Origin of the sequence: Xenorhabdus sp. PB61.4 (assembly GCF_963894935.1) — a bacterium.
Classification (GTDB): domain Bacteria; phylum Pseudomonadota; class Gammaproteobacteria; order Enterobacterales; family Enterobacteriaceae; genus Xenorhabdus; species Xenorhabdus stockiae.
The window spans coordinates 57672-111085 of the sequence record NZ_CAWQJR010000112.1 but is presented as its reverse complement, the minus strand read 5'-3'; the positions used below and the strand labels follow the sequence as shown (position 1 = coordinate 111085).

Below are 53414 nucleotides of genomic sequence, written 5' to 3'. Positions count from 1 at the left end.
ACTATTATCATTGCAATAATAGTTTATTAGAGGTATTTGATAACACAAATGCCTTATGGATTTCAAGATACATTGTGGTAGTTAAGGTATGAATTTATCCGGCGAAAATATGTATTCCGGATGAGAGGTTGTAATCTTTATAAAAACGGTAATAGCGATAAATGCGTAAAGATAACAGAAAAACTGATTGAAATATGTCGGATAAAGACCTTCCGTAGCGGAAGGCCGTTATTTGTAAATAAGCCTTAATCATAAAACAGCCAGTGACTGTTTTTATCACATCAGGAAAAGGCCAGGAAAGGAGAGATACACAGTAAAATCCCTGTGAAAATAATTAAAACCAGTGAGATTCCTTTGTAGTGATGAAGGCTGGGGACTTTATAAACCAGATAGGCTGGAATCAGACAGCCGACAATCCCAAATATCGGGCTACAGATAGAGGTGAAACTTAAAACAGGTGCATTCAGAATGATAGCTCCCCACGCCAATAAAATAGCAAATACCATAATGCCTTTTTGGACCCACTTTTCATTGATTTTTGCAGCAGGCATTAACCGTCCGAGCAGGTTCATGGCTATTCCCTGACTGGCTTCGCGGAATCCGAGGTAAACACCAAAAAAAGCAGTCATAACAGCGAAGACATTGAGCATGACACTGACAAAAATGACCCAGCCACCAGGGAAAAATTGGGCGGCAATCGCAAGTGCAGAAATATTCTGCTCATAAGCTTTGATTGCTTCATCGTGTCCTAATGCCAGCGTGAAAGAGACGGCATAGAAAAATACCGTACAAAACAGGATAGCAAAGGCAATATTCATCGCCCGCAGTGCCTTATAGCGGGCAACTTCGCGGTTGCTTTCATGACTTCGATAAGAGATAACCATCGGGCTTAGTGTCTGAATAAACAAAATGGAAGTCAGCGTGAAAGGCAGTGTGATAATGGCTTTTTTGATTAACATGGAAAAAGGAGGAAGCGCACCGATATTGTATAGGTGCCACATACCAATCATGGAAAGCCCCAGTGCTGCAACAACAACTAATTTTACCGTTACCATCAGGCTGGAAACTTTAAATAGTAATTGCTCACTACGGGAAGAAATCATCACCAAAATACAGATTAAGGCCAGACCATAAAAAGGATTTTCGGAGAGTAAGTTATCGGTCACTCCGAAGGTTTGTAGGTATGAGGCACTATCGTTGGTAATTGCAGTGGAGTAAACAAACATCCAAATTACCAGCATAATAAAGTAGAGCACACCTAATAAAACCCCCCAGTTTTTACCAAGATAACCCCCGATTATGCTGGGGTAGTCTTTACATTCGGGGGATTCGGCAAGTGTATTAATGAATAACCGCTGAAAAAGATACATAGCCGGATAGCCGATAACTGAAGAGAGCAGGAAAACCCATAGTCCCATCAGACCAACCTGAACAGGAAGGAAAACAATACCTGCTCCTATGGCCATGCCAATACTCATAATCACCCAACCCATGTCAGTACCATTGAACTTTATGGCCTGTTTCCATTCAGCTTCTTTCATATTGGCTCGTTTTGCTGCCGAAGAAACATGAGACATGGGCTGATTACCTTTTATTGCTGTTTTCATAATAGTTCTCGCTTACATTTTTGGTGTTGGAGTCGGGTTTAGCTAAGACAGGGAGACGTACCATATAAACACCAAAGAATTGTTTGCTCAGAAAATGAATTGTTGTGTGTTGATATTAAAGAATTTTATGAAGAAAATGTTTTCCGGATGACTCTGGCTTAATACGTTTTTGGGAAGAGTCATTTTTATGCCTAAATGGGAAAGGTGTATCATTTTCTTTTTATATCAGGAAGTTGTAATTGCTTATGATATTGAAAATTTAAACAATCAGAGAGAAAGCGATGTGTTTTATCACATACGAACTTGCTCAAAACGTCCTGTCAGTATTAAATCCTTTTTATTATTTTCATTATGATATAATTTAGGATATTAATCTAGTTTTTTCTTATTGACGATAAAAAATGGATGAAAATTCATCTGTCCTGATGAGAGTAATTTTATTTGTTTATTTTTATGCTTTATTTAAGCTGAATCAATTTATGGTTAGAGTTTTGTATTAATTTATCGATTAAAATAAAAATAACGGAACGGGATAGATGCTTATCAAATATTATTTAGTGATTATTTAAATCATCCGGTATTTATATGGTTTTAAAATGGCATTTTTTGTTTTATTTATTTTTTAAAATTCTATTTGTTTTGTATTTACGTTTTTTTAGCGAGTTATTTCTATTTTTAGATAGGAATGAGTGATTTTATCGTAGTTGTGATATTCAAAAATCATCAGGTATAGTGACACAGAGCAGGCCTGGTGAGAGAAGTTCTGGAGGAGGGGTTAAGTATCATTTAAGTCAGAGTTTATACAATTATTCCTATTTTTAGTGGGTTGTTTGGAAATAATATTCCGCAATATATGATATTTCTATAATGATATTTTAAGGATTAATATCTTCAGTTTTGTTTAACTATAGTGATCAGCATTGTTGATAATATTATGTTTTATTTCATGGACTTTTCCTATGATAAAATCTATTATTTGGCCGTTTTATCTTGGTCATATCTGCCGTTATATACTTAATTTCGCTTAAATAGAAACCAGCAAGATAATATAAAGGTATCACTGACCTGACAGGCTGTTAATCAAAAAATTCGCAGGAAGAAAATAATGAAAAGTAAACTGACTTTAGCTTCTGTTTGTCTGGCTTCACTTATGCTAGCCGGTTGTGCAACAGAATCCTCATCAACTCTTCAGGTTCAAAAAGTTTCCTCTTATAACACAACCTATAAAGGTATTCGCAGCCCTATTGCCGTGGGTAAGTTTGAAAACCGTTCAAGCTACCAGAATGGTATTTTCTCTGATGGAATTGATCGTTTGGGTAACCAGTCAAAAACTATTCTGGTGACAGACTTACAGCAAACCGGTCGTTTTAATGTGCTGGAGCGCACGAATATGGCTGAATTGCAAACAGAAGCCGGATTACAAGGTAAAGCACAGAAGTTAAAAGGGGCAAGTTATGTCATTACTGGTGCAGTGACTGAATTTGGCCGTAAAGAAGTCGGTGATCACCAGTTATGGGGAATTTTAGGTCGTGGTAAATCACAGATCGCTTATGCAAAAGTGATGCTGAATGTGGTGAATGTGGAAACGTCTGAAGTCGTTTTCTCTTCAGCGGGAGCCGGGGAGTACAAGCTATCCAACCGTGAAATTATTGGATTTGGCGGCACTTCGGGTTATGACTCCACTCTGAATGGCAAGGTTTTAGATTTGGCAATTCGTGAAGCTGTGAATGATTTAGTGTCAGGTATTGAAAGTGGTGCCTGGAAGCCAACGAATTAATAATAAATATTATATAGGAAAGATTATTTAATGTTTTTGATGAAAAAGACGGGGATGTTACTGGGCACGCTAGTGTTAGTCGGATGTGTACAGGCACCGAAAACTATTTATGAATGGGGTGATTACCAGTCAACGCTTTACCAGTATTACCAACAAGATAAAACTGGGCCACTGGAGCAGATACAGGCTCTGGAAAAAGTGATTGAACAGGCAAAAGCCAAAGATAAACCTGTTCCTCCCGGCCTGCATGCACAAATGGGGCTACTGTACAGCAAAACAGGCAATATTGAGGATGCCTTTCAGCAGTTTGAAATAGAGAAAAGATTATTTCCTGAATCTGCACCTTATATGGATTTTCTGCTGAGTAAAAATAAGGGAGTGAAATAATGAACCGAATTTTGGGTGCGATTGGTGCTTTATTTTTGCTGATACTGACGGGGTGTGCCAAACAGGCACCGCATGATTATTCTGCTTTAAGGGCAAGCGATCCTAAATCGATACTGGTTCTGCCCGCAGTGAATAAGTCTGTAGATGTGAAAGCCGCTGGCAGTGTGATTTCTCAGGTTACTTATCCATTGGCTGAGTCAGGATATTATGTTTTTCCTGTTGCGGTAGTAGAAGAAACCTTCCGGCAGAATGGCGTGTCTGAGGCTCAGGATATTAGTAATATCAGCTATAAGAAACTGCATGATATTTTTGGTGCAGATGCAGCGCTTTACTTGGATATCACGCAATACGGTACACAATATCAGATCATCAGTAGTGATACTCGTGTAACTGCTGAGGCTCGTTTGGTTGATTTGCGTACAGGTGAAAAAATATGGGGCGGTATAGCAACAGCCTCCAGCGCAGAGAATCGCAACAATGGTGGTGGCGGAATTATTGGTATGTTAGTGTCTGCGGCCATTGAACAAATTGTTAATACTGTCGCTGATAGAGGCCATGAGATTGCGGGCATTACGAGTAACCGTTTGTTAAGTGCCGGGCAATATTGGAATGGCCACCTGCTGTATGGCCCACGTTCAGCGTTTTATCGTAAAGAAAAAACAGAATAATTATTCCTGTTATTTTTCAGATTACGTTGTTACAAAAATGCCGCAGGTAATTACTGCGGCATTTTTATTAACGTTCTTTAGCCTGATTAGACATCCAATCGCTTAGTTTGCCATTTTTTGGATTTCCAGCGCCACGCGTTTACCAGACCACGAACCCACTCATCACAGAAAAAGCCAATCCAGATCCCCAGAATGCCCATTCCCATGGTAATTCCCAGAAAATAACCAACGGGGATAGAGATACCCCACATGAAAATCAGGGCAGTATAAAGCGGGAACCGGGCATCGCCGGAAGCTCGCAGTGCGTTGACCATAACGATATTAAAAGTACGTCCCGGCTCCAGAAACACAGATAGCAGGAAGAGTGGCAGCAACAGCTCAATGATTTTTTGGTCTTCTGTCATCAGGCCTAGAAGGGGTTGCCGGAAAGCCCAGAAAGATAAGACCACCCCAATTGTGACGATAACACCGATTTTCAGGCTTTTTATACCGCGAATATAAGCCTCTTCAAAGCGTTTTGCCCCGACAAGGTGACCAACCATAATTTCGTTACCAATACTGGTGGCAATCCCAAAAAGCATAATGAACAGTGATAGCTGGAAATACAGTGTCTGTGCTGCCAGAGATGTTTCGCCCATCAAACCGATAAACGCCTGTGCAGTCATGTACTGCAATATCCACACGAGGTTTTCACCAGCCGCAGGCAAACCGATATGCAAGATTTTACCCAGCATATTCTTTGACCAGCATATGAGTAATTTTGGTACCAGCTTTATTTTCAGGCCATAAAATAGCAAGCCGCAGAGGAGAATAACTGCAACAGTACGACCAAATACTGTAGACCATGCCACACCTTCGAGGCCATATTTAGGTAGCCCGAAGAACCCGTACAGAACAATCATATTGCCGACAATTGTCAGTAAATTGGCGATCAGGGTGACATACATGGCTGATTTTGATTTGCCATATACTCGCAAGCAGGCTGCCAGAATAATTGAAATGGCTTCTGGTATCAGACAGATACCCAAAATATGCAGATAAGCAAATCCATCATCCATCAGGTTTTCTGGCAGATTCATGATATGCAGGATTTTGTAGCCGAAGAAAATAGTTACCAATGCACAGCCAAAACCCAGCACAAAATTAAAGGCGATGGAAATGTGGATCGCCTGACTGGCTTTATCCCGCCTTCCTGAACCGAGGTATTGGGCGATGACAACGCTGCAACCAACGCTGATAAAATTGAAGATAGTAATGAATAGATCAAAAACATGATTCCCAACGCCCATCGCAGCCAGATAGGCCGAAGAAATATGGCTAACCATATAGGTATTGATTAACAGCGTCGCCATATGAAGAAAAATATCAATGAAGATCGGCCAGCTCAGGGAAAAAAGCGAACGATCAACAACATCAGATTGATGCATTATAAAAAACCTATTGTTTGAATTGAAATGAGTGGTCTTTTTGTGGTGTGACATATACTCAGAATACAGTCGTAATTTTACTTGGTTTATTGGTTGATTGATAGGCAAAACACGCGATTTGCTGATAGATAACAGGTAATAAAATTTATGGCTATGACTTGATTCTTATCCCCGATTCACTGGATAATCTTCTGCCTCAAATTATCTCACCATTTTTTTATCTCAAAAGCCAAACGATTGCGTATGAGAAATGGCTGAACTGATAGCACCAGCATTTTTAGTGTTATTAAGTGACGTAATCGTTTTCGTCGGGAGGGGAGTAAAGAAATGATGAGAAAAATAATGATCGATATTTAACACACTGGCAGGGGATAAACATGTCTGGCATGCGGGCACCAACTCAATGCAAACTCGATAGGTATTTTAAGATAACTGAACGTGGAAGCTCGGTACGTCAGGAGATTCTCGCTGGGTTAACAATATTTCTGGCTATGGTGTATTCCGTGATTGTTGTACCGGGTATGCTCGGACAAGCCGGATTTCCTCATACCGCGGTATTTATTTCTGTCTGTCTGGTGACCGGCATTGGCTCATTGCTGATGGGATTATGGGTTAATTTGCCGATGGCAATTGGCTGTGCCATCTCACTGACTGCCTTTACTGCTTTTAGTCTGGTATTAGGGCAGCAAGTTAGCATCCCTGTTGCACTGGGCTCTGTTTTTCTGATGGGATGTATATTTACCTTTATTTCTGTTACCGGTATTCGAGCCTGGTTATTGCGTAATATTCCAATGGGAATTGCACATGGGGCAGGAATTGGTATCGGATTATTTTTGCTGCTTATTGCGGCAAATGGCGTCGGTCTGGTGATTAAAAATCCGAAGGAAGGATTACCGGTTGCCTTTGGTACACTGACTGCCTTTCCTGTCTTTATGACTCTGCTTGGTCTGGCTGCGATTATCGGTCTGGAAAAGAAAAAAGTCCCCGGTGGCATTTTGCTGGTTATCATCGTTATTTCAATCATTGGCCTGATTTTCGATCCTGCGGTGAAATATCAGGGATTTTTTAAAGTGCCTACATTAGGAGAAGACGGCCTTTCCCTGATGTTCAGTATGGATATTATGGGGGCGTTGCAGCCTGCTGTCCTGCCAAGCCTTCTTGCACTGGTGATGACCGCAGTATTTGATGCCACAGGGACTATCAGAGCTGTGGCCGGGCAGGCCAACTTGTTGGATAAGCGTGGGCAGATTATTAGTGGTAGTAAGGCGTTAACCGCTGATTCTGTCAGTAGTATTTTTGCCGGAGCGATAGGCTCTTCGCCTGCTGGCGTTTATATCGAATCTGCCGCAGGGAGTGCTGTAGGCGGAAAAACAGGGTTAACTGCGACCATTGTCGGTATTTTGTTTCTGCTGATCTTATTCCTTTCTCCATTGTCATATCTGGTTCCTGCGTATGCCACTGCACCGGCTTTAATGTATGTCGGTCTGCTGATGCTGAGTAATGTGAGAAAACTGAATTTCGATGATTCTGTTGATGCTGTGTCGGGGCTGTTGTGCGCCGTATTTATCGTTCTGACCTGTAATATCGTGACAGGAATTATGTTGGGTTTCAGCACGTTGGTTGTCGGGCGTATTTTTGCCGGTGAGTGGCGTAAGCTGAATATTAGTACGATAGTCATCGCCACTGCACTGGTGGTATTCTATGCCAGCAGTTGGGCTATTTAGCCAGAACTAGCCTGAAAGTTATGCGTAAGCGGTTAACGCTTGCGCATATATCTCCCTGCCTGATAATTTTTAAAACCTGTCAAATTTTCGACAAAATCCTTCAGATAAGTATAAAATAAGAAAATGGCTTGCGGGTCATTGATTCACAATGTGATTGTTTTTTGATTTTCCAGAATAACTTCAATTTTTGTGGTTATTAGCGCTGTTATTAGAAAGAAAAAACAGTCACAATCTCCTCACCGACGGATTTTTGGCAATTTGTAAGGGTAACATGGAAATATTCTTTACTATCTTGATCTTGATTTTGGTGGTGTCAGTTTCTGGTGTTCTTACTAAGGTGATCCCGTTCCGTGTCCCTTTGCCGATAGTGCAAATAGCAATGGGGGCGTTGCTGGCTTGGCCTCATTTTGGTTTACACGTTACTTTCGACCCTGAATTATTCCTCGTATTACTTATCCCTCCTTTGTTATTTGTTGATGGCTGGAAAACACCGACCAGAGAATTTTTTCACCATGGGCGTGAAATCGTTATTCTGGTTTTAGTGCTGGTTTTAGTAACAGTTGTCGGTATTGGTTATTTGATTTACTGGTTATTGCCGAGTATTCCGCTTATTGCGGCTTTTGCTCTGGCCGCCGTGTTGTCACCAACCGATGCCGTTGCCTTATCCTCAATCGTCGGGAAAGGGCGCATTCCTAAAAATATGATGAGTGTGCTGGAAGGTGAAGCGTTGATGAACGATGCTTCGGGTCTGGTCGCTCTGAAATTTGCTGTGGCAATTGCCATGGGAACAATGGCATTTACGGTAACCGGTGCAACATTCGAATTCTTTAAAGTTGCAATTGGTGGTCTGGCATCAGGCGTCGCTGTGACCTGGTTGTACAGTAAATCACTGCGATTGATGAGCCGCTGGAGTGGTGATGATCCCGCGACTCAAATCATGTTCATGATGCTGTTGCCATTCGCTTCTTACATGATTGCTGAACATATTGGTGTTTCTGGCATTCTGGCTGCTGTTGCGGCGGGTATGACTATCAGTACGGCCGGAGTGATCCGCAATGCACCGCTGGATATGCGTCTGCGAGCGGATAATGTCTGGGGAATGCTGGCATTCGTATTTAACGGGCTGGTATTCATCATGCTGGGGCTACAGTTGCCGGGGATTTGGGAGACTTCTGTTGCTCAGGCTGATCTCGACCCGCATGTGGAAACCTGGATGCTGTTTGCTGCTGTAGGCATTATTTATGGTGCACTGGTATTGCTGCGGTTCTGCTGGTTATGGCTGATGAAAAATACCAGTAAAATCCTGATGAAGAAGAAACCGCTGGAATTCTCAACCTACACTACGCGTGAATTATTGCTGGCCTCGTTTGCGGGAGTCCGTGGTGCCATTACTCTGGCTGGTGCTCTGTCCGTACCGCTTTTCCTGCCGGATGGTGATCCGTTCCCTGCCCGTTATCAGTTGATCTTTATTTCCGCAGGTGTGATTCTTGTTTCACTTTTTGTTGGCGTCATTGCCCTGCCACTCTTATTGAGAGGTATGAAAGTGGGAGACAAACAGGCTGATCTTGATGAAATCAGAATGGCGAAAGCAGCGATGGCTGAAGTTGCGATTGTCAGTATGAATAAAATGGAAGAACGCCTGTCTGCCAGCACAGAAGAAAAATTAGATGCTGAAGTGATTAGCGAAGTTGCTTCCCGGGTTACCGGTTACTTACGGCGCCGTACTGCGGGCACGGACGAAGGTGAACACAGCTTGGAGGTTGAAGAGCTGGAGCGCCGTTTCCGTCTGACTGCATTACGGGCTGAAAGAGGGGAACTGTATCACTTGCGCGCAACCCGTAAAGTTAGTAATGAAACATTACAGACGCTTCTGCATGACCTTGATTTGCTGGAAGCACTGTTAGTGGATAAATCTCAATAAATATGTGGCTATTAACAATCACAACATTTTTGTGGGCCGCCTCATTCAGCCTGATCGGTGCTTATCTTGCCGGTCAGGTTGATAGCTGGTTTTCTGTACTCATCAGAGTAGCACTCGCTGCTCTGGTATTCCTGCCATTCCTGCGCTGGCGTGGGTTATCGCTGAAAGTGATTTCGTTGTATATGGCAGTGGGCGCTTGCCAACTGGGTGTGATGTACTTGTTTGTATTTCATGCGTACCACTATCTGACAGTGGCAGAGTTTCTGCTTTTTACTGTCATGACACCGCTGTATGTCACACTGATCTACGATTTACTGAAGCGTCAGAGGCTGCGTTGGGGATATGCACTCAGTTCGCTGCTGGCTGTTGCCGGAGCTGCGATTATCCGTTATGACCGGCTCAGTGAATCTTTTTGGATTGGCTTGATTCTGGTGCAACTGGCAAATATTTTCTTTGCCATTGGTCAGGTTGGTTATAAGCGTTTGATGGAGAAGCATCCGATCCCACAGCGGGTGGCTATTTCGTGGTTCTATTTAGGTGCCTGTGTTGTTGCAATTATCGGATGGTTAATCTTTGGTAACCCACAGAAGCTGCCGACAACGCAATTACAGTGGTGGGTTCTGATCTGGTTAGGCGCAGGAGCCTCCGGTATTGGCTATTTTATGTGGAACTATGGCGCAACTCAGGTTGATACCGGAACACTCGCAATTATGAATAATATGCTGGTTCCGGCTGGGTTACTGGTTAACTTTGTCATTTGGCAGCAGCATCCGGATTGGCTGAGCTTTAGCATTGGAGGCAGCCTGATTGTTGCATCGCTTTGGGTGCATCACCGCTGGATATTGAAACCCGTTTTACAAAAGGCAGACTATCCACCGCGTGCTGGCGCGCAGAACGAATAAATGTATCAATAGCCGGTTGGTGTTGCTCTCCTTTACGGCAGGCAGCGTACAACCGGCTCCATAATCCCTCTCCCAGCGTTTGCGTGACAACTAAACCCTGTCTTTCAAATGTTTCTACTGCCCAGTGAGGCAATGCTGCAATACCTAAGCGGGCTGCCACCATTTGGATCAGTAATAAAGTGTTATCAACGGTTTTCAGGGTGGGAGTTACTTCGGCTGGCTGGAGAAAACGTCTCCAAATATCAAAACGTTGTCGTTGAACAGGATAAATCAGTAACGTCTCAGGTGCGAGATCTTGTGGCTGGATATCCCGCTGATTGGCTAATGGATGATCCGGGGCCACCACCAACTTTACCTCATAATCAAACAGCGGCGTATAGTGGAGATCGCTGTCCGAAAGAATATCGGATGTCAGTACAATATCCAGCTCCTTTTGTTGCAGGGCCGGTTGTGGATCAAATGTCACCCCGGATTTGAAATCCACATTAACCAGCGGCCAGCTTTCCCGGAAAAGCTTTAATGCAGGCGTGAGCCACTGAATACAGCTATGACATTCAATCGCAATGCGTAGGTTAGTTTCTTCCGGCTCATTACACTCACTCAGAGATGCTTTGATCATCGGTAAAATCTGCTCAGCCAGCTTCAGTAGCACTTCTCCCTGATGTGTAAGTTGCAGCGGCTGACTTTTACGAATGAAAAGTTTGTATCCCAGACGATGCTCTAATTCACTGAATTGATGTGAAAGAGCTGATTGAGTTTGATGCAAGTGATTCGCAGCAGCTGCCAATGAGCCACAGAGATTTAATGCTTGCAATGTTTTTAAGTGTTTAATTTCGATCATGAAAAACCTTCAAGTTGATGATGAATAATTTGCGCTTGTGGTTTATACCTTACCTGTTGATCATAGAAGTGTAAACATCTAGACGGCTAAAATTTGCGGGTGACGACATGACAGTTTTAAATCATACATTAGGTTTTCCACGTATCGGCTTGAAAAGAGAGCTAAAAAAAGCACAAGAAAGCTATTGGGCAGGTAAAATTTCTCAACAAGAATTGCTAGAAACAGGCCGTGAATTACGAGCACGTCACTGGCAACAGCAAAAAGAAGCAGGAGTAGATTTAATTCCTGTCGGTGATTTCGCTTGGTATGACCAAGTATTGACGACCACTCTGCTGTTGGGGAACGTTCCTCCCCGTCATCAAAATGAAGATGGAAGTATTGATTTAGATACACTATTCCGCATTGCCCGTGGTCGGGCACCGACAGGTACTCCGGCTGCTGCGTCAGAAATGACCAAGTGGTTTAACACTAACTACCATTACATTGTTCCTGAGTTTCAGGAAGGGCAAGAATTTAAATTAGGATGGACTCAACTGCTGGATGAAGTCGATGAAGCGCTAGCACTGGGACATAACGTAAAACCTGTGTTACTGGGGCCGGTGACTTATTTATGGCTTGGAAAGGTAAAAGGCAAAGCCTTTGAACGCCTCTCTTTATTGGCGGATATCCTGCCCGTATATCAACAGGTGCTGGGTGAACTGGCAAAACGTGGCATCGAATGGGTACAGATAGATGAGCCTGCATTGGTGCTGGAACTGCCAGAAGAGTGGTTGGCAGCATTTCAGCCTGCTTATCAGGCACTTCAGGGTCAGGTTAAGTTATTGCTGACAACCTACTTTGATAGTATTAGTCATAATCTGGCGACCATTAAGTCACTGCCGGTACAGGGTTTACATGTTGATTTAGTTGCAGGGCAGGACTCACTGGATGAACTGCATAAATCTTTACCTGAAACATTATTGTTATCGTTAGGGGTTGTTAACGGACGTAATGTCTGGCGGGCAGATCTGAGTGCAAAATATGAACTTGTCGCGCCTTTACTGGGTAAACGAGATATTTGGGTCGGTAGTTCTTGCTCATTATTACACAGCCCGATTGATCTGAATGATGAAACAGGGCTGGATGAAGAAGTTAAGAGCTGGTTTGCCTTTGCACTACAGAAATGTGCGGAACTTTCTCTGTTATCTCAGGCATTGAATGCTCCACAAGGCAGCAGACAGTCCGAGCTGGATGATTACAGCGCGCCAATTCGTGCCCGCCGCAGCTCCGCCCGTGTGAATAATCCGGCTGTAGCCGAGCGCCTTAACAAGATCCGTCCGCAGGACAGCGAACGTAATCAAGTTTATGAGGAGCGCGCCAGACTCCAACGTCAACGTTATAAACTCCCTTTGTGGCCGACAACAACGATAGGTTCTTTCCCTCAGACAACAGAGATCCGCGGTTTACGACTGGATTTCAAGAAAGGTCGCGTTGATGGCAATCATTACCGCACCAATATCAGTGAGCATATTAAACAGGCGATCACTGAGCAGGAACGGCTGGGATTAGATGTGCTGGTACATGGTGAAGCTGAACGCAATGACATGGTGGAATATTTCGGTGAACATTTTGACGGTTACGTCTTTACACAAAACGGCTGGGTACAAAGTTATGGTTCCCGCTGTGTTAAACCACCGGTCATTATCGGAGACATCAGTCGTCCAGAAGCGATTACCGTTGATTGGGCAACCTATGCTCAATCCCTGACAGATAAGCCAGTAAAAGGCATGTTAACCGGGCCGGTAACGATTCTTTGCTGGTCATTCCCAAGGGAAGATATCAGCCGGGAAACGATTGCCAAGCAGATTGCACTGGCTCTGCGTGATGAAGTGGATGATTTGCAGAAAGCGGGTATTGGCATTATCCAGATTGATGAACCAGCACTGCGCGAAGGCTTGCCGCTGCGCCGCGAAGAGTGGCAGGCATATCTGGATTGGGCAGTGGATGCCTTTAAACTAAGTGCAGCCATTGCGGAAGACGAGACTCAGATCCATACCCATATGTGTTATTGCGAGTTCAATGACATCATGCCTTCCATTGCAGCACTGGATGCGGATGTTATCACCATTGAAACATCCCGCTCAGATATGGAACTGCTGGATTCGTTCGAAGACTTCTCATATCCGAATGAAATCGGGCCTGGTGTGTATGACATTCACTCACCGAATGTGCCGAGTGTTGAGTGGATTGAAGCCCTGTTGCGTAAAGCGGCTGAACGCATTCCGGTTGAACGTTTATGGGTTAACCCTGATTGTGGCCTGAAAACCCGGGGCTGGGCAGAAACCCGCCAGTCATTGGCGAATATGGTTGAAGCCGCAAAACGTCTGCGTGATTCAGTTAACAGCTAAGTTCATTTAAGTAAGACGTTAACCTGCCCACCATAGGAAAAGATAAATATGGCGGGCAGGTTAATTTATTTAGTCAGTAATTTATCTTTCAATAAATTCATCCCTACTGATTTTAGATCCAGATTTTCAGGTACTTCACCATTTGGTGTAACCTTATCAATAAGATTAGGCAGATGTTGTGAAATGAGCGATGAGGCTTCACTGGGGTCGATACCCATTTTTTCTGCTAATGTCTGGATTGTGGAAGGGCCAAAAATAGAGGAAACCTGATCAGCATGAATAGGCGTATTTTCCCCCGTACCAATCCACGAATGAATTGTGCCATCCAACCCTTGCCGGGAAAACTGCTCAACTAACCCACTTATTCCCCCCTGACCTTCAACCCAGTCCATGATGTGCTGAATTTGTTGGCTCTTACCCCGACTCATCATATTTGAAATTTGATCAAAAAAGCTCATCGTAATTTCCCTCCTTTGTTGAGGTTTTACTAGCTCAATCGATATAAAACACTAATTTTTGTGTTTTTACAGGAATGAATTAATATAAATGTTATAAAGAAAAGGATAATTCAAGATTTAATTATTAAAGTAGCACAGGATTTTTAATCCGGTTTGTTTGGGATAAAAGTAATATTAGATTATCTAGATTTTTGGTTTATGTTAATCACACTATAGTGTGAAATATTTTTTCTTTTGAATAAAAATAATTCTTTTATATTCAGTGTGTTAATTGAATGTTTCTTACTTGGAAATTAACCTTTAATGTGATTTTTGTCGTTTTTTTGTGAAATTACCTATGTAACCATATAAAAATAAAGAATAATAACAGCACCAGGGAATTCCTTAAGAATAGTCAATATAAAAATAGCTATTATAAGACTTGGAACGATAGGAATAGAAACAGAAGAAGCATTGAGAGATAGTTGAAAATAGTAAGAGATGAGTTAATTATAATAAATTTAACTTAAACTGATATTAATATAATCAATGGGATAACTTTGCCCGAGAAGAATGATGGCTATTAAATTGGGAGTGATTGCTGATGATTTTACTGGAGCAACTGATATTGCCAGTTTTATGGTACAAAATGGTTGGAAAGTTAGTCAGTTATTAGGGGTGCCGAATGAGAATACTCTTATCCCTTATGATGTAGATGTGGTTGTGATTGGTTTGAAAAGTCGCTCCTGTTCTACTGAGGAAGCTATTCATAATTCATTAAAGTCTTGTCGATGGTTACGAGATAGAGCAAATTGTCGGCGATTCTTCTTCAAATATTGTTCAACTTTTGATTCTACCCCAAAAGGAAATATTGGCCCGGTTATAGACGCTTTAATGGATGAACTCCAGCTCGATTTAAGTTTGATTTGCCCTGCTATCCCTATTAATGGCAGAACTGTAGTACACGGGCATTTATTTGTTAATGGCCAACTACTAAATGAAAGTGGTATGCAATATCACCCTGTTACTCCTATGAAAGATGCGAATTTGTTGAGATTAATCGAACAACAATCTAAAGGGATGGCAGGATTAGTTGATCTCAACTGTGTACGTCAGGGAGGATTATCTATTCGAAATTACTTGACTATATTACGTTGTAATGGAATCAGATATGCGATAGTGGATGCAATGATGATGGAAGATTTGATGCCAATTGCTGAAGCCGTGTCGGAGATGACTCTTGTAACTGGTGGTTCAGGGTTAGGTGCCGCTCTTGCTAGCTACCATACTGGGTTAATTCTTTATTCTGAGTATGGTTTATCAAAATCCTCAATGGGAATGGGTAAAACTCCACCAGTTATAGGGAGGAAGGCTGTTATCCTTTCAGGAAGTTGCTCTGCTGTAACATATCAGCAAGTGATGGAATATAAAAAGTTTGCGCCGGCCATTGTGTTAGATGTGGAAGAGTGTATGAACAATCCTGAATATTCTAGTTATTTGGTTAATTGGGTTATTCGACATCAGAAACAGAGTCTGGCACCAATGTTATATTCTACACAATCGACTGATATTTTAAGAGAAATTCAGAATAAACATGGCGTTATACAATCTAGTAATGCTGTGGAGCGGATTTTCGCTCAGGTATCCAGTGAATTGATATGTCAGGGGTTTAATACTTTTATTATTGCGGGTGGAGAAACTTCAGGCCAAGTTGTAAAAAAATTGGGGATTCATCAGCTCAGTATTGAGGCAACTATTGCACCAGGAGTTCCTTGGGTGCATGACGAGCAGAGTAATTGTTGGTTAGTGCTTAAATCAGGAAATTTTGGAGCAATAGATTTTTTTAAACGTGCTCAGGAGTTGTAGCATGGATTAAGAGATAATTAGTTGATGAAGCAGATTAAATCTTGTTGCTTTGTTGCTTTGTTGCTTTGTTGCTAAGAGTAAGGTAAGGACTGGTTGTGGCTAAATTTTCAGCGAATTTGAGCATGATGTTTAATGAGGTTCCTTTCATGGAACGTTTTGCAAAAGCATCAGCCTCAGGTTTCAAAGGAGTGGAGTATTTATTCCCTTATTATTATGCATCATCAGAAGAGCTTTCTGCATTATTAAATAAATATCAACTGACGCAGGTGCTGTTTAATATGCCTGCGGGAGCTTGGGAAGCTGGTGATCGGGGAATTGCTTGTTTACCCGGGCGGGAAAAAGAATTTGCTTTTGGTACGTATGAAGCTTTGAAATATGCTTTAGCGTTGAACTGTAAGCAGGTTCATGCAATGGCTGGTAAGTTAGATAGTAAATTTAATCTGAAACAACAATATGAATGTTATATCAAAAATATCCAGTATGCAGCGGATGTTATGCATGAATATGGTGTTAATGTTCTAATTGAGCCGATAAATACGAGAGATATACCTGATTATTTTTTGACAACACAGAAACAAGCAGAAATGTTGTTGAAGGCTATTGGACGTAAAAATGTTTTTATTCAGTTGGATCTTTACCACTGTCAGATTATGGAGGGAGACTTATTTAGAACGATAGAGCGCTTATGGGGAAAGTTTAAACATATTCAAATTGCTTCAGTCCCAGGACGTAATGAGCCTGATATCGGTGAAATTAATTATTTTTGGTTATTAAAAAAATTGAATGAAATGGGTTACCAAGGATGGTTTGGGTGTGAGTATCATCCCGTAGGGAATACTGAAGAGGGGCTTGGATGGTTGGTAAAAGCACAATCATTATCATGATGGGCGAGTAATGTAGTTATTAATAGGAGAATTAATGAGCCCTATAGAGCGTAGAGATTTTATTTATCGTCATTTACATGAGAATCGAACAGTTTCTATCGCCATTCTTGTTGAATTATTGAATGTTTCACACATGACTATAAGGCGAGACATTCGTATTTTGGAGGATGAAGGGAAGGTTATTAGTATTTCTGGAGGAGTCCAATTAAGTGATTCTTTAAGGCAGGAATTACCCTGGAGTGAAAAAGCACGTATTAACTATACTCACAAACGTTTACTTGGGAAATATGCCGCTTCATTGGTTAAAGATGGTCAAGTAGTTTATTTAGATGCGGGAACCACAACTTTTGAGATTGCTCAAGTATTAGCAGAGCGTTTCAATTTAACGATTGTTACTAATGATTTTTCAATAACTCAATATTTGATGAATAAACCTCAGTTGAATTTATTTCATACAGGTGGACAAGTAGATAAACGTAATTACTCCTGCGTTGGGAATACCGCAGCTATGGTATTACGTACTTTGAATATAGATATTGCATTTATAAGTACCAGTTCGTGGGATATTAAACATGGAATTTCCACACCGCATGAAGAAAAAGTTTTTGTAAAACAGACAATATTGGAAATTTCTCGTAGAAAAATATTGATTTCAGATAGTAGTAAATATGGTAAGTATGGCATGTTTAATATTTGTCCATTATCAAATTTAAACGATATTGTATGTGATGAACAACTACCGATATCGGAACAGAAAAAATTGCAGGAAAGTGGACTGAAATTGCATATTGTCAGTATGTGATAAATTATAAAAAATCTTAAAAGGGAGTTTTAGATGAAAGTTATTATTACCGGTGGGGCAGGATTTCTGGGGCAGCGACTAGCTTTTGCCTTAATTAAAAATAGGCATAAATTGAATTTTAATCAGTTGATATTGACTGATATTCACTGTCCGACCTCTCCGATAGATGATCCAAGAGTACAATGTTTGGCTGTAGATTTAACACAAGTTGATGCAGTTGAAAAATTAATTGATGAAGAAAGTGATATTTTGTTTCATCTGGCAGCTATTGTCAGCAGCCATGCTGAACAAGAATTTGATCTAGGAATGAATGTTAACTTTCATGTCACAAGTAGCCTATTAGAAGTTGCTCGTAATAAAAAGCCTGCACTGAAATTTATTTTTAGTAGTTCACTGGCAGTATTTGGTGGGAAATTACCTGAAATAGTAACAGATAATTATGTTGTTAATCCTCAGTCATCATATGGTACACAAAAAGCGATGTGCGAACTGATGATTAATGATTATTCTCGTAGAGGGTATGTTGATGGACGAATTCTCCGTTTGCCAACTATTAGTGTTCGTGCAGGAAAACCAAACAAAGCAGCCTCTTCGTTTGTTAGTGATATCATTCGAGAGCCATTGAATGGAGAAAGTTGTATCTGTCCTGTTTCTCGTCACCTTGCATTATGGATCTCTAGTCCTGAAACAGTTATTTGTAACCTGATTCATGCAGCTCAAATGACAGCAGAACAATTCACTTTTTCTCGTATTATAAACTTACCTGGTATTAGTACTACTGTTCAGGAAATGATTGATGCTTTGGAAGAGATAGTAGGCCAAAAAGCAGGAGAGCTGATTCGTTTTGAACAGGATGAAAAAATTAATCGGATAGTGTCAAATTGGCCGGGAAATTTTAATGTCAGTCGTAGTTTAGCTTTAGGGTTTAGTGTTGATCGCTCTATTCGAGATATCATTCACACCTTTCTCGCCAATAATACAGATTGAAACGGGGTTTTATGGTTGATTTTTATATTCCAGTTATTGGATTGGGAGTGGCGGTATTTTCGCTGATTTTTCTGGTTTTACGTACTCGTATTCATGTGCTTGTTGCTATGTTAATTGCTGCAGTTATTGCAGGAATATCTGGTGGCCTGAGTATGGGTCATGTTGTTGATGTTATTGCTAAAGGGTTTGGTACGACACTAGGTAACATTGGTATTGTGATTGGGCTGGGAAGCATGATGGGGCGGATATTGGAAGCCTCTGGTGCAACGGAGCAAATTGCCTATAGTCTGATTAAATGGCTGGGTAAAAGGCGCGAAGAGTGGGCGCTCGCAATCACCGGCTATATTGTCAGTATTCCTATATTTGTTAATTCGGCTTTTATCATCCTTTATCCGCTGGTAAAAGCGTTAGCGAAGAAAGGTAAACGGAATGTATTAACGTTGGGTGTAGCCCTGGCCGGTGGGTTAGTGGTGACTCACCATATCGTTCCACCAACGCCGGGGCCGCTTGGTGTGGCTGGAATATTTGGGGTAAGTGTCGGTAAGGTTATGCTGGTGGGGATGATACTGGCAATCCCATGTGTTATTGGCATCACTTGTTATGCTAAATGGCTGGAGACTAAATACCCTGAATACCTGCTTGTGGAGGATGAAGGAAATCTGCAAGAAATTCACCAGCAATATATGGAAGAAAAAGCCAGTAAGCCTTTACCGGGTCTATTTATTTCCCTTTTACCCATCGTTGTACCTATCGTTCTCATTTTTACCAGTGTTATCAATGGACTGTTGTTAAAGACAGCACTATTTGCAGGGAAGGGTGACTATCTTTACTTTCAGGTTTTTAATTTCCTGGGGTCACCGATTATTGCTCTGGCGATAAGTGTGTTGCTGGCGATTTATAAACTTATGCCAAATGTCAGCAAACATGAGGTAATAGAACACTTAGAAACTGGTTTGCAGACGGTAGGGATCATTTTATTAGTATCGGGAGCCGGAGGAGCCTTAGGCGCTGTGTTAAATGAGGGTTCAACCGGGACAATAGTGGCGCAATATGTTGCCAGTCTGCCTATCACGCCTGTTCTGATCCCTTTTATCATCGCCACGTTAATACGCATTATTCAAGGTTCAGGCACTGTTGCTATGATCACCGCAGCATCTATTTCTGCTCCGGTTATCAAACAGATACCAGATATTAATATGCTGGTCGCTGCTCAGGCAGCAATGGTGGGAACACTGTTTTTCAGCTATTTTAATGACTGTTTTTTCTGGGTCGTGAATAGGATGATGGGGATAAAGGATGTGAAAAAACAGATAATCATTTGGTCCATTCCGACCACCATTGCGTGGGGAATCGGATTGTGTGGAATATTACTCCTTAATTTCATCATGTAAGTGTTCCAATGGCGCTCAAAAAGGGCGCTTTTTTGTGACTGCTCTTCGACTATTGTTTCTATTTCAGTTTTATACTCACAGTATTACTTATACACATTAAATGGTGACTAATGTCACATTTTAATGTATGTGTTTCTTTTTTAATTTAATTAAATGTGACTTTTATCATTAAAAAATGTCAGAGTATTCACTAAATTTAGGTATCTCCATTTTATTTGGATTTTGAATTATTCCCGTTGAGGAGCCAATATGTCTGATGTATTTCACTTAGGTATTACCAAAAACGACTTACAGGGTGCAACTCTGGCTATTGTTCCAGGCGATCCTGATCGTGTTGAGAAGATTGCAAGGTTGATGGATAACCCGGTTCATCTGGCTTCCCATCGTGAATTTACAACATGGCGTGCTGAAATTGACGGCAAATCCGTTGTTGTCTGCTCGACGGGTATTGGTGGCCCATCAACGTCAATTGCAGTAGAAGAACTGGCTCAATTGGGTGTGCGCACATTCCTGCGTATTGGTACAACCGGGGCAATTCAGGAAAATATCAAGGTCGGTGATGTGCTGGTAACCACTGCGGCTGTTCGTTTAGATGGCGCCAGCCTGCATTTTGCTCCAATGGAGTTTCCGGCAGTGGCTGATTTTGAGTGTACTAATGCACTGTACGCTGCCGCGAAAGCATCAGGTACTACAACGCATGTTGGTGTAACAGCTTCCTCTGATACTTTCTATCCGGGACAGGAACGCTATGATACCTATTCTGGCCGCGTTGTCCGTCGTTTTCAGGGTTCAATGAAAGAGTGGCAGGAAATGGGCGTCATGAACTTTGAAATGGAATCAGCAACTTTATTAACAATGTGTGTAAGCCAGGGATTGCGTGCCGGTATGGTGGCAGGTGTGATTGTTAACCGTACCCAGCAGGAAATCCCTGATGTTGAATTGCTGAAGAAAACAGAAAGCAATGCCTTAAGTATTGTTGTTGATGCGGCTCGCCGCCTGTTGTAATTGTTGAAGTTATGGGCCGGAATTCTCTGGCCCGATCACCTGAATTTTCCGTTTTCTTTACTTCCTTTCATTCTGAAATCTGATAATGTCATAACATTTTGTATTAAAGATGATTTGTCTCAGCCACAAACTGTCTCAATCGTGCATTAATTTCAATAAAAAAGAGTGATTATGACCACAACCACAACCACAACCACAACCACAACCACAACATTTATATCTCATCCTTCATTACTCCCTTTAAATGGCGGTATTAACTTCCGCGATTTAGGTAACAGAACACTAAGTAATGGTTCTAAGATTAAATCAGGTCTGTTATTTCGTTCAGGCTCTCTGGATATGCTGACTGATAACGATCAAACTTTCTTGGCTGAACAGAACCTGTTCCAGATCATCGATTATCGTGATAGCAGTGAAATTATAGATAGGCCGGATCAAGTATGGAGTGGTGCGAGCTATCATCATGCTCCGGCTAATCCTCTTTCCAAAGAGGTTGATGCTAATTTCGATAAGCTAAGCCATGAGGCGCTGGAACAGTTTGATGCTAAAGATTTTATGTTGCGGCTATACCAATTGTTACCGATTAATAACCCTGCTTATAAGACATTAGCCAGCTTATTATTACAGCCGGAAAAAGGCGGAATTGTACAGCATTGTGCTGTTGGTAAAGACAGAACAGGAATTGGTTCTGCTTTGGTATTGTTTGCTCTGGGGGCAGATCTGGATACCGTAATGGAAGACTATCTGGTAACTAATATTACTCTGACACCGTTTCGGGAATATTTATTGAATGAATATGCAAAAAGTATGAGTGATAGTTTGATTGAGAAAATGTCTTATGTATTTTCAGTCAGAGAAGAGTTTTTAATGACAGCTCTGGATAGTATCAATCAGCATTATGGCAGTGTGGATATTTGGTTGGAAAAAGACGTTGGGCTTGATATGGCAGCCCGGGAAAAATTGCAGAGCTATTTTCTTGAGTAAATCCATTTTGTTAGCGTAAAGAAAAGCAAGGTTAGCATCAGTTCATTGATTTGCTGCTAACCTGAAATTTAATAAAGATTAACACAGGAAAAACGAATGTGAGCTTGCATGAAGTCATTGAAGTAATTATCAATTTTGTAAAAAATCATGAAGCATGGGCAATTCCTATTATTTTCCTGCTCGCTTTTGGAGAATCCTTGGCATTTATTTCTCTGCTATTACCTGCAACGATCATCCTGTTAGGCTTGGGGGCATTGATTGGTGAAAGCGGATTAAATTTCTGGCCAATATGGATAGCAGCAGCAGCAGGCGCATTCTTTGGTGACTGGGTTTCCTATCTATTTGGTTATCATTACAAGGAAAATGTCGGCCAGATGTGGCCTCTTTCCCGCCATCCACAAACCTTAGTACGCGGACATCGATTCTTTGAGCGTTGGGGTATATGGGGTGTTTTTATTGGTCGTTTTTTTGGCCCATTAAGAGCCGCAATTCCTTTGGTCGCTGGGATTTGTGCTATGCCACAACGTCATTTTCAATTAGCAAACTTTGCTTCTGCGCTGATTTGGGCATTTGGTATTTTAGCGCCGGGTGCTTTCGGTATACGTTGGCTTGCAGAGTGGATGGGGTAATTGCGAGCCGCTTTGCAAACTGAAATAAATCCTGTAAACAATCTGGACATCTATACAGCCTCTATTTAACTTACATTAAGGTCAGTCATTGAGCACAGACGCTGGCGTAATGTGAGTGGGGTGTATAGATGGATATCTATTGGTTATACGTGTTAATTGGTGGTTTAAGTGGGTTATTGTGCGGGGGGATCTTCGTTTGGTTTTCTGTTCACCAGCGTATTCAGTACAAAGAAGGGGAATTGCGAGAATTACACGGGCAGCTTGCTGTCAGCAATGAAAGACTGGAGCAGTCTCATTACTGGCGTACGGAGTGTGAACAACTCAATCAGGAGCTGCTTGCCCAGCGTGAAATCAACAGCATACAGGAAGCAGAGTTACGTGAATTGAGTACCCGCCTTGAAGAGAGCAAGCTGGCAGCTGAAGAAAAACAGCGTCTTTTGATCAATAGTGAACAGCGGCTGAATGCTCAATTTGAAAATCTCGCCAATCGTATTTTTGAACAAAACCGCCGCCGTACTGATGAGTATAGCCGCCAAAGTCTCAATGATCTGTTAATGCCTTTTCGTGAACAGTTGGAAGGATTTCGTCGTCAGGTGCAGGATAGCTTTGGGCAGGAGGCTCGTGAACGCCATACGTTAGCTCATGAAATCCGTAACCTTCAGCAGCTTAATGCTCAAATGGCAAAAGAAGCGATCAATCTGACCAAAGCCCTGAAAGGAGATAATAAAATACAGGGTAACTGGGGTGAGATGATACTAACGCGGGTTCTTGAAGCATCCGGTTTACGTGAGGGGCATGAGTTTCATACACAGGTCAATATTAAAACTGACAACAGCGAACGCTTTCAACCTGACATTATTGTGCATCTACCGCAAAGAAAAGATGTCATTATTGATGCCAAAATGTCACTGGTCGCCTATGAGCGCTATTTCAATAGCGATAATGAAACAGAGCAGGTTCAGGCATTACAGGAACATATTAACTCTATAAGAGGGCATATTCGGGGGCTAGGGCGTAAAAATTACCAGCAGTTACCGGGATTACGGTCGTTGGATTATGTCCTGATGTTTATCCCGGTTGAGGCTGCTTATCTGGTTGCGCTTAATCAGGCTCCCGAAATACTCGATGAGGCGCTGAAACATAATATTATGCTGGTCAGCCCGTCAACACTATTAGTGGCTGTGCGCACGATCAATAATCTCTGGCGCTATGAATATCAAAGCCAGAATGCACGTTTGATTGCGGACAGAGCGGCCAGAATGTATGACAAAATGCGCTTATTTGTGGATGACATGCAGGGGTTAGGGCAAAGCCTCAGTAAAGCACAGGCAAGTTATCATCTCGCGATGAAAAAACTGGCGGAAGGAAAGGGGAATCTCATTAGCCAGGCAGAAGGTTTTCGTGATTTAGGAGTGGATATCAAACGGCCTATTGATTCACAGATTATTGATATACACAATGGATTTCAAGATGCGTCGCGGCGGCAAGGGAACTCATACCCGGGAGCATAGATAACCTTATGTTTATAAAAACGGTGACTGGGGTGAGTGAGCGTAGCCAACAAAGAGGCAACTTGAAAGACGAAATGTATAAATCCTTCCAATCGTTCCCGGTCAATGAGCATACCCAATAGATTTTTCCGGATAGGGTTTTGTCGGAAAGGCTGGTAAACTTGCTATAATTTTTTGAATGAAAAGCGGACAAAGAAAATGCCAGATCAATCTAAAGAAACCACACATTTTGGTTTCCGTACCGTAGCTAAAGACGAAAAAAAAGATATGGTGGCGGAAGTATTCCACTCCGTTGCAGCAAAATATGATTTGATGAATGATTTGATGTCATTTGGCATTCATCGTATTTGGAAGCGTTTCACTATTGATGCAAGTGGCGTCCGTCGTGGTCATAAAGTTCTCGATCTGGCTGGTGGAACAGGGGATTTGACAGCGAAATTCTCCCGTCTTGTTGGAGAGAAAGGCGAAGTTGTACTGGCAGATATTAATGATTCCATGCTGAAAGTTGGCCGGGAAAAATTGCGTGATAACGGTATTGTCGGTAATGTCAGCTATGTTCAGGCGAATGCGGAAGAATTGCCATTCCCGGATAACTATTTTGACTGCATTACCATTTCATTTGGCCTGCGTAATGTCACCGATAAAGATAAAGCCTTGCGCTCAATGTTCCGGGTTCTCAAACCGGGCGGGCGTTTACTGGTACTGGAATTCTCCAAACCCATACTGGCACCTCTGAGTAAGATTTATGACACCTATTCGTTTCATATTCTGCCACGAATTGGTCAGGCGGTTGTTAAGGATGCAGACAGCTACCGTTATCTGACTGAATCTATTCGTATGCACCCTGATCAGGAAACATTAAAAGGTATGATGGAAACTGCCGGTTTTGATCTGGTTTCCTACTCCAATATGACCGGTGGAATCGTTGCACTGCATAAAGGGTTTAAATTCTGACATGGAAACTCCCTCATTAAGCCATAGCGTGAATTCTACGGTGCTGTTTCCGGTTTTAACTGCCTTTCTGGAAACAACGCTGAATCACCTGTTGTATCGAGAAACGGTATTGAAATCAGCCCGTATCAGATTAGCGGGCAAAGTGCTTTCCATCGAACTGAAAGAAATTGAAATACCGCTGATACTGGTTTTCAGTGAAAAACAGGTCGATGTTTTGAGTCAGTGGTCAGAGTCTGCTGATTGTTCAATGAAAACCACATTACCAGCCCTGCTTAAATTACGTGATCGTCAATGCCTCTCATCGTTGATTAACAGCGGTGAAATTATTATTGAGGGAGATATGCAGGTTATTCAGCAGTGGTCGGCTCTGCTGGATATGCTGGAATGGGATCCGGCTCATTACCTTTCACCTTATGTTGGCGATATTGTGGCAGAAGGGTTCAATCGGGTAGTGAAAAATAGTATCCGGTTTGCCTGTAATACTGTCTCAAGGCAGAAAAACTACCTGAGTGAATCACTGACTGAAGAGTGGAAAATGACACCTGGCGCTTTGGAATTGGCTTATTTCAGCGAAGAAGTTGATGCTGTCGCCAATAAACTGTCTGACATGGAAAAACGTCTGGCAGCGATGGAGAAAAAATATGACGCCCAGTGAAATAAAGCGCCTCTATTTTATCATTAAAGTTTTCCTCACCTATGGATTGGATGAGCTGATCCCAAAGATCCGTCTGACATGGCCATTGCGTTTTGGGCGCTATTTCCTGTTCTGGCTGCCTAACCGACACAAGGATAAACCACTAGGAGAACGCTTACGTCTGGCATTACAGGAGCTTGGGCCGGTATGGATTAAGCTTGGTCAGATGCTATCTACCCGCCGTGATCTCTTTCCTCCTGAAATTGCTGATCAACTTTCCCTCTTGCAGGATCGCGTTGTTTCCTTCGATGGTGCTGTTGCGCGTCAATCCATTGAAACCGCATTGGGTGGTGCTCTGGAAACGTGGTTTGAAGATTTTGAGCAGCAACCTCTGGCTTCTGCCTCCATTGCTCAGGTACATACTGCGCGTTTGAAAGAGAACGGAAGAAATATTGTCATTAAAGTGATCCGCCCCGATATTCTGCCCGTGATAAAGGCGGATGTCCGGTTAATGTATCGTTTAGCTAATCTGGTTCCTTTATTACCCGATGGCCGTCGTCTTCGCCCACTTGAAGTGGTTCGTGAATACGAAAAAACGTTGCTTGATGAATTGAACCTGTTGCGGGAAGCTGCAAATGCTATTCAACTGCGGCGTAATTTTGAAAAGAGTCCGATGCTTTACGTACCGGAGGTTTATCCTGATTATTGTCGGGAAAACGTACTGGTGATGGAGCGTATTTATGGTATTCCTGTATCCGATGTCGCTGCATTAGAAGCACAGAATACCAATATGAAATTACTTGCTGAACGCGGTGTTCAAATCTTTTTTACCCAGGTATTCCGCGACAGCTTTTTTCATGCCGATATGCATCCTGGCAATATCTTTGTGAGCCGTGAACGCCCGGAAGACCCTACTTATATCGGCATTGATTACGGTATTGTCGGCTCTCTGAATAAAGACGATAAGCGCTATCTGGCTGAAAACTTTATTGCTTTCTTTAATCGAGATTATCGTAAAGTTGCTGAGTTGCATGTGGATTCAGGCTGGGTTCCGGCAGACACTAATGTAGAAGATTTTGAGTTTGCCATCAGAACGGTATGTGAGCCTATTTTTGAAAAACCACTGGCAGATATTTCATTTGGTCATGTGTTGTTGAATCTTTTCAATACTGCTCGTCGTTTTAATATGGCAGTGCAACCACAGCTCGTTTTGTTGCAGAAGACACTACTGTATGTTGAAGGTTTGGGACGGCAATTATACCCACAGCTCGATTTATGGAAAACAGCAAAACCATTTCTGGAAGACTGGCTGCATGATCAGGTTGGCATTCCGGCTATCATGCGAGCGTTTAAAGAAAAAGCCCCCTATTGGGCGGAAAAACTGCCGGAACTGCCTGAATTGGTTTATGGCACACTGCAACAACATAAACGTTTGCAAACGAGCATTGATCAGATATCACTACAGTTAAAACAACAACGGCATAATCAGCAGAAACCCCTTTACTTACTTGGGATTGGTGCAACACTGTTTATCTGTGGTGGTTTGTTTTTTATTTCTAATCTGGTTCATCTGGCATCAGGGTTAATTGGAGCAGGAATAGTATCGTGGCTACTGGGCTGGTTTAAGCTGAAATAGCGGCTTCTTGACATGATTACGTTCTGGCATGGTTGCGGTATTTTCGAACATAAGGTTCGTAGATTATAATAAAAGAATTAATGTTTCCCACGAACATGAGGTAGATCCGTATGGGTGGTATAGGTATTTGGCAATTGCTTATTATTGCTGCCATTGTTGTCTTGGTGTTCGGCACTAATAAATTACGTACTTTGGGTTCAGATTTGGGTGAATCGATAAAAGGCTTCAAAAAAGCGATGAGTGATGATGAAAAATCAGATCAGGCAGAAAAAAATAGCCATGATGCTGATTTTGAAACTAAAAATCTCACTGATAAGCCTACGGTTGATCAATCTGAAAAATCAGAGAGTAAAAACAAAGAAAAAGAGTAGGTATAAACCGTGTTTGACATTGGTTTTAGTGAACTGCTATTAGTGCTGGTGCTTGGTCTGATTGTTTTGGGGCCTGAGCGTTTACCTGTTGCTGTCAGAACAGTAGCTGGCTGGATTCGGGTATTACGTTCACTGGCGACAAATGTCCAGAATGAACTTGCAAAAGAATTAAAATTACAGGAGCTTCAGGACAGCCTGAAAAAAATGGAAGAAAAGGCAGATTTACAATCCCTCTCTCCAGAATTACAGGCATCAATGGATAAATTGAGGGAAGCTGCTGAATCGCTGAAAGAGTCTTATCAGTTGACTCCTGAAGAAGCTAAAGAGCTGGAAGAAGATGAAACACACTTTCATCCTCCTGTATCTGATAAAAAATCCAATAGTGAACGCTAAAACATGTCGATGGACGATACTCAACCTCTTATCAGTCACCTGATTGAACTCCGTAAGCGGATTCTGAATAGCCTGATTACTGTGCTGGTTGTTTTTCTGGCGCTGGTTTATTTTTCTAACGATATTTATCGGCTCATTGCTGCGCCCTTAATGGATCAACTCCCTGTGGGAGCAAATATGATTGCGACAGATGTCGCATCGCCTTTTTTTACACCAATCAAATTGACCATTATGGTATCCGTCTTTGTTTCGGCTCCGATGATCTTATATCAGGTATGGGCATTTATTGCGCCGGCACTGTATAAGCATGAACGGCGTTTGATTGTGCCATTACTGTTTTCCAGTAGTGTCTTATTCTACCTGGGGATGGTTTTTGCCTACTTTGTGGTATTTCCCCTCGTGTTTGGTTTTTTTACCAAAACTGTTCCCACTGGAGTCATGATTGCGACTGATATCAGTAATTATCTGAGCTTTGTTATGGCGCTTTTCATGGCATTTGGTGTTTCATTTGAAGTGCCGATAGCGATTATCTTGCTGTGCTGGAGTGGGGTAGTGACTCCTGAGTCATTAAAAAGAAAACGTCCTTATATTTTGGTCGGAGCATTTGTGGTCGGGATGTTACTCACACCACCTGACGTTTTTTCGCAAACTTTGTTGGCTGTTCCCATGTATTTGTTGTTTGAGCTGGGGGTATTTTTGTCGCAGTTTTATGTGGGAAAACGCAAATTACATGAAACTGAAAATGGCTCTGAACGTGAGACAGACGGTAACCCGAAAAAATAATCAGCCATACGACAGTCGTGATTATTGCTACAAACTTAAAGGGTTAAGTTCTGTAGTATTAAAAACATCATTAGTATTAAAAATAACAGTTCGTAATGGCAAAATTAGCCCAGTGTAATCCTGCTGGGTTTTATATTAGGAGAGCAGTAATGAGCTATGCATTTCCAGGTACGTTTCCTGGTCGTCGTATGCGCCGTGTACGCCGCCATGATTTTTCCCGCCGTTTGGTCGCTGAAAATCAACTCACTGTTAATGACTTAATCTATCCGGTGTTCGTGATGGAAGGTACTAATCAGCGTCAGGAAGTGCCTTCCATGCCGGGAGTATATCGTCTGACAACCGATCTTCTGCTGAAAGAAGCCGAAGAGATTGCCAGATTGGGTATCCCTGTCTTGTCTCTGTTTCCGGTCATTGAATCTGATAAGAAATCACTGGACGCGAAAGAGGCTTATAATCCGGATGGTTTGATTCAACGCTCTATCCGTGCACTGAAAGATGCAGTTCCTGAATTGGGGTTACTGACCGATGTGGCGCTGGATCCTTTTACAACACATGGGCAGGATGGGGTCATTGATCAGGATGGTTATGTTATCAACGATATTACCAAAGAGATTTTGGTCAAACAGGCGTTATCTCATGCAGAAGCAGGGGCTGAAATCGTTGCACCAAGCGATATGATGGATGGGCGTATTGGGGCGATTCGCGAACAACTTGAGAATGACGGGCATGTAAACACGCAGATTATGGCTTATTCTGCCAAATATGCTTCCTGCTATTACGGACCATTCCGTGATGCGATAGGCTCCAGCGCTAATCTGAAAGGTGGTAACAAGATGACCTATCAGATGGATCCGGCAAACAGTGATGAAGCATTGCAGGAAATTGCACAGGATCTACAGGAAGGGGCTGATAGCGTGATGGTAAAACCCGGGATGCCTTATCTGGATGTGATCCGCAGAGTAAAAGATACTTTCGGCGTACCGACATTTGCTTATCAGGTATCCGGTGAATATGCGATGCATATGGCTGCTATTCAGAACGGTTGGCTGAAAGAACAACCTGCAATTATGGAGTCGTTACTCTGTTTTAAACGGGCAGGGGCTGATGGGATCCTGACTTACTTTGCCAAACGTGCGGCACAATGGTTGCATGAGCAAAAGAATTGATGCTTTTTAAAATAAAAATATACAATTCGTCTTTCAAGTTGTCTCTTTGTTGGCTACGCTCGCTCACCCCAGGCACATAGTTATCTATGCTCCTGAGGATTTACTCTCTTGCCGCCGCGATGCATCTTGAAATTCATTGTGTATAGCTAAGAAGTAAAACGGATGAATAATAGAAAATATTCATCCGTTATGACAATTTATTGCTTAAGGTGTTTTTCGATAGCGTTTAAAATGCCAGCGGAATCTAATCCTAAATCAGAATGAAGTTCTGCCTGTGTGCCCTGAGGTATAAAGTAATCAGGTAACCCGAGGTTTAACACTGAAACTGAGTTCCCTGTTTGCATCAGTAGTTCATTAACGCCACTGCCTGCACCACCCATGATGGCATTTTCTTCCAGCGTTACCAGCAAATCATGTCGGGAAGCCATCTCCAGAACCAGTTCTTTATCCAGTGGTTTGACAAAGCGCATATCAACAACGGTTGCATTCAGGGATTCAGCAGCCTGTAATGCGTTTGGCAGTAACGTACCAAAGTTCAGAATGGCAATTTTTTCTCCCTGACGGCGGATAACGCCTTTGCCAATGGGTAATATTTCCAGTGGCTGAAGTTCTGCGCCAATGCCCGCGCCGCGAGGATAACGGACAGCGACTGGACCCTCTTGATATTGATAGCCGGTATGCAACATCTGTCGGCACTCATTTTCATCACTTGGTGCCATAATAACCATATTGGGAATACAGCGCAGGAATGAAAGATCAAAGGCACCCTGATGAGTCTGCCCGTCAGCACCGACAATTCCACCACGATCGATGGCAAACAGGACAGGTAAGTTCTGGATAGCCACATCATGGATGAGCTGATCATAAGCACGTTGCAGGAAAGTCGAGTAAATCGCAACAACAGGCTTATATCCTCCAATGGCCAGACCTGCTGCAAATGTCACAGCATGTTGTTCAGCAATGGCAACATCAAAGTATTGCTCTGGATATTCACGGGAGAAACGCACCATGCCTGAGCCTTCTCTCATAGCGGGCGTGATCGCCATAAGTTTTTTGTCAGTGGCAGCTTCTTCGCATAACCATTCACCAAAAATTTTCGAGAATGTCGGGCGGGTATCTGAGCTTTTTGGCAGAGAACCTGTTGATGGATCAAATTTAGGAACGGCGTGCCAACTGATAGGATCTTTTTCCGCAGGAGCATATCCACGGCCTTTTTTGGTCATGATATGCAGAAATTGTGGCCCTTTCAGTTCACGCATGTTTTTCAGTGTCTGAGTGAGTGCCAGTACGTCATGACCATCAACAGGGCCGATATAGTTAAACCCAAGCTCTTCGAACAGCGTTCCGGGAACAACCATACCCTTGAGGTGTTCTTCAGTCTTTTTCAGCAATTCTTTGATAGGAGGCAAACCGGAAAAGACTTTTTTGCCGCTTTCGCGCAGAGTCGTATACAACTTACCGGAAAGAAGCTGTGCCAGATGGTTGTTCAGTGCACCAACGTTCTCAGATATCGACATTTCATTGTCATTAAGAATGACGAGCATATCGGGATCGATATCTCCTGCATGGTTCATGGCCTCAAAAGCCATACCTGCGGTAATGGCGCCATCACCAATCACACAAACTGTTTTGCGGCCTTTATCTTCATGTTTTGCCGCAATTGCCATACCTAAACCGGCGCTGATTGAGGTTGATGAGTGTCCGACACAAAGCGTGTCATATTCACTCTCATTCCGCCACGGGAAAGGATGGAGGCCATTTTTCTGGCGGATAGTGTTGATACGGTCACGGCGCCCGGTCAGAATTTTATGTGGATAAGCCTGATGACCGACATCCCAGACTAAATTGTCGAAGGGGGTCTTATAAACATAATGGAGTGCGACGGTTAATTCGATAGTTCCAAGGCCGGAAGCGAAGTGGCCGCTGGAGCGACTGACACTGTTTAGCAAAAATTGGCGCAGTTCATCGCATAACTTTGGCAACGTGTCTTTAGGTAGCAGGCGAAGCTCTTCAGGGTTTTCCGCCAATGCCAATGTTGGATATTTCGCTATATCAATGCTCATGCTATGCCTGTTAAAATGCTATGCACGTTATATCCTTCGTCTTTCAAGTTGCCTCTTTGTTGGCTAAGCTCATTCGCCCCGGTCACCGTTTTTATAAACATACGGTTATCTATGCTTCCGTGTCTCATTCCCTTGCCGCTGTGATGCCACTTGAAATCCCTTGGATATATAAATTGAAGATTAAGAACCCTGATATTATTAGCATGTAATTGCGGGGGTTCTCCCGAGAAGGCCATATTCTATTTTATTTTGAATTTATTTAACTGATAACTCATCAATCAGCGGTTGTCATGGCCTGAGTTTTTAGCTGTTTCTCTCAATGATGAAGCCCGCCAGCTGTTTTAGAGTCACAGTATTATAGAATTGTTTTTCCAGTTCTGTGAGAGCGGCAATAGCATCTTCATGTAGATCTCTGGCTTTTTTCTGAGCTTGCTCTAATCCCAGTAATGCGGGATAGGTGCTTTTACCAAGCTGCTGATCGTTTCCCTGACGTTTGCCGATAATTTCTGTATTGCCAATGACATCCAGAATATCATCATGAACCTGAAACGCGAGGCCGATAGCTTGGGCATACTGATCGAGTAAAGGTAATACTTCCCGGCCACGTGCACCAGCGCCATACGCGCCAAGCCTGACAGCACAACGAATTAGCGCACCTGTCTTGTGTTGGTGAATTTTTTCCAGAGCTGCCAGATCAATTTGCTTTCCTTCAGCTTGCAAATCCAGTGATTGCCCGCCGCACATACCAGCAATACCACTGGATATTGCTAATTCAGCAACCATCTCAAGGCGATCAGATAGTGCGATATTTGGCATGTCGTGTTTTGCCAGGATCTCAAATGCTAACGACTGTAAAGCATCTCCGGCCAGAATGGCATGATTTTCACCAAATTTTATATGGCAGGTAGGCTGACCTCGGCGTAAATCATCGTTGTCCATTGCGGGTAAATCATCGTGGATCAGAGAATAAGCGTGAATGCACTCTATAGCGAGGGCTGGCGCATCAAGGCTCTCTTTGGGCAGTCCAAGCATTTCACCTACTGCGTAAACCAGAAATGGACGCAGCCGTTTTCCACCTAGTACAGCACCGTGCTGCATAGCAGTTGCTAATGGGCTGCCTAAAAAGGGGAGCGAAGAAAATGTTGCCATCAACTTCTCATTGATATGTTGCTGGCAATTGCTTAATTGCTCTTCAAAAGGAGCCTTACATTGTTCAGACATAAAGTTACTCAGCATCAGGCGAAAATTCATCAAGCGGCGATTGTGCATCATTACTTAATAGAATTTGTACTCGTTGTTCCGCTTGTTGGAGGGTTTTTTGCCCTTGTCTTGCAAGTTGAATTCCGCGTTCAAATTCATTTAATGCATCCTCTAAAGGAAGCTCCCCTGATTCCAGCCGAATGACGATTTCTTCCAGCTCTTTCAGGGATGTTTCAAAAGTCGGTGCCTGCTCGGTTGCTGATGTTCGGTTTGCCTTAGACATAATGATTTAATAGTATGATTATTTAACGAGTTACAGTGAAGTAAATCCGTTACAGAATTGCAGAGTACCCTACTACACTGAAAGAAATAAATCATTCGTTACTACTGTTTTTTTACAGACAAACTGTTTTTTTACAGGAGATATAGTGAGATAGTGTTATACTCTGCGCCCTATCCAACTGACTATTTAAGAACCATCATTGATCCTGCTTGTGATAGTTCAATACTGAATGACTACTATATCTTACTATGAAGTTTATCATTAAATTATTCCCAGAAATTACGATCAAGAGCCAGAGTGTCCGCTTACGTTTTATTAAAATCCTTGCCAGCAATATCCGTAATGTACTGAAAACATTCGGAGAGGGAACTGCTGTTGTTCGCCATTGGGATAATATAGAAGTTCGAACTAAAAATGATAACCTCGGCGCAGAAATTTGTGATGCACTGACACGTATTCCGGGTATTCACCATATCCTGCAAGTAGAAGAGCGAGAGTTTCGTGACTTGCATCATATCTTTGAACAAACCTACGAAACATATGGGCATTTATTGCATGGAAAAACGTTTTGTGTCCGTGTAAAACGCCGGGGTAAACACAGTTTTACTTCCAATGAAGCTGAACGATATATTGGTGGCGGCCTGAATCAGCATATTGAATCTGCCAAAGTGAAGCTGACCCATCCAGATGTGACAGTTAATCTGGAAATTAATCAGGATACACTGGTTCTGGTTAAAGCTCGTCATCCGGGGATTGGCGGATTTCCAATCGGAACACAGGAAGACGTTCTTTCTCTTATTTCAGGCGGCTTTGATTCCGGTGTTTCCAGCTATATGCTGATGCGTCGTGGCTGCCGTGTCCACTACTGCTTCTTTAATCTTGGTGGCTCTGCCCATGAAATTGGGGTGAAACAGGTCGCTCATTATCTGTGGAACCGATTTGGCAGTTCTCACAAAGTACGTTTTGTTGCGGTCGATTTTGAACCGGTTGTCGCAGAAATTCTGGAAAAAGTAGATGACGGTCAAATGGGGGTTGTGCTTAAGAGAATGATGGTCAGAGCCGCCTCCAAAATTGCAGAGCGCTATGGTGTTCAGGCAATTGTGACAGGAGAAGCGCTGGGGCAGGTATCCAGTCAGACACTGACTAACCTGAGACTGATTGATAATGCTTCAGATACCCTGATCCTTCGCCCTCTGATTTCTCATGATAAAGAGCACATTATTAAGCTGGCTCGAGAGATAGGCACAGAAGATTTTGCCCGCACTATGCCCGAGTTCTGTGGCGTTATCTCTAAAAGCCCGACAGTGAAAGCAGTCAAAGCCAAAATTGAGGCAGAAGAAGATAAGTTTAATTTCGATATTCTGGACCATGTGGTAAGTGAAGCCCAGAATCTTGATATCCGTCAGATAGCTGAGCAGGCTGGTGAGCAGGTTGTAGAAGTAGAAATGGTGACTGAGTTTTCTTCTGATGATGTGTTACTGGATATTCGCTCACCAGATGAACAGGATGACCGTCCTCTGAAAATGGAAGGCATCGATATCCATTCACTGCCTTTCTATAAGCTGAGTACCCAGTTTGGCGATTTGCCAAAAGAGAAAAACTACCTGTTGTATTGTGAGCGTGGAGTAATGAGCCGTTTACAGGCGCTTTACCTGCGTGAACAGGGTTTCCAGAATGTGAAGGTTTATCGCCCTTAGCCTGAAAACAGGTAAGCTGCTGGCATTATGTATTGTTACCAGCAGCTTATTATTAACAGAACAATTACTGTAGATTTTGGTAATTGTTTATCCCCGGAGGCAAAACTAGCTGAGCAGCAACTTCTGCGGCAGTATCTTTCCCTTTCAAAAGCTCAATCAGTTTTAAAGCGAAGTCAAAAGCAGTCGCAGGTCCCTGACTGGTGAGTAGATTGACTCTCTCATCAAAATAGACCCGCCGATCTATCCATTTCTCTGGCGCTATTTTATCTTTCATGCTGGGATATCCCGTCATATTACCAACTGGAAAAAGTTGGTGATGTTCCAGGACAATAGCCGGTGATGCACAAATTGCAGCGATGATTTTTCCCTGACTTTGTGCTGTGCGAATTTTTTCCACGACTAGCCCGCTATCACGAAAACATTCCGCTCCTTTTATGCCGCCCGGCAGGATAATAGCATCAAAATCTTCGTCAACAACTTCTACCAGAGGGACATCTGCGACAATCTTAACACCACGTGAGCAGGTTAATATCAGCGCACCATCTGTTGCTGTACTGGCGACAGTGACGCTAATACCGGCTCTGACCAGTAAATCAATAGTTGTGACAGCTTCGGTTTCTTCACTACCGTGAGCGAGACAAATGAGAGCTGAGGCGTTCATATTCCTCCTCCTGTCGTTTAATATAACGATAAATTTGTGCGTTTTCTGTCAGTACCAGTCCGTGTTCATGGGCCCGAGTTAGTAGAAAACCAGTAATGTAGTCTATTTCCGTACGCCGCTGTGAACGGATATCCTGCCGCATAGATGAAGAGTTTTCTGATGTCCGCGTGATGATATCCATAATGTAATCTATCAGTGCCTGCCTGGAGATTTGAATACCATCATGTTGCATCACTTGATGAACCTCATCGCATAAAGCATGGACTTTAGCAATATGATTTAGTAACCCGCCATTTTTGCAATCGTAAAGTACGGTGAGTGGATTGATAATGCAGTTTGCAGCAAGTTTTAGCCAGCTGATAGCATAAATATCGTTGCTCCAGATTACCTCTGGCAGAGCATCGTTCAGAATATTTGCTAATACACTGAATTTATTCGCATCAGGTATTGTAGAACCAATTTGGGTTATTCCCGGTGATTTATGATAAACAATACCATTCTCCTGATAGGCTCCATGAGTTGTTACTCCGGATAAAATAGGATTAGGCAGCGGTAAAAGTTCTTCCTGTGTTCCCATTCCGTTATGTAGTAACAGTATCGGGCAATCAGGGGAAAGTTTAGGGGAGAGATTATTAATAGCATCGGGAACCTGCCAGGCTTTCAGACAAACAAGCAGTAGCTCGCTTTCAGCAAGATGCTTTTCATTATTGGCAAGGACTTGCTGTTCAAATGTTCTATTTTGTAATGTATTAATACGAACAGCTAACGAAGGTTGTGGAACTTTTAGCCATGCCTGAACATGATGCTGTTGTTCAGACAAGGCGGCAAGCCATAATTTTCCTATGGCACCACAGCCCAGAACAGTTATTTTCATTGTTCTTCCTTGAGAGATACTTTCAGCGGAAACGTTAAAATTATGCAGGTCTTGCATAAATCTCAAATTACCTAAGGTCGCGGAAATCAGAAAGATCACTTAGCCTGAGAAGTATAGATCTTTTGCCAATAATGGAAAGCGGTTATCATGCCGGATTATTGATTAGCTGGAGGTGACTGGTAATGCCATCATTTGATATTGTTTCAGAAGTTGATATGCAGGAAGTGCGCAATGCAGTAGAAAATGCGCAGAGAGAATTAACCAATCGCTGGGATTTCCGCAATGTCAATGCGAGTTTTGAATTAAACGAGAAGAACGAATCCGTTAAGATCGCGAGCGAATCTGACTTTCAGGTTAACCAACTTATCGATATTCTGCGTGAAAAATTTGCCAAACGAGGAATTGATGGCTCGGTGCTGAATGTTCCTGAAAACATGGTTCATAGTGGTAAAACCTACAGTGTGGAAGCGACCATGCTACAGGGTATTGATACACCGCTAGCGAAGAAAATCGTTAAGCTGATTAAAGACAGTAAGCTGAAAGTTCAGGCCCAAATTCAGGGTGAACAAGTACGAGTTACTGGTAAAGCTCGTGATGATCTGCAAAGTGTGATTACATTAGTTCGCGGTGCAGAGTTGGGCCAGCCTTTTCAGTTTACTAACTTCAGAGATTAACCGTAATATAAGCGGATTATTCTTTTTGGCCTGAGCCAAGTATTTAAGGGAAGCCCGTAATTATTTATTACTGTTGCTTCCCTTAATTCTGTACAGATATCGGCTATCCTGAACTTTATTATGAATGGGCAAGTACAATCTGTTCTAATTGTTCACGGTTAGTCTGCTTAGTATCTACCTTTATATATGCGCTGAGTTCCTCTGGCACAATCACGACATCTTTCACACCCACCTGAGATCGTATTTCCTTTTCCAGAACGTTAGCAGCACTTAATTGAGCAGGTAAAACTAGCCTGATGCTACTGACATAAGGTGGCTGACGCATGGTAAGACTGAGAATAAACCAGAATAGAGTAAGAATAATTCCAGCCATAAAGACTAATGATGCACCTTGTATTTCGTATAGCATACCGCCAAGACTTCCTCCCAACGCCACGCCGATAAACTGGCTGGTGGAATAAATCCCCATCGCTGTACCTTTATACCCTGCAGGCGCTTCTTTACTGATTAATGAAGGTAAAATGGCCTCCATGATATTAAACGCAAGGAAGAAAATCTGAATACCGGCAAATATTCCCCAAAGATGTGAGCCTAAAGACCACAATACAAATTCAGCAATAAACAACATGCCGATGCAAAGCAGAAAAACCTGTTTCATTCGGCGTTTTTTTTCTGCATAAATAATGAATGGTAAAACAGCAACGAAGGAAATAAGCGTAGTAATTAAATAAACTTTCCAGTGTTGCTGGGGAGGAAATCCGACTTTTTCCATAATAAGGGGGAGGGCAACAAAACTCGACATCAATAATGTATGCAGACTAAGTATACCAAAATTGAGTTTTAGCAGTTGGGGATCAGAAAGTACACGCCGGAAGCTGCCACGAACAATACCGGACTCCCGATTTAATAAGTGCTTATGTGTCGATGGTACTGCGAATAATGTTATTAAGATACCGCCACTGGCAAGGATTGCTATCGTACCAAATAAACCATTTAATCCAATCTGGTGAGTAACAATAGGACCGACGACAATGGCAAAGGCAAATGTGATACCAAAACTGATCCCAATAAATGCCATAGCTTTTGTGCGGTTTTGCTCACGGGTCAGATCCGATAGTAATGCCATAATCGCCGCAGAGATTGCCCCCGTTCCTTGTAAAGCTCTTCCGACAATAACACCCCAGATGGAGTCACTAAAGGCGGCAATAATACTGCCTAAGACAAAAATAAGCAGTCCAATGATGATTAAAGGTTTTCTGCCGATTTTATCTGAAAGTAGCCCGAATGGGATTTGAAATATAGCCTGTGTTAAACCGTAGATGCCAATTGCAATGCCGATTAAAGCTTCGGAGGCGCCCCGTAACTCTAAACCATAAGTTGTCAGGACTGGTAACACCATGAACATGCCTAACATGCGTAGAGAAAAAACGGAACCTAAACCCCATGTTGCTCTGAGTTCAAGGGGAGTCATTTTATTGTCGTTCATGGGTACCTCATACCTTCAAAAATTCGATATGACATTTTAGCCAGACAGGAGTAAAGCAATGTTTGCAAGAGAAAAGGAAAGAAAAATGGCAGGTTTTCCCTGCCATTTGAATACTACCGGATGTAAGTCAGCGCTATTTCTGGAGATGCCGCAGAATCCACAGACATCATGATACTCAAAGACATGATGGCGACAATAGAAAATATAAATAACTTACGAGCCCAAGCTCGATCATTTGTGGTTTTATAACCTGATAATGCCATCCCCAGCCACCAGATACTTACTACTGCAGCAACGATGAGGTATTTATAACCTGCATAGCCACTGATTGTCAGCATCAGCGTAGCAACCATAAATGCCAGAATATAGAGGGTAATGTGGTTTTTTGCCACAGAGATACCCTTAATAACAGGCAAAACTGGAATATTGGCGGCCTGATAATCTTTGAACCGAAAAATAGCAATGGCGTAAGAGTGGGGCATTTGCCATAAGCTGAAAATCAGCAATAGAATCAATGCTCCCATGTCAAACTGCCCTGTTACGGCACAATAACCAATAACAGGAGGTGCTGCACCTGACAAGCTACCTACCAGCGTGCCATAAATAGACTTCCTTTTCATGTAGAGGCTATAAACCCCTACATAAATGACAAACCCGATGAGAGCTAACAGCATTGCTAAGGCATTGGCTGCTACATAGAGCAGCACCATGCCAGCAATACCTAACACTGAGGCGTAAATCAGGCTGATTTTCGGATTGATAAGCCCTTTCACAAGGACCCTTTCTTTTGTTCTTTCCATGATCCTGTCAATATCGCGGTCAATATAGTTGTTAAATACACAACCTGACGCTACTACCAACGATACTCCGACCATTGTTGCAAAGAACAAGGGGTAATCTATTACGCCCTTGGAAGCGAGTAGAAAACCACCAATCACAGAAATTAGATTTCCGAAAATAATTCCTGGTTTGGTCACTTGTAGGTATTGCTTAATCATTCAAATCAACTCTTAATCAACCATCATATTGATATTCAGGTTGTACATAATCCACAGTGAGCCAACGACAACGATGGCAATAACCAACAATGTGAATATTAAAGCAACAAGGTTCCAGCGTTCTTCAGATGATGTATTCATATGCAGGAAGCAGATGAAATGTACAAAAATCTGAATAACAGCCATGACAACCACGGTGACGAGGATTGTACTGTGTGAAGCAGTACCATCCATTACCATCCAGAATGGGATCACGGTCAATATGACTGACAGGATAAAGCCAATCATATAAGTTTTGAAGCTACCGTGGCTGGCGCCGGTATGAGAAGTATTTGGATGACTCATCACATAGCTCCCATCAGATAAACGACAGTAAATACACAGATCCATACAACGTCAAGGAAATGCCAGAACAGGCTCAGGCAGTTCAGACGCGTCTGGTTCACGTCAGTCAGACCACGGCGTGCAACCTGAACCATCAGGACAATGATCCAGATCAGACCAAAGGTAACGTGCAGACCGTGAGTCGCAACCAGTGCGAAGAAGGATGACAGGAATGCACTGCGGTCAGGACCGTAGTTTTCAATGATTAGTTCGTGGAATTCATAAATTTCCATCGATACAAAGCCAAGGCCGAACAGAAAGGTAACGAACAGCCACAGATTTACCTGACCAGCTTTACCTTTGTTCATGCTCAGCATGGCGAAACCGTAAGTGATACTACTGAACAACAGCAGGAAGGTTTCTACCAGCACGAACTTCAGATTGAAAATAGTTTTACCTGATGGGCCATCCGCAATACCGTTAGCAAGTACAACATAAGTTGCAAACAGGCTTGCAAACAGAACCAAGTCACTCATCAGGTAGATCCAGAAACCAAATACTTTGTTGGCTCCTGTATCGTGGTGCCCATGAGCGTCATGGGCGGCTGTGTTATTAAGGGTTTGAGTCGACATTATTTCGCACCTGCCTTTCTCAGTTCTTCGTAACGCTGATCTTCAATTTTTTCTACTTCAGCTACAGGAACGTAGTAATCAACGTCTTCGTCAAAGCTTTTCACGATGCAGCTGATGACAATACCTGCGAAACTTGCAATAGCCATCCACCAGATATGCCAGATAAACGCAAAGCCCAGCACCAGACAGAATGCACTGATAACCACGCCAGCACCTGTGTTTTTAGGCATATGAATTTCTTCATATTTAGCAGGACGTTTATATTCAGTACCTTTTTCTTTCATATCCCACCACGCATCACGAGTCTGGATGTGTGGAACTTCCGCAAAGTTATAGAACGGAGGTGGAGATGAAGTTGACCATTCCAGAGTACGGGCACCCCATGGGTCACCAGTCAGGTCACGGTTCTGTTCACGGTCACGGATACTGACGTAGAACTGGATAACCTGACACAGAATACCAAGAGCAATCAGGACAACACCACCTGCCGCAACAACCAGCAAAGGATGGAATTCTGGGTTGATATCCTGGCTCAGACGACGGGTCATACCCATGAAGCCCAGAGCATACAGAGGCATAAAGGCAACGAAGAAGCCGGTGATCCAGAACCAGAATGCACGCACGCCCCATTTTTCATTCAGGGTGAAACCGAACGCTTTCGGGAACCAGTAAGTAGTACCAGCGAAACAGCCGAATACAACACCACCGATGATAACGTTATGGAAGTGAGCAATCAGGAACAGACTGTTATGCAGTACGAAGTTTGCACCCGGAACAGCTAACAGAACACCTGTCATACCACCAATGGAGAAGGTGACCAGGAAGCCAACAGTCCACAACATCGGGGTTTTGAATTCGATGCGACCACGGTACATAGTGAACAGCCAGTTGAAGATCTTAACCCCGGTCGGGATGGAGATAATCATCGTGGCAATACCGAAGAAGGCGTTAACGTTCGCGCCGGAACCCATGGTAAAGAAGTGGTGCAACCATACGATGAACGACAGAATGGTAATAACAATTGTCGCCCATACCAGAGAGGTATAACCAAACAGGCGTTTTTTCGAGAAGGTTGCCGTAACTTCAGAGAAGATACCAAAGACAGGCAGAACCAGAATATAAACTTCAGGATGACCCCATGCCCAGATCAGGTTGATGTACATCATCATGTTGCCGCCCATATCGTTGGTAAAGAAATGGGTGCCCAGATAACGATCCAGGGTTAACAGTGCGATTGTCACTGTCAGAATAGGGAATGCTGCAATAATCAGTACGTTGGTACACAGTGAAGCCCAAGTGAAAACAGGCAGTTTCATCATGGACATACCTGGCGCACGCATACGCAGGATAGTCACGAAGAAGTTAACACCTGTCAGCAACGTACCTACACCGGAGAGCTGAAGACTCCATATCCAGTAATCAACACCAACTCCCGGGTTGTATTCCAGACCGGACAGAGGTGGGTAGGCCAGCCAGCCAGTTTGTGCGAATTCACCAACCCCCAGAGAGAGGTTGATCAGAACGACACCCACAACAAACAACCAGAAGCTCAGGGAGTTCAGGAATGGGAATGCGACGTCACGTGCCCCGATTTGTAGAGGAACCACGATATTCATCAGACCAACAACGAAAGGCATCGCCATGAAGAAAATCATGATTACGCCGTGCGCAGTAAAGATCTGATCATAATGGTGCGGGGGCAGGAAACCTGCTTCACCAGCGGAAGCTAGGGCTTGCTGTCCACGCATCATGATGGCGTCAGCAAAACCACGCAGCATCATTACCATAGCAACAACGATATACATGACACCGATTTTTTTATGGTCGACACTTGTCAACCATTCGCTCCAGAGCCATTTCCATTTGCCGAAATAAGTTATGGAACCAACTACTGCCAGTCCCCCGAGAAGGATCCCCAATAAAGTAACCACGATAATGGGTTCATGTAATGGGATCGCATCAAGTGTTAATTTTCCCCACATGTCTTTATTCCTCAACACCTGCATGAGCCGGTTGACTCATATTCATATTATGACCCGCAGCTTCACCATGTTCTGCTTTGTCATGGCCTGTTTTGCCGTGAGACATACCAAACATACCGCCATGGCCCATATCACCCATAAACTTGGCGATAGTTTCCTGGAACAGTTTTGGTTTCACGCTTGAGAAGTATTCAACTGGGTTGTTCTGGCTAGGTTTTGCCAATGCATTGAATGCCTGCACTGTGTCCAGAGTTTTAGGTGACGCTTTAACTTTTTGTACCCACTCTTCAAAACCAGCACGATCTTCAGTTGCAGTTGCGGTGAATTTCATGCCAGAGAAGCCATGTCCACTGTAACTGGCTGAGAAGCCATCGTATTTGCCTGCTGAGTTAGCAATCAAGTGCAGTTTTGTCTGCATACCTGCCATTGCATAAATCTGACCACCTAACTGTGGAATGAAGAAAGAGTTCATCACAGAGTCAGAGGTGATTTTGAAGTTAATTGGCACATCTTTAGGGAATACAATTTCATTTACGGTTGCAATACCCTGCTCCGGATAGATAAACAGCCATTTCCAGTCGAGGGAAATAACTTCAATCGTTACCGGCTTCACATCACTGTCCAGTGGCTTATATGGATCGAGCTCATGAGTCGTTTTCCATGTAATCGTGGCCAATACGATGATAATCAGGATAGGCACGGTCCAGACAACAAGCTCAATTTTATTTGAGTGTGCCCAGTTTGGACGATAGGTTGCAGATTTGTTGGCTTCCCGGTAACGTAAAGCAAAGACGATTGCCATTACGATAGCCGGGATAACAACGATCAGCATCAGGCCAAACGCTGTCAGTATCAGCGTTTTTTGCTCAACGCCGATCGCCCCTTTGGGATTCATCAATACCATATCACAACCACTTAGCATTAAAGTGGCTGCGAGTAGTGACGATAACCCAATAGTTTTTTTGTATTTCATAAGTCTCATTAGAGCGACCCCAGATAACAAAAGCTTTATTGTCGTTTCATCAGTGCGGGCATTCTACGGTAAGGTTACCGGAGTGTAAACAATTGTAATAGAAGCAGGATGGCTTGTAGGCTTTTTATGCTAGAGGGATCACATGCAATATGAGATTTAACAAAAAGTTAACTTCGGGTGGTTATTGTATCCAATAAATCAAAATAGGCAATATTTTTTATATAACCATCTATTTTTAAATAAAGTTTCCTTAATGAAAATTACAGGTAACGTTTTTAAACAGACGATGTTTCAGTAAATAAATCATGATTTTTAATCTTGGTGAACAGTTTTGAACTGTTCACCAGTTAAACTAATTATCAGAAGTTATATTTTACACTGTAAACAATACCATCCTGAAGGAAATCTTCCCCTAATTTATTGTCAGCATAACGGTATTGAATTCCGGCAGTAAAAGAAGGGTGCGGATTCCACCATAACCCTACCGCGCCGTTGACTCCATCAGGGCCACCGTTGCCGTAACGCTTATTGCGGTTTAATTCAATTTCATTCCAATTTGTGACGCTGAATTTTTGTTCCCACAGGTTGAAATCGTATCCGGCAACCCAGCCTACAACATAACCGTTGTTTCCTGAGTAGAACTTGTTGTCGGTATAATTTAAAGCGACGAACGGTTTGAACCACAGACCTGCGAAGGTTGTATTATAACCTAATCCATAGAGTGTATTGACTTCATGGAAGTTACCGCCATTGCCGGGAAGTGAGTAGCTTCCGTAAACATGTCCGTAAAGATTGAAACCTGTCTCTCCCAGATAATAACGACCTGTTGTTTTGAAGGCGTATCGTAGGTTATCACCGGGTTGTGCAGTTTTGCTGTTAAATGGATTCTCTAAATCAAAGAAACCATATAGCTCCCCCCAGCTGAAGCCTGCTCCACCTTCCAGTTCCATATAAGCAAAGTCATCTTTGTGCGAAGACTGCCCGGTTTTGTGTGTTGTGTGTTTGCTCCAGTCAAGGTAGTTCATGCTGACATTGGCAAACCCCCACTGGTATTCCGCGCTGGCTGAAGCAGAAACCAAGGCGGCAGCAACTGCTGTGAGTGTCAAAATATGTCTTTTCATAAATTCCCTTTATATGGCTTTAGATAAATAAAGATATTTTGGATAGTTCGAAACAAAATAAATGTGAACGTGAGAATAATAATATTTATTAGTACAAATATAAATGTTTCCCCTCTAGAAAAGATGTTTCTTGAGTCACATAATTTTATTTTTTTACTATTATTGTGATAATAATCACTAAATAAGAGCAACAAAAGACTGAACTTTGTCAGCCTTTTGTTGTAGTGGCAGGAATTTTAAGCAAATTTACTTTTTTTCAATGCGATGTAGTCCAGAATACCACCCAGTAGTAATCCTATGACACCAATGACAACGCTCCAGGACAACATAGGGTATATAAAGTCACTTATGTTATTAAAGATATCGATATATTTTGGAGAGATATAAAGCACTAAAGTGACAATATGCGTTATTACAAACAACAGGCTATTTATAATTAGCCAGGCAGCAAAAATAAGTGCAGCCAGAGTCATCGTCAGGAAGGCTAGTCGATAATAGTTACTGAATAATGTCCGAGGAATAAAACTATCTGTTTTTTGAGTATAAGCCAGTGTACTACGACAAACCAGCAGGAGAGCCAGGCCCGGAAACCCAATCACAATGGAAAACAGATAAAACATCGGCCAGCCATGAGCCTCAGCAAACCAGCCTGCAACCGGGCCGACATACACTCGCCCTACCGCCGATAATGCGGAAAGAAGGGCAAATTGTGTCGCTGAAAAAGACTTATTGCAAAGTGTCATGAGTAAGGCAACAAATGCTGCTGTGCCCATACCACCACAGATATTCTCCAGAAATATAGCCCCCCCCATGACATAAATATCTTTAGGAGTGACGGCAAGTATCCAATAACCGAAATTTGAAATGGTTTGCAGGATCCCGAAGATCATCAATGCCCGGAACAGACTCCACTTCTGCATTAAATAACCACCATATAGCGCTCCTACAATGGTAGCGGCCAGCCCAAGGGTTTTATTGATCATACCAACTTCGGCCGGATTAAAACCAACTCCTCGGATAAGAAAAGGAGTACTGAGGGAGAGGGCGAAAGCATCAGCTAATTTATACATAACAATTAGCAGAAGGATAAGCCAGGCATTATTTCGACTAAAAAAATCAAATAAAGGTTCTACGACGGCCTGGTGTAACGTTTTTGGTGGCGCTGTATCTATTTGGGGTTCTTTAGCCGTAAGAGTAGCATAAACACCAATCAGCATCAGACCGGCCATAAGCCAGTACATACTATTCCAGCCAATATAAGTTGTTACCCATAGGGCTAAACCGCCGGAAACCAGCATTGCCAACCGGTAGCCCAATACAGAAATCGCAGCTCCGGCACCGCGTTCTTCCTGCTGAAGAAGGTCGGTTTTATAGGCGTCGAAAATAATATCCTGAGAAGCAGAAAAGAAGGCGACAGCAACAGCTAATGCGGCTAACCACCATAAATGTTGTGAGGGATTCAGAAATCCCATCCCTGCTATACTGATAATGAGCAAAAGCTGGGTAACAAGCATCCAGCCACGTCGCCGTCCCAGAAATGAAGGGGAATAGCGATCCATGGCAGGGGCCCAGAGAAATTTAAAGACATATGCCTGACCAACTAAAGTGAAAAAGCCGATAGTTTTGATATCAACATCTTCCACTGTCATCCATGCCTGTAATGTGCCTGCTGTAAGAGCAAGAGGAAGGCCGGATGCAAAACCCAGTAAAAGAAGAATGCGGTAATTACGTATTGCTGATAAGTTAAGAGCATGATTTGCCATAAGCCCCTCCAATACTTTCTGCCTATAGTCTACTGAAAGTGACTTCAATAGAATCAGGCAGAAAGCATATTCATATTCTGTTAGCGAACGTTTTGTTTGATGAAGGTGCTGATTGACGAATCTTGGGCCATATCTGCGATAACATCAGATAATACAGTATTAACTGCATCAGCAATTTTCGCGTTAGTTGCACTTAATGGAGCCTGAACATTATAGCTGGTGCGGTAGTTCTTGATTTGTTTATTGCCATCCTGAGCATAAACAATCACTGAAATTTCTGCTTTTGCTGAAATATCGTGACGTAAACTGCCTTCTTTAACATTGGCATAAAGCTGATTGACAACAACTTGCAAGTTGGCATTAGCCGGAGAGCCAATCATATAACCACGAGCGACCATTTGCTTTTCCAGTGCTTCTTGCAGTAAAAAGCGTAAATCTCGTGAAGGTAGCAGCGTGACTAATTTTGCATCCCGGTTTACTTGAGCCAGGGCTTGAGATTGCCGCTGGTCGACCCCACTAATACTGATTGTGATAGCTTTCATCGTCGGGTCTGCTGATGGCAGGGCGATTTTAGGCTGAATAGCGAGTGTATTGCTGGGAGTTGCACAGCCAGTCAGATTGGCTAAAAAGAGAAGTGCGGTAAATGGAATAAGTATTTTCTTTAGCATGTAAATGGTCTCATTCTGGATACGGATACCCGGTATAGTAATACAGATAGTACAAACCGTTGCAATCATAACACTGCGATAGGTAGTGGCATATCCCTAATGCTTACTAATTGAAAGATATAGGGAAATAAACAAAATGCATTTGGTTTAAGATAATTAGATGTTTGAATCCTATAAATCGCGGGAAATAAACTAAAATCAATATATGGTTGATTAATAACCTTTGGTGACTAAGGAGAATGAGATGGTTCGTCAGGAAATAGAAACAAAGTTACGGGCGGCATTTAAGCCTTCTCATCTGGAAGTTATTGATGAAAGTTATCGTCATAATGTACCAGCAGGTTCTGAAAGCCATTTTAAAATCATTGTAATCAGTAATGCATTTATTGATCAGAGGATGCTTAACCGTCATCGCTCAATATACAGCACCCTGGCTAATGAGATGGCTGGAGGAGTACATGCTCTGGCACTTCACACATATACAGAAAAAGAGTGGATGGAATTGGAAGATACTGTTCTGAACTCGCCAGCATGCCGGGGAGGAACGGCGACGACTTCATGATTTTACAGAGTAGAGAGCTTGTACTTACTTTTTAATTAATTTGGTTTTCACGTTAAACTACAGCCTTCGGGCTGTATTTTTGTTTATACCCGTTATTTTAAGTTATAGCGTTGCTGGTTATGCATGCCCATCCGGTTACATAATGCATGATGTAACCGAGGAAATATTCTTGCAACCGCGCTCTATCTTGAAGTCCATGAGGATATTCATATCGAATAACCAAAGGCATGATGTGGTTATTGAGCAATGCTTATCACATAAGTCAACGAATATTGCACGCTTTTGCCAGCAATTCTCGACTCATCCTGTCTGCATCGCTATAATGCTGCGTCTAAATTTTTACAATAGTTTCGGGGCGCTTCTGATCACAGGGATTCTCGGTTTTTAAATGCGACCACCCCGGTTCTTGAAGAGTGCTGCAATTTGCCCGTATTAGGTGTTGTACCATTCTGAAGTTGACCGAGCACTATGATTTTTTTGAGGTAACAAGATGCAAGTTTCTGTTGAAACAACTCAAGGCCTAGGGCGTCGTGTGTCAATCACCGTTCCTGCTGCCGACATTGAAAAAGCAGTTAACAGTGAGCTGGTTAATGTAGCGAAAAAAGTACGTATTGACGGTTTCCGTAAAGGTAAAGTACCTATGAAAATCGTTCAGCAGCGTTATGGCGCCTCTGTCCTGCAGGATGTACTGGGTGATCTGATGCAGCGTAATTTCATCAATGCGATCATTGAGAATAAAATTAATCCAGCCGGTGCACCAAGCTACAAACCAGAGCAGTTTAAAGATGGCGAAGACTTCGTTTACGCAGTTGAATTCGAAGTATATCCAGAAATCGAACTGAAAGGTCTGGAAGAAATCGAAGTTGAAAAACCAGTTGTTGAAGTAAAAGATGCAGATGTTGACACTATGCTGGAAACTCTGCGTAAACAACAGGCTGACTGGAAAGAAACCGATGAAGCAGCAGCTGCAGAAGATCGCGTAACTGTAGATTTTAATGGCTCTGTTGACGGGGAAGAGTTCGAAGGCGGTAAAGCAACAGACTTCGTTCTGGCAATGGGCCAAGGCCGCATGATCCCGGGTTTCGAAGAGGGTGTTGTTGGTCATAAAGCGGGAGACGAATTCACTATCGATGTGACTTTCCCTGAAGATTACCATGCTGAAAACCTGAAAGGTAAAGCGGCGAAATTCGCAATTAACCTGAAGAAAGTTGAACAGCGTGAACTGCCAGAACTGACTGAAGAGTTCATCAAGCGTTTTGGTATTACCGAAGCGACAGTTGATGGTCTGCGTGCAGAAGTTCGTAAAAACATGGAACGTGAACTGAAAAATGCAGTACGTAACCGCATTAAAACTCAGGTTCTGGATGGTCTGGTTAAGGCTAACGAAATCGACGTTCCTGCTGCGGCTATTGATGGTGAAGTTGATGTACTGCGTCGTCAGGCGGCACAGCGTTTCGGTGGTAATGAAGCGCAGGCTCTGGAACTGCCTCGTGAGCTGTTCGAAGAGCAGGCAAAACGCCGTGTAGTTGTTGGTCTGCTGTTAGGTGAAGTTATCAGCAGCAATGAGCTGAAAGTTGATGATGAGCGTGTTAACGCGCTGATCGAAGAAATGGCTTCTGCCTATGAAGATCCAAAAGAAGTCGTTGAATACTATAGCAAAAACAAAGAAATGATGAACAACATCCGCAACGTTGCTCTGGAAGAGCAAGCTGTTGAATTGGTTCTGAGCAAAGCGAAAGTTTCTGAGAAAGAAACTGGCTTTAATGATCTGATGAATCAGAATCAAATGGCATAAGTTTCATTTATTGATTACCTGAGATGATGAATTCTTCTCTCAGTAATGCAAACCCGCAGGCGAAGCTTGCGGGTTTTTTTTATTGTTCTTGAAAAAAACAGATTTAACCTCATATCCTTTCTTACTATTATGTAATGGCTTACTACTTTTTATAGAGGGAAGCCCTCTGTTAGTTAACTTTGGATCATGGTCATCATCGCTTATCTCAAGTAGAATCAGTTATGAATGGCACCAGCGTGAGTTCTATTAGGAGACGGAAATGTCATACAGTGGCAAGCAAGATCAATATGCACCTAACATGTCTTTGGTGCCGATGGTGGTTGAACAGACAGCACGTGGGGAACGTGCATTTGATATTTATTCCCGCTTATTAAAAGATCGAATTATTTTTCTGACGGGTCAGGTAGAAGACCATATGGCGAATTTAATTGTCGCTCAGATGCTCTTCCTGGAAGCAGAAAACCCAGAAAAAGACATTCACTTATATATCAACTCGCCGGGTGGGGTTATCACAGCTGGTATGTCTATTTATGACACCATGCAATTTATTAAGCCAGATGTGAGTACTATTTGTATGGGGCAAGCCTGCTCAATGGGAGCGTTCTTGTTAACAGCTGGTGCAAAAGGGAAACGTTTCTGTTTGCCAAATTCCAGAGTGATGATCCATCAGCCATTAGGTGGATTTCAGGGGCAGGCAACAGATATTGAAATCCATGCGCAGGAAATACTCAAAGTTAAAGCACGTATGAATGAATTGATGGCAAAACATACGGGGCAATCGCTTGAGAAGATAGTCGAAGATACAGAACGTGATCGTTTCTTATCAGCCGGGGAAGCCGTAGAATACGGATTGGTTGATAGCATATTCACCCAGCGCAACTAATTTATTGATAATTAATTTATTACTCCAACACTATAATTTAAAGGTGAATTTTTGTACAATCACCTGATTATGCGGAGTAATGACAGCGTTTTTTCTGTTATGCCAGATAGACTGGGATAACAGCTCATAAAGTGAGGTTGACTGATGACAGATAAGCGCAAAGACGGTTCAGGAAAGCTGCTGTATTGCTCTTTCTGCGGGAAAAGCCAACATGAAGTCCGGAAATTAATAGCTGGCCCGTCAGTGTATATCTGCGATGAATGTGTCGATTTATGTAATGATATCATTCGCGAAGAAATTAAAGAGCTAGTACCACATCGTGAGCGTAGTACATTGCCTACCCCTCATGAAATTCGCCAACATCTGGATGATTATGTCATCGGTCAGGAAATGGCGAAAAAAGTACTAGCGGTAGCCGTTTATAACCATTATAAGCGCCTGCGTAATGGGGATACTAATAACGGTGTGGAATTAGGCAAAAGTAATATTCTGCTAATCGGGCCAACTGGTAGCGGTAAAACTTTGCTGGCAGAAACACTTGCCCGTTATTTAGATGTACCATTTACTATGGCTGATGCTACGACCCTGACTGAAGCAGGTTATGTTGGGGAAGACGTAGAAAACATTATTCAAAAGCTTTTGCAAAAATGTGACTACGATGTACAGAAAGCGCAGCGTGGTATCGTTTATATTGATGAAATAGATAAAATCTCCCGCAAATCTGATAATCCTTCAATAACACGTGATGTGTCAGGTGAAGGCGTTCAGCAGGCACTGTTGAAACTGATTGAAGGCACAGTAGCAGCTGTTCCTCCTCAGGGTGGTCGTAAGCATCCACAGCAGGAGTTCCTTCAGGTTGATACATCTAAAATTCTGTTTATTTGTGGCGGCGCGTTTGCCGGGTTGAGCAAGGTTGTTAGCCAGCGTTTGAATGTCAGCTCTGGAATAGGTTTTAGTGCTACAGTTAAAGGTGAATCAGAGAAAGCAACTGAAGGTGAATTGCTTGCTCAGGTTGAACCGGAAGATTTAATCAAATTCGGCTTGATTCCTGAGTTCATTGGCCGTCTGCCGGTTGTGGCAACGCTGGGTGAACTTAATGAAGAAGCTTTAATCCAGATTCTGCAAGAGCCAAAAAACGCGTTGACAAAACAGTATCAGGCTTTATTTAATCTGGAAGGCGTTGAGCTGGAGTTCAGAAAAGAAGCTCTGACAGCGATTGCTAAAAAAGCAATGGTGCGTAAAACGGGTGCTCGTGGTCTTCGCTCAATTGTGGAAGGTGTTTTATTGGACACAATGTACGATCTCCCATCAATGGAACATGTAGAAAAAGTTGTCGTTGATGAGACGGTTGTTGAAGATAAATCCGCACCATTATTGATATATAGCAAACCGGATGCTCAAGTTTCTGGTGAGTGATGAAAATAGGGTAAGAAGTACCGGCCATCAATTCGCATTGAAAAAATAAAATGAGGGATTCTCCCTCATTTTGCTTTTTGCAGACTCAGGCTATTGAATGTCGGATTCCTGTCCCCATATATTTTATATTCTTTGAAGTGAAACTCGTGAAAACCGTGTTTCACGAGATTCCTAAAAACTGGCGAAAGCTAAACGAAGAGAGAGCTCTATGAATCCTGAGCGTTCCGAACGCATAGAAATCCCTGTATTGCCTTTGCGCGATGTAGTGGTTTACCCACATATGGTGATCCCTCTGTTTGTTGGGCGAGAGAAGTCGATTCATTGTCTGGAAGCAGCAATGGATCATGACAAACAGGTCATGTTGGTAGCGCAGAAAGAAGCATCCACTGATGAACCGGGAGTCAATGATCTATTCTCGGTAGGCACAGTGGCTTCTGTTCTACAGATGCTGAAATTACCAGATGGCACAGTGAAGGTTCTGGTTGAAGGCTTGCAGCGTGCCCGCATTACAACACTGACAGATAACGGTGAATACTTTTATGCGCAGGTTGAATATCAGGACTCCCCGATCGTTGATGAGCGCGAGCAGGAAGTTCTGGTAAGAACCGCGATTAATCAGTTTGAAGGCTATATCAAACTGAATAAAAAAATCCCGCCGGAAGTGCTGACATCACTACACAGTATTGAAGATGCCGCAAAACTGGCTGATACCATTGCTGCTCACATGCCGTTAAAAATCAATGACAAACAGGCTGTTTTAGAAATGTCTGATGTTGTTGAGCGCATTGAATATCTGATTGCAATGATGGAATCAGAAATCGATCTGCTACAGGTAGAAAAACGAATTCGTAATCGCGTTAAAAAACAGATGGAAAAAAGCCAGCGCGAATACTACCTGAATGAGCAAATGAAGGCGATTCAGAAAGAATTAGGTGAGATGGATGATGCACCTGACGAATATGAGACGCTGAAACGTAAGATCGAAAATGCCAAGATGCCTAAAGAGGCGCGGGAAAAAGCAGAAGCTGAGCTGCAAAAATTAAAAATGATGTCCCCAATGTCAGCGGAAGCGACAGTTGTGCGTAGCTACATTGACTGGATAGTGCAGGTTCCGTGGAACGCACGCAGCAAAGTGAAAAAAGATTTGGTGAAAGCCCAGGAAATACTGGACACCGATCATTACGGCCTGGAACGAGTTAAAGAACGTATCCTTGAATATCTGGCGGTACAAAGTCGTGTCAGTAAAATCAAGGGGCCAATACTATGTCTGGTTGGGCCTCCGGGT

48 protein-coding genes (1 of these 48 only partly in view) are annotated in these 53414 nt (G+C 42.7%); 30 read left to right on the top strand and 18 right to left on the bottom strand.

All coding sequences use genetic code 11. The features are described 5' to 3' along the window. Nucleotides 1-281: 281 nt before the first annotated feature. Nucleotides 282-1577 (bottom strand): hypothetical protein, encoded by a 1296-nt coding sequence (locus AACX68_RS06830; RefSeq protein WP_370630263.1) that lies wholly within the window; start codon nt 1575-1577, stop codon nt 282-284. A 1135-nt stretch (nt 1578-2712) separates the two neighbouring features. Here AACX68_RS06830 and AACX68_RS06825 point away from each other — a divergent pair. Genes AACX68_RS06825 through AACX68_RS06815 form a run of 3 tightly spaced genes read left to right on the top strand, consistent with a single transcriptional unit; the run spans nt 2713 to nt 4439 of the window. Continuing rightward, a complete protein-coding gene (locus tag AACX68_RS06825) occupies nt 2713-3384 on the top strand; it encodes a CsgG/HfaB family protein (protein WP_099111090.1) in 672 nt (223 codons plus the stop codon). Between the two features lie 30 nt (nt 3385-3414). Continuing rightward, complete coding sequence (locus AACX68_RS06820; protein ID WP_228857854.1) at nt 3415-3771, top strand: DUF4810 domain-containing protein; 357 nt, start codon at nt 3415-3417, stop codon at nt 3769-3771. Further along, entirely contained in the window at nt 3771-4439 is a 669-nt protein-coding gene (locus tag AACX68_RS06815; protein ID WP_228857853.1) for a DUF799 domain-containing protein, read from the top strand. The genes AACX68_RS06820 and AACX68_RS06815 overlap by 1 nt, the downstream gene beginning before the upstream one ends. An 86-nt stretch (nt 4440-4525) precedes the next feature. Here the strand turns inward: AACX68_RS06815 and AACX68_RS06810 are convergent, their stop codons facing one another. Next, nucleotides 4526-5866 (bottom strand): MATE family efflux transporter, encoded by a 1341-nt coding sequence (locus tag AACX68_RS06810; protein ID WP_099111093.1) that lies wholly within the window; start codon nt 5864-5866, stop codon nt 4526-4528. Nucleotides 5867-6243: 377 nt separating this feature from the next. Here AACX68_RS06810 and AACX68_RS06805 point away from each other — a divergent pair, with 377 nt between their 5' ends. From AACX68_RS06805 to AACX68_RS06795, 3 genes are all read left to right on the top strand, one after another. Beyond that, nucleotides 6244-7590: an NCS2 family permease gene (locus AACX68_RS06805; protein ID WP_228857852.1), complete on the top strand. Its 1347-nt coding sequence runs from the start codon at nt 6244-6246 to the stop codon at nt 7588-7590. A 271-nt stretch (nt 7591-7861) separates the two neighbouring features. Beyond that, on the top strand, nt 7862-9511 hold the full coding sequence (locus AACX68_RS06800; protein ID WP_099111095.1) for a Na+/H+ antiporter: 1650 nt from the start codon (nt 7862-7864) through the stop codon (nt 9509-9511). Between the two features lie 2 nt (nt 9512-9513). Then, nucleotides 9514-10413, top strand: a complete 900-nt coding sequence (locus AACX68_RS06795; RefSeq protein WP_228857851.1) for a carboxylate/amino acid/amine transporter — start codon at nt 9514-9516, stop codon at nt 10411-10413. Here the strand turns inward: AACX68_RS06795 and metR are convergent. Beyond that, nucleotides 10298-11254: an HTH-type transcriptional regulator MetR gene (metR, locus tag AACX68_RS06790; RefSeq protein ID WP_228857850.1), complete on the bottom strand. Its 957-nt coding sequence runs from the start codon at nt 11252-11254 to the stop codon at nt 10298-10300. The genes AACX68_RS06795 and metR overlap by 116 nt on opposite strands. A 107-nt stretch (nt 11255-11361) precedes the next feature. Here metR and metE point away from each other — a divergent pair, with 107 nt between their 5' ends. Continuing rightward, nucleotides 11362-13641, top strand: a complete 2280-nt coding sequence (metE, locus tag AACX68_RS06785) for a 5-methyltetrahydropteroyltriglutamate--homocysteine S-methyltransferase (protein ID WP_228857849.1) — start codon at nt 11362-11364, stop codon at nt 13639-13641. Nucleotides 13642-13706: 65 nt separating this feature from the next. Here the strand turns inward: metE and AACX68_RS06780 are convergent, their stop codons facing one another. Beyond that, entirely contained in the window at nt 13707-14099 is a 393-nt protein-coding gene (locus AACX68_RS06780; RefSeq protein WP_228857848.1) for a YidB family protein, read from the bottom strand. A gap of 555 nt (nt 14100-14654) precedes the next feature. Here AACX68_RS06780 and otnK point away from each other — a divergent pair. From otnK to hemB, 16 genes are all read left to right on the top strand, one after another. Further along, nucleotides 14655-15944 carry a 3-oxo-tetronate kinase gene (gene otnK, locus AACX68_RS06775; protein WP_228857847.1) on the top strand — a complete coding sequence of 430 codons (1290 nt, stop codon included), beginning with the start codon at nt 14655-14657 and terminating at the stop codon, nt 15942-15944. A gap of 95 nt (nt 15945-16039) precedes the next feature. Next, the gene (gene otnI / locus AACX68_RS06770) at nt 16040-16828 is read left to right on the top strand and encodes a 2-oxo-tetronate isomerase (protein ID WP_228857846.1); all 789 of its coding nucleotides are present in this window, start codon (nt 16040-16042) and stop codon (nt 16826-16828) included. 34 nt (nt 16829-16862) lie between these two features. Next, nucleotides 16863-17630, top strand: coding sequence for a DeoR/GlpR family DNA-binding transcription regulator (locus AACX68_RS06765; RefSeq protein ID WP_228857845.1), 768 nt, complete (start codon nt 16863-16865; stop codon nt 17628-17630). 33 nt (nt 17631-17663) lie between these two features. After that, entirely contained in the window at nt 17664-18617 is a 954-nt protein-coding gene (gene denD, locus AACX68_RS06760; RefSeq protein WP_228857844.1) for a D-erythronate dehydrogenase, read from the top strand. A gap of 11 nt (nt 18618-18628) precedes the next feature. Then, nucleotides 18629-20008 carry a GntP family permease gene (locus AACX68_RS06755; RefSeq protein WP_228857843.1) on the top strand — a complete coding sequence of 460 codons (1380 nt, stop codon included), beginning with the start codon at nt 18629-18631 and terminating at the stop codon, nt 20006-20008. A gap of 249 nt (nt 20009-20257) precedes the next feature. After that, nucleotides 20258-21013: a uridine phosphorylase gene (udp, locus tag AACX68_RS06750; RefSeq protein ID WP_228857842.1), complete on the top strand. Its 756-nt coding sequence runs from the start codon at nt 20258-20260 to the stop codon at nt 21011-21013. Between the two features lie 171 nt (nt 21014-21184). After that, nucleotides 21185-21997, top strand: coding sequence for a tyrosine-protein phosphatase (locus AACX68_RS06745; RefSeq protein WP_228857841.1), 813 nt, complete (start codon nt 21185-21187; stop codon nt 21995-21997). 98 nt (nt 21998-22095) lie between these two features. Then, a complete protein-coding gene (locus tag AACX68_RS06740) occupies nt 22096-22626 on the top strand; it encodes a DedA family protein (RefSeq protein ID WP_228857840.1) in 531 nt (176 codons plus the stop codon). 128 nt (nt 22627-22754) lie between these two features. Beyond that, on the top strand, nt 22755-24137 hold the full coding sequence (gene rmuC / locus AACX68_RS06735; protein WP_228857839.1) for a DNA recombination protein RmuC: 1383 nt from the start codon (nt 22755-22757) through the stop codon (nt 24135-24137). 198 nt (nt 24138-24335) lie between these two features. Continuing rightward, nucleotides 24336-25091, top strand: coding sequence for a bifunctional demethylmenaquinone methyltransferase/2-methoxy-6-polyprenyl-1,4-benzoquinol methylase UbiE (ubiE, locus tag AACX68_RS06730; protein ID WP_099111104.1), 756 nt, complete (start codon nt 24336-24338; stop codon nt 25089-25091). Nucleotide 25092: 1 nt separating this feature from the next. Continuing rightward, nucleotides 25093-25746, top strand: coding sequence for a ubiquinone biosynthesis protein UbiJ (gene ubiJ / locus AACX68_RS06725; RefSeq protein WP_228857838.1), 654 nt, complete (start codon nt 25093-25095; stop codon nt 25744-25746). Beyond that, entirely contained in the window at nt 25733-27361 is a 1629-nt protein-coding gene (ubiB, locus tag AACX68_RS06720; protein ID WP_228857837.1) for a ubiquinone biosynthesis regulatory protein kinase UbiB, read from the top strand. Before ubiJ ends, ubiB begins: the two co-directional genes overlap by 14 nt. A 110-nt stretch (nt 27362-27471) precedes the next feature. After that, nucleotides 27472-27732 (top strand): twin-arginine translocase TatA/TatE family subunit, encoded by a 261-nt coding sequence (gene tatA, locus AACX68_RS06715; protein ID WP_099111107.1) that lies wholly within the window; start codon nt 27472-27474, stop codon nt 27730-27732. A 9-nt stretch (nt 27733-27741) separates the two neighbouring features. Further along, nucleotides 27742-28125, top strand: coding sequence for a Sec-independent protein translocase protein TatB (tatB, locus tag AACX68_RS06710; RefSeq protein WP_099111108.1), 384 nt, complete (start codon nt 27742-27744; stop codon nt 28123-28125). 3 nt (nt 28126-28128) lie between these two features. Continuing rightward, the gene (gene tatC / locus AACX68_RS06705) at nt 28129-28908 is read left to right on the top strand and encodes a Sec-independent protein translocase subunit TatC (protein ID WP_228857836.1); all 780 of its coding nucleotides are present in this window, start codon (nt 28129-28131) and stop codon (nt 28906-28908) included. Nucleotides 28909-29057: 149 nt separating this feature from the next. Beyond that, a complete protein-coding gene (hemB, locus tag AACX68_RS06700) occupies nt 29058-30074 on the top strand; it encodes a porphobilinogen synthase (protein WP_228857835.1) in 1017 nt (338 codons plus the stop codon). A gap of 197 nt (nt 30075-30271) precedes the next feature. On the opposite strand, the gene dxs is transcribed toward hemB, so the two are convergent. The 3 genes from dxs to xseB form a co-directional block, all read right to left on the bottom strand. Further along, a complete protein-coding gene (gene dxs / locus AACX68_RS06695; RefSeq protein ID WP_228857834.1) occupies nt 30272-32137 on the bottom strand; it encodes a 1-deoxy-D-xylulose-5-phosphate synthase in 1866 nt (621 codons plus the stop codon). 303 nt (nt 32138-32440) lie between these two features. Next, complete coding sequence (ispA, locus tag AACX68_RS06690; protein WP_228857833.1) at nt 32441-33358, bottom strand: (2E,6E)-farnesyl diphosphate synthase; 918 nt, start codon at nt 33356-33358, stop codon at nt 32441-32443. 4 nt (nt 33359-33362) lie between these two features. Continuing rightward, the gene (gene xseB, locus AACX68_RS06685; protein ID WP_086955388.1) at nt 33363-33620 is read right to left on the bottom strand and encodes an exodeoxyribonuclease VII small subunit; all 258 of its coding nucleotides are present in this window, start codon (nt 33618-33620) and stop codon (nt 33363-33365) included. Nucleotides 33621-33868: 248 nt separating this feature from the next. On the opposite strand from xseB, the gene thiI reads away from it, so the two are divergent. Then, nucleotides 33869-35317 carry a tRNA uracil 4-sulfurtransferase ThiI gene (thiI, locus tag AACX68_RS06680; protein WP_099111547.1) on the top strand — a complete coding sequence of 483 codons (1449 nt, stop codon included), beginning with the start codon at nt 33869-33871 and terminating at the stop codon, nt 35315-35317. 64 nt (nt 35318-35381) lie between these two features. Here the strand turns inward: thiI and yajL are convergent, their stop codons facing one another. Together yajL and panE are read right to left on the bottom strand one after the other, a co-directional pair. Then, entirely contained in the window at nt 35382-35978 is a 597-nt protein-coding gene (gene yajL / locus AACX68_RS06675; protein ID WP_228857832.1) for a protein deglycase YajL, read from the bottom strand. Continuing rightward, nucleotides 35941-36852: a 2-dehydropantoate 2-reductase gene (gene panE, locus AACX68_RS06670; RefSeq protein ID WP_228857831.1), complete on the bottom strand. Its 912-nt coding sequence runs from the start codon at nt 36850-36852 to the stop codon at nt 35941-35943. Before panE ends, yajL begins: the two co-directional genes overlap by 38 nt. 182 nt (nt 36853-37034) lie before the next feature. Here panE and AACX68_RS06665 point away from each other — a divergent pair, with 182 nt between their 5' ends. Then, a complete protein-coding gene (locus AACX68_RS06665) occupies nt 37035-37526 on the top strand; it encodes a YajQ family cyclic di-GMP-binding protein (RefSeq protein ID WP_099111550.1) in 492 nt (163 codons plus the stop codon). A 118-nt stretch (nt 37527-37644) separates the two neighbouring features. Here AACX68_RS06665 and AACX68_RS06660 read toward each other — a convergent pair whose 3' ends face one another. The 9 genes from AACX68_RS06660 to AACX68_RS06620 all read right to left on the bottom strand — a co-directional run bounded on the left by AACX68_RS06660 (nt 37645) and on the right by AACX68_RS06620 (nt 47473). Continuing rightward, on the bottom strand, nt 37645-39012 hold the full coding sequence (locus AACX68_RS06660; RefSeq protein ID WP_228857830.1) for an MFS transporter: 1368 nt from the start codon (nt 39010-39012) through the stop codon (nt 37645-37647). A gap of 113 nt (nt 39013-39125) precedes the next feature. Further along, entirely contained in the window at nt 39126-40010 is an 885-nt protein-coding gene (gene cyoE, locus AACX68_RS06655; RefSeq protein ID WP_228857829.1) for a heme o synthase, read from the bottom strand. 12 nt (nt 40011-40022) lie between these two features. Then, nucleotides 40023-40355 (bottom strand): cytochrome o ubiquinol oxidase subunit IV, encoded by a 333-nt coding sequence (locus AACX68_RS06650; protein WP_086955395.1) that lies wholly within the window; start codon nt 40353-40355, stop codon nt 40023-40025. Continuing rightward, the gene (locus AACX68_RS06645; RefSeq protein WP_228857828.1) at nt 40355-40966 is read right to left on the bottom strand and encodes a cytochrome o ubiquinol oxidase subunit III; all 612 of its coding nucleotides are present in this window, start codon (nt 40964-40966) and stop codon (nt 40355-40357) included. The genes AACX68_RS06650 and AACX68_RS06645 overlap by 1 nt, the downstream gene beginning before the upstream one ends. Continuing rightward, the gene (gene cyoB / locus AACX68_RS06640) at nt 40966-42948 is read right to left on the bottom strand and encodes a cytochrome o ubiquinol oxidase subunit I (RefSeq protein WP_228857827.1); all 1983 of its coding nucleotides are present in this window, start codon (nt 42946-42948) and stop codon (nt 40966-40968) included. The genes AACX68_RS06645 and cyoB overlap by 1 nt, the downstream gene beginning before the upstream one ends. Before the next feature lie 4 nt (nt 42949-42952). After that, complete coding sequence (gene cyoA, locus AACX68_RS06635) at nt 42953-43930, bottom strand: cytochrome o ubiquinol oxidase subunit II (protein ID WP_099111555.1); 978 nt, start codon at nt 43928-43930, stop codon at nt 42953-42955. A gap of 350 nt (nt 43931-44280) precedes the next feature. Then, the gene (locus AACX68_RS06630; RefSeq protein WP_099111556.1) at nt 44281-45042 is read right to left on the bottom strand and encodes a nucleoside-specific channel-forming Tsx family protein; all 762 of its coding nucleotides are present in this window, start codon (nt 45040-45042) and stop codon (nt 44281-44283) included. A 236-nt stretch (nt 45043-45278) separates the two neighbouring features. After that, on the bottom strand, nt 45279-46805 hold the full coding sequence (ampG, locus tag AACX68_RS06625; RefSeq protein WP_228857826.1) for a muropeptide MFS transporter AmpG: 1527 nt from the start codon (nt 46803-46805) through the stop codon (nt 45279-45281). An 80-nt stretch (nt 46806-46885) separates the two neighbouring features. Beyond that, nucleotides 46886-47473 (bottom strand): lipoprotein, encoded by a 588-nt coding sequence (locus AACX68_RS06620; RefSeq protein ID WP_228857825.1) that lies wholly within the window; start codon nt 47471-47473, stop codon nt 46886-46888. Between the two features lie 244 nt (nt 47474-47717). Between AACX68_RS06620 and bolA the strand changes: the two genes are divergently transcribed. The 5 genes from bolA to lon form a co-directional block, all read left to right on the top strand. Then, nucleotides 47718-48035 carry a transcriptional regulator BolA gene (gene bolA / locus AACX68_RS06615; protein WP_228857824.1) on the top strand — a complete coding sequence of 106 codons (318 nt, stop codon included), beginning with the start codon at nt 47718-47720 and terminating at the stop codon, nt 48033-48035. A gap of 490 nt (nt 48036-48525) precedes the next feature. After that, nucleotides 48526-49830, top strand: coding sequence for a trigger factor (gene tig / locus AACX68_RS06610; RefSeq protein WP_099111559.1), 1305 nt, complete (start codon nt 48526-48528; stop codon nt 49828-49830). Between the two features lie 259 nt (nt 49831-50089). Beyond that, entirely contained in the window at nt 50090-50713 is a 624-nt protein-coding gene (clpP, locus tag AACX68_RS06605) for an ATP-dependent Clp endopeptidase proteolytic subunit ClpP (RefSeq protein WP_086955403.1), read from the top strand. 144 nt (nt 50714-50857) lie between these two features. Further along, the gene (gene clpX, locus AACX68_RS06600; RefSeq protein ID WP_228857823.1) at nt 50858-52129 is read left to right on the top strand and encodes an ATP-dependent protease ATP-binding subunit ClpX; all 1272 of its coding nucleotides are present in this window, start codon (nt 50858-50860) and stop codon (nt 52127-52129) included. 208 nt (nt 52130-52337) lie between these two features. Next, nucleotides 52338-53414: the start of an endopeptidase La gene (gene lon, locus AACX68_RS06595; RefSeq protein ID WP_228857822.1), read on the top strand. 1278 nt of this gene lie beyond the right edge of the window; 1077 of the gene's 2355 nt are visible here — the first part of the coding sequence; the start codon lies at nt 52338-52340; the stop codon falls past the right edge of the window.

Bases quoted from the DNA above. Each gene is read 5' to 3' on its own strand.
- tatA (WP_099111107.1), top strand. From the start codon at position 27,472: ATGGGTGGTATAGGTATTTGGCAATTGCTTATTATTGCTGCCATTGTT.
- otnK (WP_228857847.1), top strand. From the start codon at position 14,655: ATGGCTATTAAATTGGGAGTGATTGCTGATGATTTTACTGGAGCAACT.
- dxs (WP_228857834.1), bottom strand. From the start codon at position 32,137: ATGAGCATTGATATAGCGAAATATCCAACATTGGCATTGGCGGAAAAC.
- cyoB (WP_228857827.1), bottom strand. From the start codon at position 42,948: ATGTGGGGAAAATTAACACTTGATGCGATCCCATTACATGAACCCATT.
- AACX68_RS06795 (WP_228857851.1), top strand. From the start codon at position 9,514: ATGTGGCTATTAACAATCACAACATTTTTGTGGGCCGCCTCATTCAGC.
- AACX68_RS06820 (WP_228857854.1), top strand. From the start codon at position 3,415: ATGTTTTTGATGAAAAAGACGGGGATGTTACTGGGCACGCTAGTGTTA.
- hemB (WP_228857835.1), top strand. From the start codon at position 29,058: ATGAGCTATGCATTTCCAGGTACGTTTCCTGGTCGTCGTATGCGCCGT.
- denD (WP_228857844.1), top strand. From the start codon at position 17,664: ATGAAAGTTATTATTACCGGTGGGGCAGGATTTCTGGGGCAGCGACTA.
- AACX68_RS06630 (WP_099111556.1), bottom strand. From the start codon at position 45,042: ATGAAAAGACATATTTTGACACTCACAGCAGTTGCTGCCGCCTTGGTT.
- ampG (WP_228857826.1), bottom strand. From the start codon at position 46,805: ATGGCAAATCATGCTCTTAACTTATCAGCAATACGTAATTACCGCATT.
- yajL (WP_228857832.1), bottom strand. From the start codon at position 35,978: ATGAACGCCTCAGCTCTCATTTGTCTCGCTCACGGTAGTGAAGAAACC.
- AACX68_RS06765 (WP_228857845.1), top strand. From the start codon at position 16,863: ATGAGCCCTATAGAGCGTAGAGATTTTATTTATCGTCATTTACATGAG.
- AACX68_RS06745 (WP_228857841.1), top strand. From the start codon at position 21,185: ATGACCACAACCACAACCACAACCACAACCACAACCACAACATTTATA.
- ispA (WP_228857833.1), bottom strand. From the start codon at position 33,358: ATGTCTGAACAATGTAAGGCTCCTTTTGAAGAGCAATTAAGCAATTGC.
- AACX68_RS06650 (WP_086955395.1), bottom strand. From the start codon at position 40,355: ATGAGTCATCCAAATACTTCTCATACCGGCGCCAGCCACGGTAGCTTC.
- thiI (WP_099111547.1), top strand. From the start codon at position 33,869: ATGAAGTTTATCATTAAATTATTCCCAGAAATTACGATCAAGAGCCAG.
- AACX68_RS06780 (WP_228857848.1), bottom strand. From the start codon at position 14,099: ATGAGCTTTTTTGATCAAATTTCAAATATGATGAGTCGGGGTAAGAGC.
- AACX68_RS06830 (WP_370630263.1), bottom strand. From the start codon at position 1,577: ATGTCTCATGTTTCTTCGGCAGCAAAACGAGCCAATATGAAAGAAGCT.
- AACX68_RS06645 (WP_228857828.1), bottom strand. From the start codon at position 40,966: ATGTCGACTCAAACCCTTAATAACACAGCCGCCCATGACGCTCATGGG.
- bolA (WP_228857824.1), top strand. From the start codon at position 47,718: ATGGTTCGTCAGGAAATAGAAACAAAGTTACGGGCGGCATTTAAGCCT.
- xseB (WP_086955388.1), bottom strand. From the start codon at position 33,620: ATGTCTAAGGCAAACCGAACATCAGCAACCGAGCAGGCACCGACTTTT.
- ubiB (WP_228857837.1), top strand. From the start codon at position 25,733: ATGACGCCCAGTGAAATAAAGCGCCTCTATTTTATCATTAAAGTTTTC.
- cyoE (WP_228857829.1), bottom strand. From the start codon at position 40,010: ATGATTAAGCAATACCTACAAGTGACCAAACCAGGAATTATTTTCGGA.
- AACX68_RS06620 (WP_228857825.1), bottom strand. From the start codon at position 47,473: ATGCTAAAGAAAATACTTATTCCATTTACCGCACTTCTCTTTTTAGCC.
- panE (WP_228857831.1), bottom strand. From the start codon at position 36,852: ATGAAAATAACTGTTCTGGGCTGTGGTGCCATAGGAAAATTATGGCTT.
- tig (WP_099111559.1), top strand. From the start codon at position 48,526: ATGCAAGTTTCTGTTGAAACAACTCAAGGCCTAGGGCGTCGTGTGTCA.
- AACX68_RS06805 (WP_228857852.1), top strand. From the start codon at position 6,244: ATGTCTGGCATGCGGGCACCAACTCAATGCAAACTCGATAGGTATTTT.
- AACX68_RS06815 (WP_228857853.1), top strand. From the start codon at position 3,771: ATGAACCGAATTTTGGGTGCGATTGGTGCTTTATTTTTGCTGATACTG.
- AACX68_RS06825 (WP_099111090.1), top strand. From the start codon at position 2,713: ATGAAAAGTAAACTGACTTTAGCTTCTGTTTGTCTGGCTTCACTTATG.
- metR (WP_228857850.1), bottom strand. From the start codon at position 11,254: ATGATCGAAATTAAACACTTAAAAACATTGCAAGCATTAAATCTCTGT.
- ubiJ (WP_228857838.1), top strand. From the start codon at position 25,093: ATGGAAACTCCCTCATTAAGCCATAGCGTGAATTCTACGGTGCTGTTT.
- udp (WP_228857842.1), top strand. From the start codon at position 20,258: ATGTCTGATGTATTTCACTTAGGTATTACCAAAAACGACTTACAGGGT.
- AACX68_RS06755 (WP_228857843.1), top strand. From the start codon at position 18,629: ATGGTTGATTTTTATATTCCAGTTATTGGATTGGGAGTGGCGGTATTT.
- clpX (WP_228857823.1), top strand. From the start codon at position 50,858: ATGACAGATAAGCGCAAAGACGGTTCAGGAAAGCTGCTGTATTGCTCT.
- rmuC (WP_228857839.1), top strand. From the start codon at position 22,755: ATGGATATCTATTGGTTATACGTGTTAATTGGTGGTTTAAGTGGGTTA.
- AACX68_RS06810 (WP_099111093.1), bottom strand. From the start codon at position 5,866: ATGCATCAATCTGATGTTGTTGATCGTTCGCTTTTTTCCCTGAGCTGG.
- clpP (WP_086955403.1), top strand. From the start codon at position 50,090: ATGTCATACAGTGGCAAGCAAGATCAATATGCACCTAACATGTCTTTG.
- cyoA (WP_099111555.1), bottom strand. From the start codon at position 43,930: ATGAGACTTATGAAATACAAAAAAACTATTGGGTTATCGTCACTACTC.
- AACX68_RS06665 (WP_099111550.1), top strand. From the start codon at position 37,035: ATGCCATCATTTGATATTGTTTCAGAAGTTGATATGCAGGAAGTGCGC.
- metE (WP_228857849.1), top strand. From the start codon at position 11,362: ATGACAGTTTTAAATCATACATTAGGTTTTCCACGTATCGGCTTGAAA.
- tatC (WP_228857836.1), top strand. From the start codon at position 28,129: ATGTCGATGGACGATACTCAACCTCTTATCAGTCACCTGATTGAACTC.
- AACX68_RS06660 (WP_228857830.1), bottom strand. From the start codon at position 39,012: ATGAACGACAATAAAATGACTCCCCTTGAACTCAGAGCAACATGGGGT.
- ubiE (WP_099111104.1), top strand. From the start codon at position 24,336: ATGCCAGATCAATCTAAAGAAACCACACATTTTGGTTTCCGTACCGTA.
- AACX68_RS06800 (WP_099111095.1), top strand. From the start codon at position 7,862: ATGGAAATATTCTTTACTATCTTGATCTTGATTTTGGTGGTGTCAGTT.